Raw genomic sequence first — 55363 nt, 5'->3', positions numbered from 1 at the left:
GGCGGTGTGGTGCGAGTTCGCGGCGATGCTCTGAGCACCCCTGACGGAAAGCCGCCGTGCCCGCCCTCCGCTTACTGGTGGCTCGGTCCGGCCGCGTATGCCAGCGGAGGTGCGATTGCCTGCGCATCCGCTCCCTCGCCGACCCACAGGGCGATGAACAGCGCGGCGGTCGCTTCCAGGAGCCCCGCACGTTCGAGACCGCCGCCGGCCACGGGTTCGCAGCCCACGTCCCGCACCAACTCGCGTACCTGCACGAGGGCCCTCTCGTCGTCACCGCAGACCGGAACGGCCAGTGGTCGCCCATCGAAGACGGGCGGCCGCATGCGCCACACGTCCTCGTGGCAGAGATTGAAAGCCTTGACCACGTGGGCTCCCGGTGCCGCTGCGGCAAGTTGCTGCGCGGCTGAGGGGCCTCCTTCCGTCAGCAGCCGGAAGCCCGGCCCGACCGGGTTGGAGCAGTCGAGCAGCACCTTGCCCTCCAGGGCCGCGTGCAGGTCCCGTGCCACGTCTGCTCCCGCCCCGAAGGGCAGTGCGGCCAGCACCACGTGACCGGACTCGGCCGCCGCGCGCAGACCGGCAGGCTTTGCGCTGCCTCCGATGCGCGTCGCGAGCCGCTCCGCCTTGTGTGCGTCCCGTCCCCCGATCACCACCTCATGCCCGGCCCGCACCCAGTGGCCGGCGAGCGCGTCGGCCATGTTGCCCGTGCCCAGTACACCGATTCTCATCACGAGGTCCCTCTCCGTGCCTGCTTCGACGGTTCACACCGACGCTAGAAGGCCGTTCGGGCACCATTTGGTACGTGACCACCGACGCCTTCCTCGCCGACTGCCGCGCCCGCCTCGCCTTCGACCTGCTCTCCAACACCTGGAACGCCGTGGTGCTCTGGGCACTGCGCGACGGCTCCATGCGCCCGGTCGAATTACGGGAGCGGATCGGGGGCATCAGCTCCAAGGTCCTCACCGAGACTCTGCGCCGGCTGCAGTCCAACGGACTGGTCGACCGGCAGGCAGACCCCGACGCACCCTCACGGGTCGAGTACCGACTCACCGCTCTGGGACGGACCTTGCTGGCGCCCATCGACGCCGTCGGCGCATGGGCCTTCGAGCACGGCGATGAGGTTATGGCCGCCCAGGAAGCAGCATGCGTCAGAGCTTCTCGGGCGTCCTGATGCCCAGCAGCGCCATCCCCTGGTGCAGGGTGCGGGCGGTCAGGTCGCACAGGAGCAGGCGGTTCTCGGCGATCTCCTGCGCCGGACGCGGCTTGATCACCGGGCACTGGTCGTAGAACGACGTGAACAGCGACGCCAGCTGGTACAGGTACGCCGCCAGCTTGTGCGGCGCGTACTCCGCCGTCGCCTCCGTCAGCAGCTCGCCGAACGCGTCCAGGTGCAGGGCCAGGGCCCGCTCCGCGGGGGCGAGTTCGAGCTCCGGGTGGGCGACGGGACCCGCGCCCTCGGCCTTGCGGAGGATCGACTTGATACGGGCGTACGCGTACTGGAGGTACACGCTCGTGTCGCCGTTCAGCGAGACCATCTGGTCCAGGTCGAACTTGTAGTCACGGTTCGGCGAGGTCGACAGGTCCGCGTACTTCACGGCGCCGATGCCGACGTACCGGCCGTTCTCGACGATCTCCTCCTCGGTCAGGCGGCCCACCTTCTCGGCCTTCTCGCGGACCACGGCCGTGGCGCGCTCCACGGCCTCGTCGAGCAGGTCCTCCAGGCGGACCGTCTCGCCCTCACGGGTCTTGAACGGCTTGCCGTCCGCGCCAAGCACGGTGCCGTAGCCCATGTTGTGCGCGGTGACGCCGTCGGTCAGCCAGCCCGCGCGCCGGGCCGCCTCGAACACCATCTTGAAGTGCAGCGACTGGCGCACGTCCACGACGTACAGCAGCGACGTCGCGTTCAGGTCGACGACGCGGTTGCGGATCGCGGTCAGGTCGGAGGCCGCGTAGCCGAAGCCGCCGTCGGCCTTCTGCACGATCAGCGGGACCGGCTGGTCGTCCTTGCCGCGGATCTCGTCGAAGAAGACGACGAGCGCGCCCTCGGAACGCTCCGCGACGCCCATCTCCTCCAGGAGGCGGGCGGTCTCGGGCATGCCCTCGTTGTACGCCGACTCGCCGACGATCTCGTCGTCGCGGATCTCCATGTCCAGCTTCTCGAAGACCGAGTAGAAGTAGACCTTCGACTCGTCCACGAACTGCTGCCAGAGCTCGAGCGTCTCCTTGTCACCGGACTGCAGGGCGACGACCCTCTTCCGGGCCCGCTCCTTGAACTCCTCGTCCGCGTCGAAGAGCACACGCGATGCCTTGTAGACACGGTTCAGGTTCGACATGGCCTGCTCGCCGTCGACTTCGGCCGCGGGGGCCAGCTCGCCGGGGTTCTCGACCAGGTACTGGATCAGCATGCCGAACTGGGTGCCCCAGTCGCCGATGTGATGCCGGCCGATCGTCTTCTCGCCGGTGAAGTCGAGCATCGCGCGCAGCGCGTCGCCGATGACGGCGGAGCGCAGATGGCCGACGTGCATCTCCTTCGCCACGTTCGGCTGGGCGTAGTCGACGACCGTGACGCCCGGGTCGGGGGCGTACGGCACGCCCAGGCGGCCCGTCTCGTCGGCGTACCGGGCGGCCAGCGTCTCCGTGATCGCCCGGTCGGTGATCGTGACGTTCAGGAAGCCGGGGCCGGAGACCTCGATGTCCTTGATCACGTCGCCCGACTCGACCTTCGCCACGACCTGCGTCGCCAGCTCCCTCGGGTTCGCCTTCGCCTTCTTGGCGAGCGCCAGGATGCCGTTCGCCTGGAAGTCGGCCCGGTCGCTACGTCGCAGCAGTGGGTCCGCGGAGGCCTCCGGCAGGGTGGCGGAGATCGCGGAGCTGAGCTGCTGGTTGACGGAGTCGCTGAGGGACGTGACCGGGGCCATGGGAGTGGGTGCCGTTCTCCTCGGGGGATCAGATAGACACCGTCAGTATCCCATGGGGGGTAAAGCGGTTTTCTCCGGCGCGGGGCGGTCTGGGAGAATGGGGCGTCCATCAACCTTCAGTACTTCAGTAAAAGAGGACGTGCCGATCGTGGCTCAGAGCACCGAGACCACCGACTGGGTCTCCCGTTTCGCGGATGAGGTCATCGAGGAGTCGGAGCGTCGGGCCCCCGGCAAACCCGTGGTCGTCGCCTCTGGGCTCTCCCCGTCCGGCCCCATCCACCTGGGGAACCTCCGCGAGGTCATGACCCCCCACCTCGTCGCCGACGAGATCCGGCGCCGCGGACACCAGGTGCGCCACCTCATCTCCTGGGACGACTACGACCGATACCGCAAGGTGCCGGCCGGCGTCGCGGGCGTCGACGAGTCGTGGGGCGAGCACATCGGCAAGCCGCTGACCTCCGTGCCCGCGCCCAAGGGGTCCGCACACCCGAACTGGGCCGAGCACTTCAAGGCCTCCATGATCGACGCGCTGGCCGACCTCGGCGTCGAGTTCGACGGGATCAGCCAGACCGCGCAGTACACCTCGGGTGTCTACCGCGAGCAGATCCTGCACGCGATGGCGCACCGCGGGGACATCGACGCGATCCTCGACCAGTACCGGACCAAGAAGGCCCCGGCCAAGAAGCAGCAGAAGCCGGTGGACGAGGCCGAGGTCGAGGCCGCCGAGGGGTCCGGCGCGGCCGCCGAGGACGACGGGTCCTCCGGGTCCGCCGGGTACTTCCCGTACAAGCCCTACTGCGGCAACTGCGAGAAGGACCTCACCACCGTCACCTCCTACGACGACGCCACGACCGAGCTGTCGTACACCTGCAACGCCTGCGGGTTCGCCGAGACCGTCCGGCTGAACGAGTTCAACCGCGGCAAGCTGGTCTGGAAGGTCGACTGGCCGATGCGGTGGGCGTACGAGGGTGTCGTCTTCGAGCCCTCCGGTGTCGACCACTCGTCGCCCGGCTCCTCCTTCCAGGTCGGCGGGCAGATCGTCGGGATCTTCGGCGGGAAGCAGCCGATCGGGCCCATGTACGCGTTCGTCGGGATCTCCGGGATGGCCAAGATGTCGTCCTCCCGGGGCGGGGTACCCACGCCGGGTGACGCACTGAAGATCATGGAGCCGCAGCTCCTGCGGTGGCTCTACGCCCGCCGCAGGCCCAACCAGTCCTTCAAGATCGCCTTCGACCAGGAGATCCAGCGGCTCTACGACGAGTGGGACAAGCTGGACGCCAAGGTCGCCGAGGGGGCCGCCCTGCCGGCCGACGTCGCCGCGCACTCCCGTGCGGTGGGGACCGCCGGCGGGGAGCTGCCCCGGACAGCGCGCGTGCTGCCGTACCGGACGCTCGCGTCCGTCGCCGACATCACCGCGGGCCACGAAGACCAGGCGCTGCGGATCCTCAGCGAGCTGGACCCCGAGAACCCGCTGTCGGCGCTGGACGAGGCCCGGCCCCGGTACGACAAGGCCGAGGCCTGGATCAACACGCAGGTGCCCGCCGACCAGCGGACCATCGTGCGCGGCGAGCCCGACGCCGAGCTGCTGAAGTCCCTCGACGAGGCCTCCCAGCAGTCCCTACGACTGCTCCTGGACGGGCTGGCCTCGCACTGGTCGCTCGACGGGCTCACGCACCTCGTGTACGGCGTGCCCAAGGTGCAGGCCGGGTTCCCCGCGGACGCCACACCCAAGGAGCTGCCGGCCGAGATCAAGACCTCTCAGCGGGCGTTCTTCGCCCTGCTCTACCAGCTGCTGGTCTCCCGGGACACCGGGCCCCGGCTGCCCACGCTGCTGCTGGCCGTGGGGCAGGAGCGGGTCCGGGCGCTGCTCGGGGAGTAGGCCGTACAGCGAAGGGGCCCTCGTTCTGGACGAGGGCCCCTTTCGCGTGTGTCAGGCGATGTGGTCTTCCTGGAGTTCCGCGGTGTGGCGGTTGGTGAAGCGGTTGACCATGCGCTCGGCCTCGCGCTGCGGGAGCACGACGCCGTACGTCGCCTCCACGTCGCCCCTGAGCTGACCGGGGGAGGGATAGCTGCCGTCGATCGACTTCTTGAAGACCTGGTAGAAGTCCTCCTCGGTCGGCTCCGGAGGACCGCCGCCCTCGCCCAGCTCACGGGTGCGGCCAGTGGTCACCGGGATCGGGAAGCTGCCGGTCTCCTCCATCGAGGGCTCCCTGGGGGGCTCCTCGTACTGGATCTGCTGCAACTCGTACTGCTCTGCCTCGAGTTGTTCCTCGTACCAGCGCTCGTACTGCTCAGCGGGGTCGTAGTTGGGGTTGTAGCCGCCCTGGTACTCGATCTGCTGGGGAGCCTCGAACCAGGGGCTTTGGTCGGGATCGGCTGAGTTGTCGAGTTGCTCTGGGTGGGGGGTGCTGTCGAGCTCAGGGCGCTGCCCGCTGAGGGGTGCCGCTGCGCCCACCCGTGCCGCCCCAGCGGCACGATTGCCCGCAGCTACGTCGGGTGCAGGTGCTGGGGGGAGCAAGGCCGGTTCTATGCCCGCCGCCGCCAGGCCCGCCGGAGCCGTCTCCGCCAGGGGCACGCCGTAGCGGGCCAGTCGCAACGGCATCAGCGACTCCACCGGCGCCTTCCTGCGCCAGCCCCGGCCGAAGCGGGAGTGGAGGCGGGCCTGGTAGACCAGCCGGTCCTGTTCGAGCTTGATGACCTGCTCGTAGGAGCGCAGCTCCCACAGCTTCATACGGCGCCAGAGGAGAAACGTCGGGATGGGCGACAGCAGCCAGCGGGTGAGGCGGACCCCCTCCATGTGCTTGTCCGCCGTGATGTCCGCGATCCGGCCGATCGCGTGACGGGCCGCCTCCACCGACACCACGAACAGGATCGGGATCACCGCGTGCATGCCCACACCCAGCGGATCCGGCCAGGCGGCCGCGCCGTTGAAGGCGATCGTCGCGATGGTCAGCAGCCACGCCGTCTGGCGCAGCAGCGGGAACGGGATGCGGATCCACGTCAGAAGCAGGTCCAGGGCCAGCAGGACACAGATACCCGCGTCGATGCCGATCGGGAAGACATAACTGAAGTTCCCGAAGCCCTTTTGGATGGCGAGCTCACGGACGGCCGCGTACGACCCCGCGAAGCCGATGCCGGCGATGATCACGGCGCCGAACACGACCACGCCTATGAGAATGCGATGCATTCGAGTCAGCTGCATGGGCGCGGACACCCGTACTCCCCTCCCTGTGCGTGTTGTTGCGCGCAACAGAGTGGCACATGTGTGCTGCGCACGGATGACCGGTACGTACCGTCAGTTCTTCTTCAGCTCGTCTTCGCGGCCGACTTGGACGGGGATGCCGACTTTGACGGCGCCGCGGACGGCGAAGCGGACTTCGACGGGGCCTTGGACGGGGCCTTCGAACCCGAGGCGGACTTCGACGGGGCCGGGCTCGCAGCGCCCTCGCCGTTCGCCGCCGACACCGCACTCACCGTCTCCTTGGCGGCCTGCCCCGCGAGCTTCCCGAGGGTCTCCGCACTCGGCGCCTTGTCACCGGCGAGACCCGCGCCGTTGTAGTCGACGGTGACGACGACGTTCTCCACGCGCGTGACGACCGTCTGCTGCCTGAAGGCGCCTTCCTTCTTCTTCAGGTCGTAACGCACCAGAGTCGCCGCGTCACCCGTGCCCGAAACCGCCTGCGACTTGGTGTTCTTCGCACCGGCCACCGACTGGGCGTCCTGGATCTGCTGGTCGTAGTACTTCTGCGCCTGCGCCTCGCCCGTACCCCGCGAGGTGTCCGACTCGAAGCGGAGCAACGACACGTTGAGCCAGCGGAACTGCGAGCCCTTCACACCGTTGTTGTCCAGGCTGCTCCAGGAGCAACTGCCGCGCGTACCCGCCTCCGCCGTGCCCTTCTTACCGGACTTCGCAGCCTCCGGGACGAGCGACTTCAGCGTCTTCTTCGACAACACCCCGCACGCCTCGGGAAGCGACTTGTACGCCGCCGCCTGCACCGTGGGAGCCGCACTCGCGGACGACGACACCGTCGCACCGGCGCCCGCGGCCTTGTCGCCACCGCTGCCGGAGCCGGAGTCGCCGGAGCCGGAGTCGGAGGAGCAGCCAGAGGCGATCAGCATCACGGGGACTGCGGCCGCGCAGACAAGGACGCGGTGAAGACGCTTCGCTCGCTGGGCACCCTGGTCACGCTCTGCTCGTCGCTGCATGGTTCCTTCACTCATGACGCTTGTGGTTCCTGCCGTCGGATCGGGTCCGAGGGGCCACGGTACGCGGTGAGGATGCTGTGCGGTCCAGCTTCGAATGTCCTGTGCGCGCGGGTGAGGGGTGTGTGGAGAGCGCTCAGCCGGACAGCGACCCGGCCAGCTGAGAGGCCAGTTTCCGGGCGTTGTCCTGCATTTCCTTGCTGTCCGGGGTGACGCCGATCGTCGTCGGCTGCTCCTCGTACTCGATGGTCACGATCACGTTGGACGTGCGGAACGCCACAGTCACCTTGCGCTGCTGAGCCGTCGAACCCGAGTTGCTCAACACGTCGTCCAGGAACGCCTCGTCGCCCAGATCGTCCAGAATACGAGGCTGGAGATCGGACGGAGTGGCCGAGGCCGAACCGCTCGGGCTCGCGGAACCGCTCGGGGTGGCCGCAGGGGAGGCCGTCGGACCGGCGGTGCCGGACTCCTCCACGTCCGACGTGGCGCTGGACGTCGCCGCCACCGGCAGATCGGCCTCCAACTCGGTCTGCGCGAAGACCTGCTCCGCACGACTGTCGTCGCTGACCGCGTTTTCGTACGACACCACACGCTCGAAGTTGATCGACAGGTACTCCGTGGCGTCCGTGGCCTCCACCTTCCAACGGCAGCCGACCGTGCGGTCCGTGTCATAGGTGAGCGAGGCCTGGCCCTCGTAGGCCTTGGCACGCTGATCCTCGTCGGCGATCTGCTGGATGCCGGGCAGGAGCGCGTCGAGGGTGCTCTGGCCGACCACGCCACACGCCTCGGGAAGAGTGCGGTACTTGCCGGGCTGCGCGGCGACGGACGCGGTGCCGGCGTCGCCGGGATTGGCGTCGTCCGTCGGGTCGCCACCGCCCGAACTGCCGGTGCAGCCGGCCAACACCACCGCGAGGAGGGCGGCGACGCCGGGTCCGTAGGCCTTCCGCTGCACGGTGGGGCTCCTCTCGGAATGTCTCCGACTCGTGGGGAACTCAGTGTCCCCGCAGGTTATTCGCTTGCCGCACAGGGGTGCGCCCTGGAGACAATGTTTATCGCACGCACTGCCGTGAACGCCGGTCCGTCATCCCATTCGTCGACCTTGGCACCGGTTTTGCGATTCAAGACTTCTGTTTGTTTTCCGGGGGAATGAGGACGATATGTCGTACGTGGAGATGCCGGGCGCCAAAGTCCCGATCCGTATGTGGACCGACCCGGCGACGGTCGAGGACGTGGCCCTGCAGCAGCTGCGCAACGTCGCGACCCTGCCCTGGATCAAGGGCCTCGCGGTGATGCCGGACGTCCATTACGGCAAGGGCGCGACGGTCGGGTCCGTGATCGCCATGCAGGGCGCGGTGTGCCCGGCGGCGGTGGGCGTGGACATCGGCTGCGGGATGTCGGCGGTGAAGACGTCTCTGACGGCGAACGATCTGCCGGGGGATCTGTCCCGGCTGCGGTCGAAGATCGAGCAGGCGATTCCGGTGGGGCGGGGGATGCATGACAGTCCCGTCGAGCCGGGGCGGTTCCATGGGTTGGCGACTGCTGGGTGGGACGACTTCTGGGGGCGCTTCGATGGGGTCGCCGATGCGGTCAAATTCCGTCACGAACGTGCTGGAAAGCAGATGGGAACGCTCGGAGCCGGCAACCACTTTGTCGAAGTGTGCACGGATACGACCGGTTCTGTCTGGCTGATGCTGCACTCCGGTTCCCGGAACATCGGCAAGGAACTCGCCGAGTTCCACATCGGCGTGGCCCAGAAGCTTCCGCACAACCAGGGTCTGGTCGACCGCGACCTCGCCGTCTTCATCGCGCAGACGCCGCAGATGGCGGCGTACCGAAACGACCTCTTCTGGGCGCAGGAGTACGCCAAGTACAACCGCACGATCATGATGGCGCTCCTCAAGGACGTGGTCCGCAAGGAGTTCAAGAAGGCGAAGCCGACCTTCGAGGCGGAGATCAGCGCACACCACAACTACGTTGCCGAGGAGCGTTACGACGGGATGGACCTGCTCGTGACCCGCAAGGGTGCGATCCGGGCCGGTTCCGGTGAGTTCGGCATCATCCCGGGGTCCATGGGCACGGGGTCGTACATCGTGAAGGGCCTCGGCAACGAGAAGGCCTTCAACTCGGCCTCGCACGGCGCGGGTCGGCGCATGAGCCGCAACGCGGCCAAGCGGCGGTTCTCGACGCGCGACCTGGAGGAGCAGACGCGGGGCGTGGAGTGCCGTAAGGACTCCGGTGTCGTGGACGAGATCCCGGCTGCCTACAAGTCGATCGACCAGGTCATCGACCAGCAGCGGGACCTGGTGGAGGTCGTGGCGAAGCTGAAGCAGGTTGTCTGTGTGAAGGGTTGAGAGCTGCCGCTCACTTGGGGGCGTGCATCACCGCGTAGATCATGACGAAGGCCACGATGTGGATGCCGAAGAGGAAGTAGGCGAGCCACCACCACATCTGGCGTTCGTCGTGCGGGTCCTTCTCGTCCTTCCCGGGCCGGGTCACAGGTCCCTGTGGACCTTGGTGTTGGACGCCTGGGCGCGGGGGCGCAGGACCAGGAGGTCGACGTTGACGTGGCTGGGGCGGGTGATCGCCCAGGTGATGGTGTCGGCCACGTCGTCGGCGGTCAGGGGCTCCGCGACGCCCTGGTAGACCTTCTCCGCCTTCTCCTGGTCGCCGCCGAAGCGGGTCAGGGCGAACTCGTCGGTCTTGACCATGCCGGGTGCGATCTCGATCACGCGGATGGGGCGGCCGACGATCTCCAGGCGGAGGGTCTCCGCCAGGACGTGGGCGCCGTGCTTGGCGGCGACATAGCCGGCGCCGCCCTCGTAGGTGCCGTGGCCCGCCGTGGAGGAGACGACGACGACCGTGCCGTCGCCGCTCGCGTCGAGCTTGGGGAGCAGGGCCTGGGTGAGGTTCAGGGTGCCGATGACGTTCGTCTCGTACATCGAGCGCCAGTCGGCGGGATCGCCGGTGGCGACCGGGTCGGCGCCGAGGGCTCCGCCGGCGTTGTTCACGAGTACGCCGACCGTCTTGAAGGCGCCGGCGAACTCGTCGACCGCGGTGCGGTCCGTCACGTCCAGCTGGTAGGCCGTCGCCTGGTGGCCCGCCGCGTTGATCTCCTCCGCCAGCGCCTCGATACGGTCCTTGCGGCGGGCGGTCAGAACCACGCGGTACCCGGCCGCGGCGAGCTTCCGTGCGGTCGCCGCGCCGATTCCGCTGCTCGCCCCGGTGACGATCGCGATCCGGGACGCGGGGGACGGGGCGGCGGATGCCATGGCTGCTCCTCGGGCGTGCGTGGGTACGGGCTCCCGCCAGGATAGGTCGGCCGCGGTCCGAGGCTCCGGGCGGTCCGGATCGCGGGCCGGTGCGAAACTTGAGGTGGGTGATCCCCTGAGACATACGGAGGTGGATCATGGGAGAAGCGCGTGAGGTCATGGACCGGCTCACCGATGCGCTCACCACGCACCCGGATTTGAAGGTCATCGCCGAGCTGTACGCGGAGGACGCGGTCGCGCAGACCCCCGACGAGGGGGAGATCCACGGTCGCGACAACATCGTCGAGTACTGGCGGCAGATGACGGAGGCGGTGCCAGAGGCCACGTTCGAGTCGCTGCACGCCTATGAGGCCGGGGACACGGCCATCGACGAGGGCGTCTTCAGCGGACGCAACACCGGGCCGATCCAACTGCCCACCGGGGAGACGCTCCCGGCGACGCAGAAGGAGGTCAGGATCCGTGGGGTGGACATCGCCACGGTGAAGGACGGGCGGATCGTGGACTACCGGCTCTACTTCGACGAGATGGAGTTCCTGGGGCAGTTGGGGCTGCTGCCCGACGACGAGACGTCGTGAGTACGGCCGCTCAGTCGCCCCGCGGGGCGTACATGATCACTGCCATGCCCGCGAGGCAGATCAGTGCGCCCGTGATGTCCCAGCGGTCCGGGCGGTAGCCGTCGGCCGCCATGCCCCACAGGATCGAGCCGGCCACGAAGATGCCGCCGTACGCGGCAAGGATGCGGCCGAAGTGGGCGTCGGGCTGGAAGGTGGCGACGAAACCGTAGGCGCCGAGGGCGAGGATGCCGCCCGTGGTCCACATCCAGCCCCGGTGCTCCCGTACGCCCTGCCAGACCAGCCAGGCTCCGCCGATCTCGAAGAGCGCGGCGACGACGAAGAGGGCGGCGGAGCGGGCTACGAGCATGGGGATCAGCTTCGCATGTACTACTTCTGACGGGTCAGGTGAGTGCCAGTGCCGCGATCACCGGGGCCGCGTAGACCAGCGGGTACGGGATGTGTGTGTACCAGTGGGCGCGGGCCACGGTCACGGCGGCTGCGGTGAAGTAGAGGACGAGGCCGATGCCGGCCGCGAGGCCGACGTACGGGATGAAGAGGCCGGCCAGCAGGCCTGCCGCCCCGGCGATCTTGGCCGCGCCGAGCAGGTTCCACCAGGCGCGCGGGACGCGGTAGTCGGTGAGGGCCTTGACGATCCAGTCGGCGCGGGTGAGGACGACGGTGCCGGAGTAGCCCGCCATGGCGGCGGCGAGCAGGGTGACGACGGTGTGGGCGACGGACATGAGGTGGCTCCTTCGAGCTCCGGGGCATCGGTTTCACCGGGTTGACCCGGGGCGGAGCGGGAGTGTGACAGCCCGGCCGGACTTTTTTCGGGTCAGCTTGCGGTCGCTTGTGCGTATGCCGTCGGCGGGACCCCGACCGTCGCTGTGAAGTCCCGGACCAGATGGGCCTGGTCGGCGTAGCCGAGGTCGGCGGCGAGGGTGGCCCAGTCGACCTCGCTGCGGGTGCCGGCGAGCTCGAGCGCTTCGTGGATGCGGTAGCGGAGGATGACCCACTTCGGGCTCACGCCGACGTAGGCGGAGAAGAGGCGTTGCAGCGCCCGTACCGAGAGTCCCGCTGTGCGGGCGAAGTCGTCGACGCGGCGGACGGTGCGGTCGTCGTGGACGCGGTCGACGAGGGCCGTGGCGAGGTCGGCCTGCGGGTCGGGTTCGGCCGGGGCGAGGGAGAGGAGGAAGGCGTCGAGTGCGGCGACGCGGGCCTCGTCGGTGGCGGGGGCCACGACCTCGCGGGCGGTGTCCGCAGTGATCTGCGGGAACACGTCCTGGGCGGCGAGCGTCTCGCCCGTCCAGTGGGACACCGGGTGCTCGGGGGCGTACGGCCGGAAGCCGCCGGGGCGGAACTTCACCCCGCAGACGCGGCCCCGGCCGGTGAGCTTCCTGGTGTAGAGGCCGCCGGGGATGCCCGTCAGCTCGGCGTAGGGCGACGCCTCGTCCTGCTGGAAGGTGAGGTGGACGGAGGGGTGCGGGACGACGTGGGAGGCGTAGGGCTCGGGCAGGTCCCAGTCGATGAACCAGTAGCGCTCGATGTACCGGCGCAGGGGCTCGGCGGGCTCGTGGCGGCGGAACCGCACCCGGGTCAGCAGCCCGGCCGGGTCGACGATCCCGCGGGTGTCGCGGCGGGGGGCGGGCATGAGGGGATCGTACGTCCGGGTCGGGCGTCGCGTTTCTTCAAGAAGGGCGGGCGGCGGTCTTCGTACGGTCGGGGCATGGAGACGAACGCGGCGAAGAAGACGTACGGCATCGGCGAGCTGCTGGGGATGGCCCGGGAACGGGCGGTTCCGGTGTTCCGGGGGATTCCGGACGCGGCTCTCGGGGCTGCCACGCCCTGTGCGGAGTACGACGTGAAGGCGCTGGTCAACCATGTCTTCCAGGTGATCGTGCAGTTCCAGCGGCTGGCCGTGAAGGAGCCGTCGGACTTCGGCGAGGCCACCCCGGACCGGGTGGCGGAGGGCCCTGACTGGCGGGAGCGGCTCGCGCGGGAGACAGACCGGCTGGTGTCGGCCTGGTCCGCGCCCGGCGCCGAGGACGGCACGACCGGGGCGATGGACATGCCGGCGCGGCTGGTCGGCTCGATGGCGCTGCTCGATCTGACCGTGCATGTGTGGGACCTCGCACGGGCGACGGGACAGGAGTACGGGCCTGCCGACTCGGCGGTCGTGGCGGAGCTGACGGCCGCGGTGGCTCAACTGGCGCCCACGGCCAGGAAGATGGGGATGTTCCGGGACCCGGTGCCGGTGCCCGAGGACGCTTCGGCCTTCGAGCGGCTGCTGGCGGGGACGGGGCGGGATCCGGGCTGGGGGTGAGGGGCGGGGCGGGGCGGGGCGGCGTTCGGGCGGGTGCGGGCCGGTGGGGGCTGGTCGCGCAGTTCCCCGCGCCCCTGGGGAGTTGCAGTCACCCACGCCACGACGAACCGTTCGCCACCTCGCGCGCCCCGGCGGGATGGGGTCGGTGGGGCCGCAGGGCTAGGGCGTCGGGTCGTGCTCGGGCCGTGGGTGCTCTTTGGGAATAGGGCCGAGTGGGGTGTCGTTCTCCGGGTACGCAGTTATAGTTGAACGGTAAACAACCTGGAGGGTGAGCGACCATGCAGTTCGGGATCTTCAGCGTCGGCGATGTCACGCCGGACCCGACGACCGGCCGTACGCCGAGCGAGCGCGAGCGGATCAAGGCCATGGTTGCGATCGCACTGAAGGCCGAGGAGGTCGGGCTCGACGTCTTCGCGACCGGCGAGCACCACAACCCGCCGTTCGTGCCGTCGTCGCCGACCACCATGCTCGGGTACATCGCCGCGCAGACCGAGAGGCTGATCCTCTCCACCTCGACCACGCTGATCACCACGAACGACCCGGTGAAGATCGCCGAGGACTTCGCGATGCTCCAGCACCTGGCCGACGGCCGGGTCGACCTCATGATGGGCCGCGGGAACACCGGGCCGGTCTACCCCTGGTTCGGGCAGGACATCCGGGAGGGCATCAACCTCGCCATCGAGAACTACGCCCTGCTGCGCCGGCTGTGGCGCGAGGACGTCGTGAACTGGGAGGGGAAGTTCCGGACGCCGTTGCAGGGGTTCACCTCCACGCCCCGGCCGCTGGACGGCGTCGCGCCGTTCGTCTGGCACGGCTCGATCCGCTCCCCGGAGATCGCCGAGCAGGCCGCCTACTACGGCGACGGGTTCTTCCACAACAACATCTTCTGGCCCGCCGACCATACGAAGCGGATGGTCGAGCTGTACCGGGCCCGGTATGCCCACTACGGGCATGGGACGGCGGAGCAGGCGATCGTCGGGCTCGGCGGTCAGGTGTTCATGCGCCGCAACTCCCAGGACGCCGTGAAGGAGTTCCGGCCCTACTTCGACGTCGCACCGGTGTACGGGCACGGGCCCTCCCTGGAGGACTTCACCGACCAGACCCCGCTGACCGTGGGCTCCCCGGAACAGGTCATCGAGAAGACGCTGAAGTTCCGCGAGTACGCCGGGGACTACCAGCGCCAGCTGTTCCTCCTCGACCACGCCGGACTGCCCCTGAAGACCGTCCTGGAGCAGATCGACCTGCTCGGCGAGGAGGTCGTGCCGGTGCTGCGCAAGGAGTTCGCGGCAGGGCGGCCCGCCGACGTCCCGGAGGCTCCCACCCACGCGTCCCTGCTGGCCGCAGAGCAGAACAAGGAGGTCGTCGCATGAAGCTCGTCGTCGTGTCCGCGGGGCTGAGCGTCCCGTCGTCCACCCGCCTGCTGGGAGACCGGCTGGCCGCGGCCGTGGGCCGCGCGGCCGAGGTGGACGTGCAGGTCGTGGAGTTGCGGGAACTCGCCGTGGAGATCGCGCAGAACTTCACGAACGGCTTTCCGGGGCGGGCGCTGGCCGCCGCGCAGGAGGCGGTGGCCGGGGCCGACGGGCTGATCGTGGTGACCCCGGTGTTCTCGGCGTCGTACAGCGGACTCTTCAAGTCGTTCTTCGACGTGCTCGACCCGGAGGCCCTGGAGGGCAAGCCGGTGCTGATCGCGGCGACCGGTGGCTCGGCCCGGCATTCGCTGGTGCTGGAGCACGCGCTGCGGCCGCTCTTCGCCTACCTGAAGGCCGTCGTCGTGCCGACCGGCGTCTACGCCGCGTCGGAGGACTGGGGTGCCGAGGGGCTGGACGGGCGGATCGAGCGGGCGGCGGGGGAGCTGGCCGCGCTGATGGCGGGACTGTCGGTCGGGCGCGGACCGCGTGCGGCCCGGGCCGACTCGTTCTCGGCGGTGGTGCCGTTCGAGGAGCAGCTCGCCGCGTTGCGTCCCACGGGGTGAGAGGGCAGTAAGAAGGGCACGAGGTGAGCAGCTCATCACGTCGTACGACTCGGTGGGACGGCACACTGAGGGTGTGCCCCAAAATGTGCTGCTCGCCGAAGACGACCGCGCCATCCGTCACGCCCTGGAGCGCGCCCTGACCCTGGAGGGCTACCAGGTCACCGCGGTCGCCGACGGCGTCGAGGCGCTGGCGCAGGCCCACAAGACGCCGCCGGACGTGCTCGTCCTCGACGTGATGATGCCCGGGATCGACGGGCTCCAGGTCTGCCGGGTGCTGCGCGCCGAGGGCGACCGGACGCCGATCCTCATGCTGACGGCGCTCGTGGAGACCCAGGACCGGATCGCCGGTCTGGACGCGGGCGCCGACGACTATGTGGTCAAGCCGTTCGACGTCGAGGAGGTCTTCGCCCGGCTGAGGGCCTTGCTGCGGCGGACCAGCCCGGACGGGATGGCCCCGGTCGGCGCCGCTCCCCGGGCCGTGGTGCCCGAACCGCCCGAGGGGCGGATCGAGGCGGCCGGACTGCGCATGGACATCCAGGCACGGCGGGCCTGGCGGGGGACGCGCGAGCTGGAGCTGACCCGTACCGAGTTCGAGCTGCTCGAACTGCTCGTGCGGAACGCGGGCATCGTGCTTGATCATTCGACGATCTACGATCGCATCTGGGGCTACGACTTCGGGCCCGGCTCCAAGAACCTCGCCGTCTACGTCGGCTATCTGCGCCGCAAGCTCGACGAGCCCGGCGCCCCGCAGCTGATCCACACGGTGCGCGGCGTGGGTTACGTGCTCCGGGAGGACTGAGTGGGGCGGCTGGCTCGGCTGTGGGCCCGGCCGCGGCCCCGGCTGCTGTCCCTGCGGACCACGTTCGCGGTGTCCTTCGCCGCGGTGACGGCCGCGGTGACCGTGCTGGTCGGTGTGCTGTCCTACAGCGCCGCCGCGCGGCTGGTGCGGGTGGACCAGGAGTCCGTGTTCGACCAGGTCGTGCAGGACCTCCGCGACGAGGTGAGCCAGCACCGGATGACACCGGAGGACTTCTCGTCCTCGGCGCCCGGGCACGACCTGGTGCGGCCCGCCCGTACGGATGTGCAGGTGCTGGGGCCCACCGGGGCGGTCGCCGACCCCGGGCGGCCCGGGCTGCCGGTGATCTCCGGTGACCGGCGGGTCGCGGCCGCCGGTGCGGCCGGGCGGATGGTCCTGCACAAGGAGATCTCGGTCGGCAGCGATGTGTACCGGATCGCCACCGTCTCGCTGGGCGGCGGGCGGGGCGCCGTGCAGGTCGCCCAGGAGTTCAGTGACACCGAGGATCTGTTGCGGGCGCTTCAGCAGCGGACGTTTCTGCTCATGGTGGCGGTCGTGGTGGGCGCCGGGTTGTTCGGGTGGTGGCTGGCCCGGCGGATCACCCGGCGGCTGGTGATCCTCACGTCCGCCGCGGAGGACGTGGCCCGGACTCGGCGGCTGGGGATCGAGGTGCCGGTCACCGGTTATGACGAGGTGGGGCGGCTGGGGCGGGCCTTCGACCGGATGCTGGGGCGGCTCGCGCAGTCGGAGGAGGATCAGCGGCGGCTGGTGCAGGACGCGGGGCACGAGCTTCGGACGCCGCTCACGTCGTTGCGTACGAACATCTCGCTGCTCCGGCGGATCGATGAGCTGCCGCCCGCCACGCGCGACGAGCTGGTCGCCGATCTGTCCCAGGAGGCACGGGAGTTGACCGATCTGGTCAACGAACTGGTCGACCTCGCGGCCGGGCAGTCGGACAACGAGCCGCCGCAGCGGGTGGACCTCGCCGATGTCGCGGAGGAGGTGGCGGGGCTGGCCCGGCGGCGGAACGGGCGGGAGGTCGTGGTGCACGCCAGCGGGTCGACGGTGACGGACGGGCGGCCGGGGATGCTGCAGCGGGCCCTGTCGAACCTGGTCGAGAACGCGGCGAAGTTCGACCGGGACGGTACCGCTCCGATCGAGATCTCCGTGTCCGGGTTCACGGTGGCCGGGCCGGTGCGGGTGGAGGTGCTGGACCGGGGGCCGGGGATCGCCGACGCCGATCTTGTGCGGGTGTTCGACCGGTTCTACCGGGCGGCGGACGCGCGGTCGTTGCCGGGGTCGGGCCTGGGGTTGTCGATCGTGCGGGAGGTGGCGTTGTCGCACGGGGGCGCGCCGTTCGCGTTTCCCCGGGAGGGGGGCGGGACGGTGATCGGGTTCACCGTGGGAGGGGATGCCTCCGGCGGTTGAGCGGGTTCGGGTGCGGGTTCGGTGGGGGCGGGCGTTGTGCGCAGTTCCCCGCGCCCCTGGATGCCTGCGGCGCAGCTGCGGCCTCGGTGGGGGCGGGTGTAGCGCGTGCGGTTCGGTGGGTGGGTCGGGGCCGGGGTGGGGGTGTCCGTCCTGGCCACGGGCAACTGCGCGACCAGCCACAACGGCACCCGCACCCGCACGACAACCCGACCCGGCACCCCCTTAGGCGTCCTGCCCAAGCCCAGCGCAGCGCAGTGGTGTCGTTTCCAGAGTTGCTCGGGCCGCCTCCAGTGCCGGGTGGGTCTGTTCCGCGACCCGGTGGAAGGTTTCCTGGGCGGTGCGGGCCGGCCAGGCCGGGGGGAGGTGGCGGGCCGGGAGTCTCGGGTCCGTGCGGATGGTCCGGAGCCACTCGCTGACCAGGCGCAGTCGGGTGCCGATGGGGTCGTCGTCGGCGCCGTTGCCCAGGTGGGCGCTCCAGCGCTTGTCGAAGGTGACATAGCGGGCGGCGATGGACTCCAGGTCCCAGGTCTCGCGGATCATCCGCTCGATGTCGGTCACCTCCGAGGCCTGGGCGTGGAAGATCTTGACGTGGGCCGTGAGGCCGAGCTCGGTGACCACCGCGGAGACGTCCACGTGGCCGGGGGCGATCCACAGGCCGCTGTACAGGGCCCCGAATCCCGACCAGGTGAGCCGTGAGCGCAGGTCGTGGCGCTGGCGTTTCCAGGAGTCGGGCAGGGAGAAGCCGAGCAGGGTCCAGGAGCCGTCCCAGTCGTCGTTGACGGCGCCCTGCTTCCAGATGCGGGTGCGGCCGTCGATCAGGACACGGGTGGCCTGCGGGGTCAGGCCGAAGAACATCTTGCGGCCCTCGCGCTGACGCTGGAGCAGGCCCCGGTTGACCATGCGGGTGAGGGTGGAGCGTACGGCCTGCTCGCCCACGCCCACGCGGCCCAGGACGTCGATGATGCTGCCCGAGTAGACGCCCAGGTCCCCCTCCTCCAGGACGTGGTTGCCGAAGAAGGTGAGCATGAGCGACTGCGGGCGCGGCTGCGGCCCGTCCGCGGTGTCCAGGATGTCGTCGTCCTCCACGGGGGCAAGGGTACGACCGCCCGCCGACGGTACGGCGGGCGGTCGTGGAAGGTCGCGGGAGGTCACCGGCGGTCGGCGGGGTGCGCGAGGTCGTACGGGCGGAGGTAGGGGGTGGGGCGGTACGAGACGTAGCGGGTGGGGGTGGTGGGGTCGGCCGCGGTGGCGCGGGCGTTGAGGGACGCCGGGTCGGTGCCCTGCCAGTGGCCGGTGGTCAGGCGGTCCTCCAGGGTGTGGAGGGCGGCCAGTTGTTCGGCGGTGCTGAAGGTGCAGTGGCCGGCGTTGTCGACGTAGGCCTGGCGCAGGAGAGGGCCGGAGCCGGCGGCCGTCACCGCGCGGCGCAGGGCACTCTCCGTCTGGACGGGGACCAGGGGGTCGCCGATGGTGTGGATGGAGAGCTGGGGCTTGGCCAGCTTGCCGGTGAAGCTGCTGGTGCTGCTCATCCACGACACGGCGTTCTGGTTCGCCTTGATGCGCGGGGCCCGGTTGAGGGCGGCGAGGTCCTTGGTCAGGGAGAGGCCCGCCTTCTTGTACAGCTCGGTGACCTCCTTGCGGACGGAGGACTTCCCGAGCAGACGGGCGTAGTCGATGCCGGTGTTCCAGGACATGTTGCCGCCCGCCCGGGCCTCGGCCTCCTGGCGCCGGTTGAAGGCGGCGATCTTCAGCAGGCCCTTGACGGCGTCGTACTGGTTGGCCTGCTGGGCGTCCCAGTCGGTCGCGGCGGGGCGGGTCTGGGTGGTCGCGTTCCAGACCGGGATGTTGTGGAGGGCGGCGGCGAGGGCGATACGGGCCCGGCCCTCGGTCGTCGACTGGGCGGAGTCGACCTTGGCGGTCAGCGTGTTCGCCGCGTCGGTGGCCGCCTGCTGGCTCGGGAGGTTCACCAGGGGGACGTCGGAGCCGAGGAGCGTCTTGAGGGCGAACACCGGGTCGAGGGTGTTGTTCCAATTGGCGACTCCGCCGTGGACCAGGCCGCACATGGAGAGCGAGCCGTCGATCGCGTCCGGGTGGCGCTCGGCTATCGCCGTGGTGACCAGGCCGCCGTACGACCGTCCCCAGGCGAGGGTGCGGGAGGCCTGCCCGAAGCGGGTGGTGAAGGCTTCGAGGGTGGCCATTTGGTCGGGGACCGCGTCGGTGACCGCCCAGCCGGTGGTGGCGTACGAGGAGCCGATGAGGGCGTAACCCTGCTGGAGGAGAAGGGTTTTGGTGGCGGCGTCGGGGGCGTCCTGGGCGGGGTTGGCGGGGCCGGCGTTGTAGCCGTGGCTGAAGAGGAGGACGGTGCCGTTCCAGGTGGTGGGGACGTCCATCATGTACGTGGCGCCGGAGGGGAGTTGGCCGTCCACGTGGGTGGGGCCCGCGTCGGCCGCCGTGGCCGCGGGTGCGGCGGTGAGGGTGAGCAGGAGGGCTGCCGTGCAGGCGATGCGGGTGCCGTGCTTCATGCGGTGATCTCCTCCGTGTGGGGGGTGGTGGGGAGTTCCGGGGTGGGTTCGTCGCCGAGTGAGGTACGGCTGGTCTCGCGGACGAACCACACCGTCAGCGCGGTGATCAGCGAGCCGCCGCACAGCAGGAGGGCGACCGGGGTGCCGTTGCCGCTGCTCGCGACCAGGCTTCCGGCGATCATCGGGGAGAAGCCGGCGCCGACCAGGGTGGCGCCCTGGTAGCCGAGCGAGGCGCCGGTGTAGCGGACCTTGGTGCCGAACATCTCGCTGAACAGGGCGCCCAGCGGGCCGTACATCAGCGACTGGGAGATGCCGTGGCCGATGACCACGGCCAGGATCAGGGCCCCCGACGACTTGGAGTCGACCAGCGCGAGGACGGGGAAGGCGGTGGCGGCGGACAGGATCGCGCCGGTGAGGACGACCGGGCGGCGGCCGATCCGGTCGGAGAGCATGGAGGCGCAGGGCAGTACGACCAGGGCGACCGCGGCGGAGACGGTGAGCGCGGTGAGCACCTGCGGGCGGGGGTAGCCGATGCCGGTGGCGTACGAGATCAGGTAACTGGTCAGCAGGGACTGCGCGGTGAAGGCGCCGATGCCGACACCGCAGGCCAGCAGTACCGGGCGCGGGCGGCGCAGGACGTCGAGGACGGGGAGCCTCGACTCGGCGCGGTCCTTCTTCACCTCGGCGAACAGCGGGCTCTCGACCACCTTGAGACGGACGAACAGGCCGACGCCGAGCAGCAGCACGCTCAGCAGGAACGGCACGCGCCAGCCCCAGGCCGCGAACTGGTCCTTGGGGAGGGTGGAGACCAGGGCGACGACGGCGGCGGAGATCAGGGAGCCGAGCGGGGCTCCCATCTGGGTGAAGCTCGACCACAGGCCGCGGCGGCGTTCGCCCGCGTGCTCCACGACCATCAGGGTCGCGCCGCCCCACTCACCGCCGATGGCGATGCCCTGGACCACGCGCAGGGTGATCAGCAGGACCGGCGCCCAGACGCCGATGGTGTCGTACGTGGGCAGCAGGCCGATGAGGAAGCTGGCGCCGCCCATCAGGCCCATGGTGAGCAGCAGCATGTTCTTGCGGCCGAGGCGGTCGCCGAAGTGCCCGAAGACGATGCCGCCGATCGGGCGGGCCACGTATCCGGCGGCGAAGGTGCCGAACGCGGCGATCGTGCCCACGGCGGGGTCGGCGCCGGGGAAGAACAGTTCGCCGAAGACCAGGGCGGCGACGGTGCCGTAGACGAGGAAGTCGTAGAACTCGACGGCGGTGCCGAGCAGTCCGGAGAGGGCGACTCGGCGGAGTTGGCGGGTGCGTTCTGCTGCGGTGGGGGACGGGGACATCGCGGTCTCCCTTGAGCGGGGGAAGGACACCGTGAAATTAGGCTGTCTGGTGACTGTCGTCAATAAAGTGCACAACATTGACAGGGAAGTGATGGGGGAGTGTGACGCGCATCACTGGAACCCGGTGATCCGTCCGGGCAGTTGAGTGCGTGACCACAGATATGCGAACCCGGATACGGGCCGGGGATCCGGACGCCTTCGCGGAGCTCTACGACCAGTGCGCCCGCTCGGTGTACAACCACGCCTTCCGGCTGACCGCCGACTGGTCCGTGGCCGAGGACGTCATGTCGGCGACGTTCATGGAGGCCTGGCGGCGCCGGACCTCGATCGAGGCCGACGGGGGCTCGCTGCGGCCCTGGCTCCTCGGCATCGCCACGAACGTCTCCCGGTCCCACTACCGCAGCAACCGCCGCTACCGGGCCGCGGCCGGCGCGGCGGCCGCGGCAGGGGTGGGCGAGGTCGCCGACCATGCCGAGGAGACCGCCGGGCGGCTCGACGACCGGCGCCGGATCGCCGCCACCCTGACCGCGCTCGGCTCCCTGAGACGCCCCGAACGCGAGGTCCTGGTGCTGTGCCTGTGGGAGGGGCTGGAGTACGCCGACGCCGCCCGCGCCCTCGGCATCCCCGTAGGCACCGTCCGCTCCCGGCTGTCCCGGGCGCGCGGCAGGCTGCGGAAGCTCGCCGAGGCCGAACTGGCCCAACCAGCACGAAAAAACAGGGAACTCACCCGAACAAACCGGCAGATAACAGGTGATCGCGACTACGTGATCCGGTCCGCACAGGAAGGAAACCGATGAACGCCAACCCCTCCCAGCCGCACCCGGCCGAGTGGACGGAGACCCAGGGTCTTCTGCCCTCCGTGGAGCGGGATCTGCCGGCGGGCCGCCACCAGTTCCACAAGGAGCAGATGATGGTCCAGATCCGCGAAGACCTCCGTACCACCGCTGCCGCCCCCGTACGCCGCAACCCGTTCCTGCGCCGGGCGGTCCTGCTGCCCGCGATGGCCTGCGCCCTGGCCGGCGCGGTCGTGGGCGGCCTCGCCCTGACCGGCGGCGATGACGCGAACACCTCCCTGGCCACCGGGCCCGCGCTGACGACCCGGATCGGTGCCGCCGACGCCCAGGGCGCCGACCGCCTGCTCGACCACATCTCCCTGGCCGCCGCCGACACCTCCGAAGCCGCCGTGCGCGACGACCAGTTCCTCTACATCGCGTCCAAGGTCGCCAGCACCTACCCGAAGACGGTCGACGACAAGACCACGGTGGTCAGCGAGAAGCTGCACTCCCGCCAGGTCTGGCAGTCCCCCGACGGCAGGAACGGCTGGCTGATCGAGCCGGGCAACACGAGCGAGGACGGCATCACCCTGGCCGGACCGAACCCGCTCAGCTCGGCCTACCACCGGCTCGCCCAGCTGCCCACCGAACCCGGGGCCCTGCTGCGGAAGATCTACCAGGAGTCGGACGCCAACCGGGACCCCGAAGTCCCCCGCGACCAGGCCGCCTTCGTCGCCATCGGCGACCTGCTGACCGAGAGCTACCCGCCCGCGAACCTCACCGCCGCGCTCTACAAGGCCGCCGCCGAGATCCCCGGCGTCGTCGCGGTGGACGACGCCGTCGACGCGGTTGGGCGCCACGGGGTTGCGATCGCGCGGCTCGACGAGCAGAGCGGGCAGCGCACGGAGTGGATCTTCGACAAGAAGACGTACGCGTTCCTCGGCGAGCGCAGTGTGCAGGTCGAACCGAGCGACACCTTCAAGAAGGGCACCGTGACGTTCACCGTCGCGATCACCGAGCGGGCGGTCGTCAACGAGATGAAGGAGGTGCCGGGGCAGGCGGGCTGACGGGTCAGGCCCGCTGCAATTCCGGAGCGGGCCGCTCGCCCGAGCCGCGCACGATCAGCCGGGTCGGCACGGTGATGGTCCGGGCCCGGCTGCGGTCGCCGTCGAGGCGGGACAGCGCCGTGGTCGCCGCCGTCCTGCCGATCTCCTCGGGGGCCTGGGCCACGACGGTCAGGGCAGGTTCGAGCGCCTCGGCGAGCGGGACGTCGTCGAAGGAGACGACGGCGACGTCCTTGCGTCTGCTGCGGGCGAGTTCGGCCACTATCCCGAGAGCGACGATGTTGTTGCCGGCGAACAGGGCCGTGGGGGGATCGGCCAGGCCGAGGAGCCGGGAGGTCGCGGCCGAAGCCCCTTGCTGGTCATGGGCGTTGGTGACCAGGGAACGGTCGTAGGGCAGGCCGGCCCGCTCAAGTGCATCGCGGTACCCCGCGAAGCGCTCACGGCGGGTGTAGAGCTTGACCGGCAGGTCGCCGACGAAGCCGATCCGCCGGTGGCCGTGGGCGATCAGGTGGGCGACACCGTCGTGGGCGCCGGTGCGGTTGGAGCTGACGACGCTGTCGGCGGCCAGGCCCACTCCGGGCCGGTCGATGAACACGACCGGCAGCCCCGTCGCGCGGTGGGTCTTGAGGTGGGAGTGGTCGGCGCCGACGGACGGCACGACCAGCAGGATGCTGACGCGGCGGGAGAGGAACTTGTCCGTCAGGGCGCGTTCCCGGTCCGGGTCGTCGGCCGAGGAGCCCATGAGCAGGGTCAGTCCGCGGTCGCGGACCGTGTCCTCGATACTGCGGGCCACCGCTCCGAAGAACGGGTTGCCGAGGTCGGGGACGACCAGACCGATGGTGGTGTCGGGCCCGCCGACGCGGATGTTGCGCGCCATGAGGTTCGGCTGGAAGCCGAGTTTGGCCACGGCGGCCAGCACTTGTTCCCTGGTCTCGGCCGACGCGGGCCCGTCCTCGTTGAGAACGCGGGAGACCGTCTTGGCGCTGACGCCCACTTCGCGGGCGACGTCGGCCAGGGTCGGGCGGCGGTTCGCTGCCATGGAGGAAACCGTCTCCTGTGCTCGTCGGGTTCCGGCCGCGGCCTCGGCCGGATGCCGTCGAGTGTCGAGTGCTGTGGTCAGGTGGCCTGGACGCCCGCGGCCTTCGCGGCCTCGGAATCCGCTACGACAGTACCTCCGGCCTCGTCCACGGTGAGTGCGCCGGTCATGATGGCGACGACCTCCGCCATGGAGTAGTCGGAGGGCTTGATCAGGGCGGCCCGCCGGCCCAGCCGGTGCACATGGATCCGGTCGGCGATCTCGAAGACGTGCGGCATGTTGTGGCTGATCAGGACGACCGGCATGCCCTTGTCCCGGACCCGCCGGATGAGGTCGAGGACCTGTCCGGACTCCTTGACGCCGAGCGCGGCGGTGGGTTCGTCCATGACGACGACACTGCGGGCCCAGGCGACGGAACGGGCGACCGCCACGGCCTGCCGCTGGCCCCCGGAGAGGGTCTCGACCGACTGGGTCAGCGAGCGCAGTCCGATCTTCAGGTCGGCCATGTGCTCGGCGGCCTCCTGGCGCATGCGCTTCTTGTCGAGCATGCGGAAGACACTGCCGAGGACCCCGGGCCGGCGCAGCTCGCGGCCGAGGAACACGTTCGAGGCGATGTCCATCGAGGCGGCCACGGCCAGGTCCTGATAGACCGTCTCGATGCCGTGGGCGCGGGCACTCTGCGGTCCGGAGAACTGGATGGGTTCGCCGTTGAGGCGGATCTCGCCCGCGTCGGGCGTCACCGCACCGGTGAGCGCCTTGATGAGGCTGGTCTTCCCGGCGCCGTTGTCGCCGATCACGGCGAGCACCTCGCCGGGCAGCAGGTCGAAGTCGGCACCGTCGATGGCGGTGACCTGGCCGTAGCGCTTGACGAGACCGCGGGCCTGAAGGATCGGGGTGGGGGAGGCGATGGCGGTCATCGGGCCTTCTTCCGGGAGATCTGGTCGACGGTCACCGCGAGGATGACCAGGACTCCGGTGATCAGGGTCTGGTAGATCGAGGCGACGCCCATCAGCTGGAGCCCGTTGCGGAAGACTCCGACGATGAGGACGCCGATGAAGGTGCCGAGGACCGAACCGCGGCCTCCGAAGAGGCTGGTGCCGCCGAGGACCACGGCGGTGATGCTGTCGAGGTTGTCGGTCTGTCCGGCCTGCGGATCGCCGACTCCGGTACGGGAGATGAGGAGCAGGGCGGCGACGCCGTAGAGGAGACCGGCGACGGTGTAGACGCCGATGGTCAGCCGGGAGGTGCGGATGCCGTTCAGCCGTGCGGCTTCCGGGCTGTTGCCCAGGGCGTAGACGTGCCGGCCCCAGCCGGTGCTGCTCAGCGCGTAGGCGAGCAGGAGGAACAGGGCGATGGTGACGAGGGAGCCGTAGGTGATGTCGGTGTGGCCCATCGGGAAGGTCTGCCCCAGGGCCGTCAGCGGGCCGGGCAGGTTGGTGACCGTCTGCTCCTCGGAGTAGATGTGGGTCAGCGCGAAGGCCACGTTGAGCATGCCGAGCGTGACGATGAACGGCGGCAGCGGGATCTTCTGCACCAACAGCCCGTTCACCAGACCGAAGCCGCCGCAGACGACCAGGCCCAGCGCGATGGCGACCAGCGGGGGCAGTGAGCCCTCGGCGGCCATCTTGGCGATCACGATGCTGCCGAACGCCATCACCGCGCCGCAGGACAGGTCGATGCCCGCGGTGAGGATGATCAGGGTCTGGCCGATGGCGAGGGTGCCGACGACCATGACCTGCTGCACGATCAGCGAGAAGTTCCCGCCGGTGAGGAACTGGTCGCTCGAGACGGCGAAGAAGACACAGGCGAGAAGGAGGGCGACGAGCGGGCCGGTGGTCGGTGCCGTGAGCAGCCTGCGGGCCGTGGTCGGCGCTTTGAGCTCGGCGTACGGCGAGGATGTGCTCGGAGGCGTGGACGTGGCGGTCATGCGAAGTCCTTGTCGGAAGACAGAAGTCCTGGTGGGACAAGGGGGCGGCCGTCCCCGGGTCGGGGAGGTGCGGGGCCGGCCGCCCCGCTCAGGGCAGAGGCGATGAAGTACGTCCGCTGGAGCCGGACTCAGCCCCAGCAGTTCTCCAGGCCGAAGGCGGTGTCCTTGGACGTGACGCCCGTCTGGGCCTTGTCGGTGATCAGGGTGACGCCGGTGTCGGTGTAACCGGACGCCTTCTTGCCGTCCTTGGCGTACTTCACGACGGCGTTGACGCCCTCGGCGGCCATCTTCAGCGGGTACTGCTGCGAAGTGGCCGCGATCTTGCCGTCCTTGACGGCCTGGGTGCCGGTGCAGCCGCCGTCGACGGAGACGATCAGTACGTCCTTCTCCCGGCCCTTGGCCTTCAGCGCGGTGTACGCGCCCAGGGCGGCCGGCTCGTTGATGGTGTAGACGAGGTTGATGCCGGGTTCCTTCTGGAGGCAGTTCTCCATCGCCGTCTGGCCCTTGGCCTGGTCGCCGCCCGTGTCCTGGGCGCACGCCACGTCCTTCTCGGTGGCGCCGAAGCCCTTGAGGAACCCGTTGTGCCGCTGGACGCCGACGGAGACGCCGGGCGCGAGGTCGAGGGCGGCGATCTTCGCCGTCTTGCCCTTCATCGCGGCCTTGGCGTACTCGCCGATCAGCTCGCCGGCCTTGAGGTTGTCGGTGGCGAAGAGGGCGTCGACCGCGCTCTCCGGCTCGGTCGGCGTGTCCAGGGCGATGACCAGCACGCCCTTGGCCTTGGCCTTCGCTATCGCGGGCACGATCGCCTTGGAGTCGCTCGGGGTGATCAGGATGCCCTTCACACCGGCGGCGACCATGTTCTCGATGGCGGTGACCTGACCGGCGTTGTCTCCGTCGAACTTGCCCGCCGCGGTCATGAGCTGGACGCCGTCCTCCTTGGCGGCCTTCTCCGCGCCCTCCCTCATCTTCACGAAGAACGGGTTGGTGTCGGTCTTGGTGATCAGCCCGACCTTCACCGTGCCCGATCCGGAGCTCGTGGAGCCCGATCCGGAGCCGGAACCGCAGGCCGTCAGGGCGAGGGCCGCGACCGACGTGCACGCGGCGACTCTGAGCAGGGAGGAAGGCAGTCGAGGGGTGCGAGACATGAACGACTCCAGCGGGATTGCGGGCGAGCGGCGGCATCGGAGCATGCCGTCCCTAGGTGTCATCGTTGACTTATGTCATCGTTGACACTGCCGAGGATGATGACCCCGTCTCCCGGCAACGTCAATGCCCCGCGCCTGTCACAAGTCCGCAACGGTGGCGGAGGGCGCCCGATTCGTGCCCGTTACGGGCGCACGTTCAGAGAAGAGCAGCTCATGAGTCCACGTCAGATCGCCGTGAATGCGAAGAAGACCCTGCTCGCCGAGTTCACCGCCCGTGAGGGGGCGCAGGACGAGGTCGCCCGCATGATCGTGGAGTACGCCGGCAAGGTGCGTGCGGAGGAGGGCAACCTCGCCTTCGACGTCTACACCAAGGCCTCGCACCCACGCGCCTTCTGGATCTTCGAGGTGTACCGGGACGAGGACGCCTTCCAGGCGCACCTGAACGCCCCGTACGGCGGCCCCTTCAACGCCGCGCTCACCCCGCTGATCGAGGAGACCGCCTCCGTACTGACGTTCCTCGACCCGGTGGTCTGACGGGGTCAGCCGTGATCACGTCCGCGTGCGGCGGGCCGCCCGCCCCGGGCGAAGAGGTCGGCGAGGGGCAGGCTCGCCGCGCCGACCGTGACCGCGTCGGGGCCGAGTTTGCCGAGGTCGATGGAGACGCGTTCGGCCGGGTGGCGCAGGGAGTACGCGTCGGCGTACCGGCGTACGGCGGGCAGGAAGCGTGGGCCGAGCTGGAGGCCTGCCCAGCCGCCGATGAGGATGCGTTCGGGCTGGAAGAGGTTGACCAGGTCGGACAGGCCCGCGCCGACGTACTCGGCGGTCTCCTCCAGGACCGCGAGGGCCACCGGGTCGGCCTCGGCGCCCTCGGCCGGGTGGGCGGCGGCGAGCAGCGCGGCCAGCGCGGTCTCCTCGTCGGCGGCCACGGGCGGGTGGCCGCCCGCCTCGCGCCAGCGGTCGACGAGCGCCCCCGCGCCCGCGTAGGCCTCCAGGCAACCCAGGGCACCACAGCGGCAGCGGCGTCCCCTGACCTGCACGGTCACATGTCCCCACTCCAGGGGGCGGCCGTATTGCACCTCCTCGGTGACGAGACAGGCGCCGATGCCCGAGCCGAAGAGGACGACCACCGCGTTGTGACAACCCCGGCCGGCGCCGAACCACAGCTCGGCCTGGCCGAGCGTGCGGGCGCCGTTGTCGATGAAGTACGGGACGGAGTCGGGGAGTTCACAGGTCGAACGCAGCAGGGACTCGAGCGGGACGGCGTCCCAGCCGATCGTCTGGCCGTGCACCACCGCGCCCTGCCCGGGGGTGCGGGCCACGATGCCGGGGACTCCGATGCCGACCCCCAGGAGCTGGTCGGGGGCGATGTCCGTGTCGGCGAGCACCTCGGCGATGCCGTCACGGATGTGGCCGACGACGACCTCGACGTCGTAGCCGTGATGCTCCAGCGGCCGTTCGGTGCGGGCGAGTTCGGTGAGGGTGAGGTCGAAGAGCTCGACGCGGACGCGGGTCTCGCCGACATCGACGCCGATCATGTGGCCGCCGGAGGGGGCCACGCGCAGCAGGGTGCGGGGGCGGCCGCCGTCGGACTCGACGGTGCCGGCCTCCTCGACGAGGTGGTCCTCGACCAGTTCCGCGACCACGTTGCTGATGGAGCCGCCGCTCAGACCGGTGGCCGGACCCAGCTCGAAGCGGCTCATCGGCCCGTCGAAATACAGCCGTCGCAGTACGGCGGCCCGGTTGCCCCGTCGCAGGTCACGCACCGTCCGCCCGTTACGCCCCGCCATGTGGATCCTTTCCGACGCCGCCTCGACCTGCAAGATACCGCCGCGCCGACCCTTGACGCGACTTTCCTTCGCGTCTTAAATCACGCCATAAATTAACTCCGGGGCGGTGTTCGAGAAGCGAACGCACCCGGAGGCCTCCCCTGGAAGGGACACCAGAGCCATGCGCAGAACCCGAGCCGCGGCCGCCGGTGCGGTCACCGTTTCCCTCATGACTCTCGTGACCGCCTGCGGCGGCGGCTCGTCGACGAGCGGCGGGTCCAACGACTCGCCGAAGACCCTGACCTACTGGGCCTCCAACCAGGGCGCCAGCATCGAGGTCGACAAGAAGGTCCTCCAGCCCGAGCTCGACAAGTTCGAGAAGCAGACCGGGATCAAGGTCAAGCTCGAGGTCGTCCCCTGGTCCGACCTGCTCAACCGGATCCTCACCGCGACCACCTCGGGCCAGGGCCCCGACGTCCTCAACATCGGCAACACCTGGAGCGCCTCCCTCCAGGCCACCGGCGCGCTGCTGCCCTGGGACACCAAGAACTTCGCCGCGATCGGCGGCAAGGACCGCTTCGTCGACTCCGCGCTCGGCTCCACCGGCGCCGAGGGCCAGGACCCGGCCGCGGTCCCGCTCTACTCGATGGCCTACGCCCTCTACTACAACAAGGAGATCTTCGCCGACGCCGGCATCACCGAGCCCCCGGCGACCTGGGACGAACTGATCGCCGACGGCAAGAAGATCCAGGCCAAGGGCAAGTCCGCGCTCGGCGCGGAGGGTGCGAACCTGTCGGAGAACATCCACCACGTCTTCGTCTTCGCCCAGCAGCACGGCGGCGACTTCTTCACCGCCGACGGCAAGCCCGACTTCACCGACGACAACGTGGTGGCCGCGGTCAAGCAGTACGTCGACCTCATGGCCAAGGACAAGGTCATACCGACCGGCGACGCCGAGTACGCCCAGAACCAGTCGGTGAGCGACTTCGCCAAGGGCAACCAGGCCATGCTGCTGTGGCAGTCCGCGTCCTCCAACCTCAAGTCGCAGGGCATGAGCGAGGACAAGTACGGCATCGCACCGGTGCCCGTGCAGTCCGGAACCCCGGGTCCCGGCACCCAGGTCAACTCGGCCGTCATGGGCATCAACCTGGCCGTCTTCAAGAACACCGACAACATCGACGGCGCCAAGAAGTTCGTGAAGTTCATGACCGGCGACGCCGAGCAGAAGATCCTCAACACCGCCTACAGCTCCATCCCGCCGGTGAAGAGCGTGCAGGCGGAGAGCGTGTTCAGCTCGGGCCCCAACAAGGTCCTCAAGGACACCCTCGCCACCAGCGCGGCCGCGCTGCCGCAGGTCGCCGACGAGTCGCAGTTCGAGACGGCCGTGGGAACCGCCGTCAAGGACCTGTTCGCCGACGCGGCCGCCGGACGCGCGGTCACCACCGAGTCGGTCAAGGCGGCGCTGGAGAAGGCCCAGCAGCAGATGCCGGCGAAGTGAGCACGATGACCACCACCGCGCCCGCGGAGGCCGCCGTGCACCAGAACCCTTCCGGGGCGGCGCGCCCAGGTCCCCGCCGCCGCCCCGGCAGGATCCGCCGCATCGGCCTGCCGTACCTGCTTCTGCTGCCGGCCCTGCTCCTCGAACTCCTGGTCCACCTGGTGCCGATGGTGATCGGCATCGTGATGAGCTTCAAGGAGCTCACGCAGTTCTACATCCGTGACTGGGGCGCCGCGCCCTGGTCCGGCCTAGACAACTACCGGGTGTCGGTGGACTTCGACGCCCCGGTCGGCGAGGCGCTGCTGCACTCGTTCCTCGTCACGGTGGCCTTCACGCTGCTGTCGGTCGGCCTGTGCTGGCTGATCGGCACCGCGGCGGCGGTCTACCTCCAGGACACCTTCCGCGGCCGGGGCCTGCTGCGCGCCCTGTTCCTGGTGCCGTACGCCCTGCCGGTCTACGCGGCCGTCATCACCTGGGTGTTCATGTTCCAGCACGACAACGGCCTGGTGAACCACGTCCTGCACGACCAGCTCCACCTCACCGACAAGCCGTCCTTCTGGCTCATCGGCGACAACAGCTTCTGGGCGCTGCTGACCGTCTCGGTGTGGAAGGGCTGGCCGTTCGCCTTCCTCATCGTCATGGCCGGACTCCAGAACATCCCCGGCGAGCTGTACGAGGCGGCGGCCCTGGACGGGGCCGGGATGTGGCAGCAGATCCGGCGCATCACGCTCCCGTCCCTGCGGTCCGTCAACCAGGTGCTGCTCCTGGTGCTGTTCCTGTGGACGTTCAACGACTTCAACACGCCGTTCGTCCTGTTCGGCAAGTCGGCTCCGGAGGCCGCGGACCTGATCTCGGTCCACATCTACCAGGCGTCCTTCGTGACCTGGAACTTCGGCACCGGCTCCGCGATGTCCGTACTCCTGCTGCTGTTCCTGCTCGTGGTGACGGGCGTCTACCTCCTGCTGACCTCCCGGGGAAGGAAGCCGGCCGATGTCTAGCCCCCGCTCGCCCATGGCGCCGCCGCGTTCGTTCTTCTGGTCCCGGCGGATCTTCCTCACCCTGCTCACCGGCTTCGTCCTGGTGCCGGTCTACGTGATGGTCTCCAGCTCGCTGAAGCCGCTGGCGGACGTGACGGGCGAGTTCCACTGGCTGCCGAGCCGGCTGACCATCCGCCCGTACATCGACATCTGGTCGACGATCCCGCTCGCGCGGTACTTCGTGAACTCGCTGATCGTGGCGGGCGCGGCGACCGTCTGCTCGGTGGTGATCGCGGTGTTCGCCGCGTACGCCGTCAGCCGCTACGAGTTCCGCGGCAAGCGCGTCTTCACGGTCACCGTGCTGTCCACGCAGATGTTCCCGGGCATCCTCTTCCTGCTGCCCCTCTTCCTGATCTACGTCAACATCGGCAACGCCACCGGAATCGCCCTGTTCGGCTCGCGGGGCGGGCTGATCCTGACGTATCTGACCTTCTCCCTGCCGTTCTCGATCTGGATGCTGATCGGGTACTTCGACTCGGTGCCGCGCGATCTGGACGAGGCCGCGCTGGTGGACGGCTGCGGGCCGTTCGGCGCGCTCTTCCGGGTCGTCGTGCCCGCCGCGATCCCCGGGATCGTCGCGGTCGCCGTCTACGCCTTCATGACCGCCTGGGGCGAGGTGCTGTTCGCGTCGGTGATGACCAACGACGCCACCCGCACCCTCGCCGTCGGCCTCCAGGGCTACTCCACGCTCAACAACGTGTACTGGAACCAGATCATGGCCGCCTCGCTGGTGGTGAGCGTCCCCGTGGTCGCCGGGTTCCTGCTGCTCCAGCGCTATCTCGTCGCCGGGCTGACGGCGGGCGCCGTCAAGTGACCGACCGTGAAAGGACTTTCGTGACCATCGACCTCGCCGCACTCCCGCACGACTTCCTGTGGGGCACGGCCACGGCGGCCTACCAGATCGAGGGAGCAGTGGCGGAGGACGGCCGTTCGCCGTCGATCTGGGACACCTTCTCGCACACCCCAGGCAAGGTCGCGGGCGGCGACACCGGCGACGTCGCCTGCGACCACTACCACCGCTGGCGCGAGGACATCGGCCTGATGCGCCGACTGGGCACCAACGCCTACCGGTTGTCCATCGCCTGGCCGCGCGTGATGCCGGGAGGGGACGGCCCGGTCAACCCCAAGGGCCTCGACTTCTACGACGAGTTGATCGACGCCCTGCTGGCCGCCGGCATCACCCCGTCCGTCACCCTCTATCACTGGGACCTGCCCCAGGTGCTCCAGGACCGCGGCGGCTGGCCCGCACGCGACACCGCGGAGCACTTCGCCGCGTACGCCTCGGTCGTGGCCGGGCGACTGGGCGACCGGGTGACCCACTGGGCCACGCTCAACGAACCGCTGTGCTCGGCCTGGATCGGCCACCTGGAAGGCACGATGGCCCCCGGCCTGACCGACCTCACGGCCGCCGTCCGCGCCTCCTACCACCTCCTCCTCGGCCACGGCCTGGCCACCCGGGCGATCCGCGCCGCGTCCCCGTCCGCGCAGGTCGGCATCGTCACCAACCTCTCGACGGTCCACGCGGCCACCCACAGGCCCGAAGACCTCGACGCCGCCCGCCGCATGGACGGCCACACCAACCGCTGGTGGCTCGACCCGGTCCACGGCCGCGGCTTCCCGGCGGACATGCGCGAGGTCTACGGCGTCGAACTCCCGGAAAAATCAGGCGACTCGGCGGCGATCGCGGCACCCCTGGACTGGCTCGGCCTCAACTACTACATGCCGGTGACCGTCGCCGACGACCCCACCGGACCGGCCCCACGGGCCCGTCAGGTGCCCCGCCCCGGCGTGCCCCGCACCGGCATGGACTGGGAGATCGACGCGCATGGCATCGAGACCCTCCTGCTCCGCCTCACGCACGAGTACGGCGCCCGCAAGCTCTACGTCACCGAGAACGGCTCCGCCTACCCCGACGTCGTACGCCCCGACGGCACGATCGACGACCCGGAACGCCAGGAGTACCTGACCGACCACCTGGCCGCATGCGCCTCCGCCGCCCGCAAGGGCGCCCCGCTCGCCGGTTACTTCGCCTGGTCCCTGCTGGACAACTTCGAGTGGGCCTACGGCTACGACAAGCGCTTCGGCCTGGTCCACGTCGACTACAAGACCCAGCGGCGCACGATCAAGGGCACGGGGTACCGGTACGCGGACGTCATCCGGGCGCATGCGGAGAGGGGGCGCAGGGCTGCCTGAGCGGAGAGGGGGCCGCCGTCCTGCGGGAACGATGCCGACCGTCCCCCTTCATGAGTCGGCCTTTCTCACCACTTGGTTCCCGCATTTCAGCGAATTCCAGAGGCATTCGAAGCGTAAGGGGCGCACTGTGCCACGCCGATGGCAGATGCGCCCCCGCGCTGATTCGCCAGGTGATTTCCGCCAGGACAAGTGGGGTACGTCCAGGGTGCCTTCCGCACGGTATGCAGGGACCGTGCACTTCGAAAAAACCTGGAGACGTCATGACCCCGGAGATGGAGAACGCCTTCGCGGCGATCAGGAGTGAGTACGGATCGGACTCGATCGTCAGGGTCCAGGAGATGATGGAATCCGGGAAGCAGCAGCGGCATCCCTTACAGAAGGGTGCCAAGTGGGTCCTGCCGGGTATTTCGCAGCAGCCCTGGCACGACCCGTACGGGCACCCGGAGTTGGCGCCGGTGGTGCACGCCTTCGAGGAGAATCACACCGCCATCAAGAAGGAACTGGAGGATGCCTGGGCTGAGCGCAGGGCCGCATTCTCCGATTACGAGCACTACCTCTCGCGCCAGTCGGACTGGCAGGCTCTCTATCTTTTCCGCGCCGGCGGCCTGGTGAGCGAATCGGCCGCCGCGGTGCCGACCGCGTTCGACGTGCTGAAGGGTGAGGCGGTCGACACCGGCAAGCTGTGCCCGCTGCTGGAGTGCCACTTCTCGACCCTGCTCCCCGGTGCGGCGATCGCCCCTCACTGCGACCTGTGGAACTTCAGCATCAACCTGCACCTGGCGGTCGACATCCCCGAGGACTGCGGCATCACGGTCGCGGGGGAGACCCGCTCGTGGGAGGAGGGCAAGTGCCTGCTGTTCGACTACTCGTTCGAGCATGAGGCGTGGAACCGCGGCACCCGTCCGCGCACCTGCCTCCTCGTCGACCTGTGGCATCCGGAGACCACCGTCGCGGAACGGAAGGCGCTCGTCGTCCTCATCACCGAGATCCGCAAGCTGATGGGTGAGGGATGAGCGACGGCGCCGTCCGTCCGGCTACCACTGTGCCGGGACCGCCACCGCCTCGACCGTTATCCGCCCCGATTTCCGGAACCACAGATCGACACTGATCTTGTTGCCCACGCTCAACTGCGGTGGGTCGAGGACCATCACGTCAAGGGTGAACGGCGTCATCCGTACTTCGCTCCGGGCGGGGACGGGGAGGGAGTCGATCGGCTCCATGCGGCCGATACCGTTCTTCGAGACGTTCCGGCCCAGCATGGTGACCCGTAGCGAGGGCGAGGAGACGGATTCCAGTTCGTCCGCGGCGGCCCCGGTGTTCGCGATGTCGAAGAAGGCCGCGGTGCTCGCGGAGTTGAGCGGCACGAAGATGCGGCCGTTGCTGACGTTGATCCTCGCCGGGGGATCGCCGGCCGCTCCCGTCGCGGTGTAGACGGTCAGGAGCGAGAGAGTGGCCGTGCAGGCGACGACGGGCAGCACGGCGGTGCGCAGGGCGCCGATGGTGCGGCTGCGCCAGGACGGCGCGGAACCCTCGGTGGTCGTAGTCATCGCACTGCCTCCAGAGCGGGAGCTGCACTGCTCCTCCTGGCACGACCAGACCCACTCGCCGGGAGCGAGAAGCCCCGCAGACGCAGGCTGTTGGCCACCACGAGGACGGAACTCGCGGACATCGCCACCGCGGCGAACATCGGGTTCAGCCAGCCCGTCGCGGCCAGCGGCACCGTGACGACGTTGTAGCCGAAGGCCCAGGCGAGGTTGGCGCGAATGGTGGTCAGCGTTCGGCGGGTGAGGCGTACGGCTGCCACGACCGCCTGCATGTCCTCGCGTACGAGCGTGATGTCGGCGGCGCCGATCGCCGCGTCGGTGCCGCCGCCCATGGCGATGCCCAGGTCGGCGGAGGCCAGGGCGGCGGCGTCGTTGACGCCGTCGCCGATCACGGCCACGCGGCATCCGTCCGCCCGCAGTCCCGTGACGATGTCGGCCTTCCCCTCAGGGGTGACCGCGGCGTGCACTTCCTCGATGCCTACCTGCTCGGCCACGGCCCGCGCGGCGACGGGGCCGTCGCCGGTGACGAGGATCGGCTCGATGCCCAGCTTGCGCAGTTGCCGTACGGCCGCGTACCCGTCGGGGCGCAGGGTGTCGCCGACTGCGAGGACGGCGACCGGGCGGCCGTCGATTTCGACCGTCACGCCGGTACGCGCGGCGGTCTCGGCGCGGTCGAGTGCCTGCTGAAGCGTGTCCGGCAGCTTCGTGCCGGGCCGCGGGCGTCCCACGAAGACCTGCCGGTCGTCGACAACGCCGCTGACACCCGTGCCGGGGACGGCGCGGAAGCCGGTCACCGACGGCAGCTTCCCCTCGGACGCGGCCTGACGCGCGGCGGTGACGACGGCTCGGCCGATGGGATGCTCCGAGCCGTACTCGACCGCCCCGGCCAGACGCAACACCTCGTCGGCCGACGCTCCCTCGTCCACGGTCGTCTCGGCCAGCGTCATGCGCCCGGTGGTCAGGGTGCCGGTCTTGTCGAACACGATCGTGTCGATGCCCTGAAGTCGTTCGAGGGACTCCGGGCCCCGGATGAGCACGCCCAGCTGGGCTCCGCGTCCGGTCGCCGCCATGAAGGCGGTCGGCGTGGCCAGACCCAGCGCGCAGGGGCAGGCGACGACGAGCACGGCGACGGTGGCCGTCACGGCCGCTCCACCGTCCGCGCCGGCGCCGAGCCAGAAGCCGAGGACGGTGCATGCCACGGTGACGATGACCGGTACGAAGACGCCGGCCACGGTGTCGGCGAGCCGCTGCATACGAGCCTTGCCCGCTTGGGCGTCGGTCACCAGCCGGGTGATCCGGGCGAGTTGGGTGTCCGCACCGATCGCCGTGGCGCGCACGACCAGCAGCCCTCCGGCGTTGACGGCGGCGCCCACCACCGCCGAGCCCGGACCGACCTCGACCGGGGCGCTCTCGCCGGTCACCAGGGACAGGTCCAGAGCGGAGTTGCCCTCGGTCACGACCCCGTCCGTGGCGACCTTCTCGCCCGGCCGCACCATGAACTCGTCGCCGACCCGCAGCTCGGCGAGGGGGATGCGACGGCCGTCGTCACTGCCCTTCAACTCGACTTCCTTGGCGCCGAGTTCGGCGAGAGCGCGAAGTGCCGATCCGGTACCCCGCTTGGCGCGGTCCTCCAGATAGCGACCCGCCAGCACGAAGAGGGGCACACTCACCGTGGCTTCCAGGTACAGGTGGGCGCTTCCGGTATCGGTCCCGGGCAGGAGACTGAACGGCATGCGCATCCCGGGCCGGCCCGCTCCCCCGAAGTAGAGGGCGTACGTGGACCAGGCGAAGGAGGCCAGTACGCCGAGCGAGACCAGGGTGTCCATCGTGGCTGTGGCGTGCCGCAGCCCCTTCGCCGCCCGCTGGTGGAAGGGCCAGGCGCTCCATCCCACCACCGGCGCGGCGAGGTTGAAGCACACCCACTGCCAGTAGGTGAACTGCAGGGCCGGGACCATGGACAGCGCCAGAACGGGCAGCGACAGCGCCGCGGTGATCAGCAGTCGCTCGCGCTCGCCGAGAGACTCGGAACTCTTTGAGCCGGAGTCCTCAGCCCCCTCGTTCTCCGGTTCCGCCAACGGCAGCTCGGCGGTGTAGCCGGCACTCTCCACCACGGAAACCAGCTGCTCCGGGGAGACCGACTGCGGGTGGGAGACCCGGGCCCGGCCCGTGGCCAGGTTGACCGACGCGGTCACGCCCTCCACCCGGCCCAACTTCTTCTCGACCCGTCCCACGCAGGCGGCGCAGGTCATACCGCCCACCAGGAGATCGGTGGTCACCGCGACGCTGCCTGCCGTCGCCCGACCCTCGGTGTCCGTCATCGGCCCGCCACCGCCTCGTCGTCGACAGCGCCCAGGCCATGCATGTCCGACATCCCCGGCTCCCGGTTCTGCTCCGACGGCACCGTTCTGTGCATCCCCGGCGCCACCGGCCCCGCCATGCGGCCGGCGCCGTACGACAGTCCTGTCAGGGCGACGAGGAGGACGACGAATCCGACCAGTGCCGGGGGTACGGGAAGACGGCCTTTGGAACTTTCCATGCCTCCATACGGTAGGGGGGTATTTGTCGGATGACCGGCCTCAGGCGTGTGATAAAAAACCTCGCAACCGCCGGGAACTGAAAGTGCCCTTCGTCCGACTCCCTGTTGACGGGCGTTTATGCGCGCTTTCGAAATCTCGTACCCCGCGTCGGCCGGAACGATATCGAAGGTGAAGTCAACCGGATTATGGGGGTGATGGAATCGGCCATCCATGACACCGCCACGATCGGCTGGAAAGGCTGGAACTGGAGAATATTCTCGGCCGACCTGTCACATGGGGAAGGTGCCCCTCCGTCGACTGCGGGTGCCCCTGAGGCGCCTCCCGATCTGTAAAAGGGGCGGTCACCAGTGACTTCTCACCGCACTCTCCGGATGGATCCGTTCCGCAAGTACACATTTCAAGGAACTGGTGAACGATTCCGGCAACCGTTCCGCAAGCCAGTCCGAAATTGAGGGGAGAGTGCTTGTGGTGCTGAGCGGAAGTGAGCCACGATCCTGGGGTGAGCAGCCGTCCTGATCCAGAGGACGGATTCTTAGGGGGAGCAGTCGCGCAATGCCTGCAGTGGGATCATCGTCCATACCGACACGCCAGCGCCTCGGACTGCCGCTACTGGTCCTGGCAGCCGCGCAACTCGTCATCTCGCTCGACTACAACATCGTCTACGTCGCCCTCCCCGCCATCGGCGGAAGCCTCGGCTTCTCCGGCCAGGATCTGCAGTGGGTGGTCAGCGCGTATGTCGTGACCACCGGCGGGTTCCTGCTGCTCGGCGGGCGAGCGACCGACCTGCTGGGCCGGCGCAGGATCTTTGTCGTCGCCGCGTTGTTGTACGCGGTCTCCTCACTGATCGGCGGCGTGACGGAGTCTGCGGAGGCGCTGGTTGCGGTGCGCGCGGTGCAGGGCATCGGCGGATCGCTGTTGTTCCCCGCCGCTTTGTCGCTGATCAATACGCTCTACGACGAAGGCCCCGGCCGTAACCGGGCACTTGCCGTCTGGGGAGCCGCCGGCGCGGGTGGATTGTGCTTCGGGTCGCTGCTGGGCGGGGTTCTCGTGGACGCCTTCGGCTGGCCCGCGGTGTTCCTGGTCAATGTCCCGATCGCCGGCGCGATCGCCCTGGCCGGAGCGATGCTCTTCCCTGCTGACGGGCCACTGCCCCGGCAGCGGAACTTCGACCTCCCGGGCGCTCTGACCGCCACGGTGGGCATCACCCTGCTCGTCTTCGTCCTCGTCCACGCGCCGGAGGCCGGCTGGGGGAGTCGTACCGTCCTGATCTGTGCGGCCCTGTCGGTGGTCTCGCTGTTGCTCTTCGTCCTCGTGGAGAAGCGCATCGGTGAACCGCTGACCCCTGCGCACCTGTTCGGCCACCGCAGTCTGCTCGGGGCCATGGCGTTGACCGCGCTGTTCAGCGCCACCTTCAGCTCGATGCCGTACTTCTTGACCCTCTACTTCCAGACGGTGCACGGCTACAGCGCGATGGCCACCGGAGCCGCCTTCCTGGTACCGGCCCTTGTCGTGGCCGCCGGGACGAAGGCGGGCGAGCGAGCGGTGTCCGCCCTGGGGCTGCGCACGGCACTGCTCGGCGGCATGGCGGTGGGAGCCGTCGGCGCGTTGCTGCTGGCACTCGCACTCAGCGATCACGGCTCCTATGCGCGCATGCTCCCCGGAATTGTGCTGCTGAGCCTGGGGCAGGGCGCGACCTGGACGGGCATGTGGATCGCGGCCGCCACCGGCATTCCCGCCGCCGACCAAGGTGTCGCCTCCGGGCTTGCCTCGACCACGCTGCAGGTGGGCAGCGCCGTAGGGCTGGCAGCCCTCGTCGCCGTCGCCGGCACGGGGAGCCACGGCCTGACCGCCTCGGGCCTGCTCGACGGGATCCGTGCGGCCGTGTACGTCATCACGGCCGGAATCTGTCTCGGCGCCGTCGCCCTGCTGCCCCTTCGGAGGGGAACAGCTCGCTGACGGTCCGGTAGGCGCAGCCGCCCGCAACCGATCGGATCCTTCCCATACATCTGGCCCCCCACCTAGGAGCCCCTGTGTCCACCATGCTTGACCAACCGTTCGGTATCTCCATGCGGCCTCCGGCCGAGCGGGCCGCAGTCCTGTGCGGACTGGCCGGCTGGCTGCCCCCACGGGTCGTCACCAACGACGAACTCTCCCAGCGGCTCGACACCACCGACGCCTGGATCCGGACGCGTACCGGAATCGGCCGACGCCGCTTCGCCGACCCCGGGCAGGCCACCTCCGACCTCGCGGTGGAGGCGGGCCGCCTGGCGCTGGCCTCCGCGGGCCAGGAGCACGTGGATGCCGTGATCGTCACCACGACGACCCCGGACCGCTCCTGCCCTGCGACCGCTCCGCTCGTGGCCAGCCGGCTCGGCCTGGCGGGAGCGGCGGCCTTCGACGTCGGCGCCGTGTGCACCGGATTCGTCTACGGCCTCGCCGCGGCGGCGAGTCTGATCACGGCTCAGGTGGCCGACAGCGTCCTGCTGATCGGCGCGGACACCTACTCGACGATCGTCGACCCGCACGACCGCACCAACGCGATCATCTTCGGTGACGGAGCCGGAGCGGTGGTCCTGCGCGCCGGACACGCCGACGAGCGCGGCGCCGTCGGACACTTCGACCTCGGCAGCGACGGCACCGGCGAAGAGCTGATCATGGTGGCCGCCGGCGGATCCCGCCAGCGCTCGACGCCCGGCCCGGCAGAGCCGCAGGATCGTCACTTCACGATGCGCGGCAAGGAGGTGTACCGCCATGCGGTCACCCGCATGGCGGCGTCCGCCCGAGCCACGCTCACGCTGGCCGACCGCAAGGTCGACGAAGTCGATCACCTCGTCCCCCACCAGGCCAACCTGCGCATCCTGCGCACGGTGGCGGACGACCTCGGACTGCCCGCGGAACGACTCGTCACCAACGTCGAGTCCGTAGGCAACACCGGCGCCGCGTCCATCCCGCTGGCCCTGGCGGATGCGGCTGCCGAGCACACCATCCGGCCGGGCGAACGCGTGCTGCTCACCGCGTTCGGCGGCGGCCTCACCTGGGGGTCCTGCCTCCTGACCTGGCCCACCCTGCCCCCTATCGCCCACCCGCACGACTCAGGAGGAACGCAGGCGCCATGAGTACCACCTACGACCAACTGGTCCAGATCGTCACCAAACTCCACGACGCACCCGCCGAGCGGATCAGCCCGGACGTCACCTTCGCCCAGCTCGACGTCGACTCGCTGACCCTCGTCGAGATCAGCATCCGCATCGAGCGCGACCTCGGCGTCCACATCGACGACAACGAGCTCCAGGAAGACCTCACCCTCGCCGCGACCACAAAGCTCATCGATTCGAAGCTCGCCCAGTAACCCCAGCCCCCACCACCCCACAGAGAGCAGGGATCATGGAGATCACGGAGCGCATCGGGCACGACATCGGCGCTGCTGTGGCCGGGTTCGACCACGCGACCGCCTCACAGGCCGAGGTCGACGCCATCAAGGCGGCGGTCTACTCGAAGAAGATCGTCGTCCTGAAGAACCAGGACCTGGCGCCCCAGCAGTTCCTGGCGCTCGGCAAGCTGTTCGGCCGGCCCGAGACGTACTACGAGCCGATGTACAAGCACCCCGAGGTCGAGGAAATATTCGTCTCCTCCAACGTGCCCAGGGACGGCAAGCAGATCGGCGTACCGAAGACCGGGAAGTTCTGGCACGCCGACTACCAGTTCATGCCCGACCCCTTCGGCCTCACCCTCATCTACCCCCAGGTCGTCCCCCAGAAGAACCGGGGCACCTACTTCATCGACATGGGCAAGGCGTACGAGGCACTTCCCGAGGACGTGAAGAAGGCGGCGGCGGGGACCTTCGCCGAGCACTCGGTGCGCAAGTACTTCAAGATCCGGCCCACCGACGTCTACCGGCCGATATCCGAGATCATCGAGGAGGTCGACACGAAGACCCCGCCGGTGGTCAAGCCCACGACCTTCACCCACCCGATGACCGGCGAGACCATCCTGTACATCAGTGAGGGCTTCACCCTCGGCCTGCAGGACGAGGAGGGCAAGCCGCTGGAGACCGACCTGCTCCACCGGCTCTTCGAGGCCACCGGCCAGCTCGACGAAGACTTCACCCACCCCAACATCCACCTGCAGACCTTCGAGAAGGGCGACCTGCTGGTCTGGGACAACCGCAGCCTGATCCACCGGGCGCGGCACACCACCACCCCGGAGCCGACCGTCTCCTTCCGGGTGACCGTCCACGACGAGCACAAGCTCTACGACGAGGTCGCGTGATGGCCGTACAAAGCCCCCCGCGGCAGCGTCCGTTACGGGACTACGAGACCGACGAGGAGCTGCTCCCCCAGGTGCTGCGGCCGTACAAGCCGCACTGCAAATACCTGAAGTCCGCGACGGTGAGCACCCGCACAGGCCTGGTGTCCGCCCGCTGCGAGCTGGCGATACCGGAGTCCTGCTACATCGACGACACCGGCCATCTCAACGCCGTCGAGGTCAACATCAGCTACAACCAGATGATGTACTACGCCGTCGCCAAGACGGTGAAGGAAGGGCTGCTGGACGAGTTCGCCGGCTGGACCCTGGACGACTACTGGCGTCACCAGCTGCCCGACATCCTGATCGCCCGCTTCAGCGGCAGCTTCCGGCGGCCGATCAACGCCCGTTCCTTCTCGGGGGAGATCGAGTTCCTCACCGTGGACCGGCGGTCGCCGGGCGGGGAGCCGCTGCTCGTCGCCGACACGGCATACCGGTACTGGGACGACGCGGGCGGCCGCTGCGACGGAACCGTCAAGCTCGCGTTCGTCAACGCCCCCTGAGCGGGGCTCGATTCACGGCGTGCCGCCGCATCGCATCCTGCGGCGGCACGCCCCCGGTACCCCGAGAGCCGTCCGAGAGGCAGGCCCCGCACATGGCCGAACCGTCCACGCCCGCAACACCCGGGGAGAAGCTCTACCACCCCCAGCTGACCACCCTCGTCGAGACGGCGCGTTTCCACGCCGCTCACCAGCCCGGCAGCACCGCCGTCGTCTGCGAGGACCGCAGCCTCACCTACGCCGAGCTGCACCGCGAGAGCAACCGGATCGCCCACGCGATCCGTGCCGTCGGGGCAGCTCCCGGCGCCCGTATCGCCTACCTGGGAAAGGAGTCCGAGCACTACTACACGGTTCTCTTCGCCTGCGCCAAGAGCGAGACCGTCCTGGTTCCCATCAACTGGCGGCTCGCCGCACCCGAAGTCAGCCACATCCTCCAGGACTCCGGCAGCGAAGTGCTGCTCCTGGAAGAGGAGTTCGCCGCCGTCCTCGACCGGCTGCCGACCGGGCCTCCCAAGACAGTGGTCCGACTCGGCGCGTCCGACGGACTCTCCGCCTGGAAGGCCGACCACCCCGACACCGACCCGCCGTGCTCGGCCACTTCCGACACACCGGTCGCGCAGCTCTACACCAGCGGCACCACCGGCCTGCCCAAGGGCGTCGTCCTGGCCCACCGCAGCTTCTTCGCCATTCGCGACGCCCTGGCGAGCGAGAACCTGGACTGGATCGACTGGCGGGCCGGTGACATCGCGCTGGTCGGCATCCCGGGGTTCCACGTGGGCGGCCTGTGGTGGGCCACCCAGAACTTCAACGCCGGCGCGACCGTGGCTGCCATGCGGGCCTTCGCCCCTCGGGACGCGATCGACCTCATCCGCGACAAGGGCATCACCACCGCCTGCGTGGTCCCGGCGATGCTGCGCATGATGCTGGCCGAACCCGGCGTCACCCCGGACGACTTCACCACCCTGCGCAAGATCGTCTACGGCGGTTCCCCCATCTCCGAGGCCCTGCTCGAAGACAGTCTCTCCATGTTCGGCAGCGAGTTCGCCCAGATCTACGGCCTGACCGAGACCGGCAACACCGCCGTATGCCTGCCGCCCGCGGACCACGTCCCCGGCCACCCCAGGATGAAGGCCGCCGGCCACCCCTACCCGGGCGTGGGCTGCAAGGTCATCGACGGCGACGGGAAGGAACTGCCGCCGGGCACGGTGGGAGAGATCTGCCTGGCCACCCCCGCCCGCATGGTCGAGTACTGGGACCTGCCCGACAAGACCGCCGAAACCCTCGTCGACGGCTGGATCCACACCGGCGACGCCGGATACGTCGACGACGACGGCTACGTCTTCATCCAGGACCGCATCAAGGACGCCATCCTCGTCGCCGGCGAGAACGTCTACCCCGCCGAGATCGAGAACGTTCTGGAGCGCCATCCCGGCGTGGCCGAGGCGGTCATCGTCGGTGCCCCCGACGAGCGCTGGGGCGAAAGCGTCCATGCCTTCGTCGTGCCCGCCGCAGGCCAGGAACCCGCCCCGAGGGAGCTGCACCGGTTCCTGGTCGACCGGCTGGCCGCCTTCAAGCTGCCCGCCCGATACGAGTTCATCGACCACGTGCCGCGCAACCCCAGCGGAAAGATTCTCCGCCGCGAGCTGCGCGAGCGCTTCTGGACCGGCTCCGACCGCAAGGTCAACTGACCGGTCCGCCATCACCCGCGTATTGCCACCCGTGCAGCTACCAAGAGAGAACACCATGCCTGAGCCCCTGACGCTGGACACGTTTCGCACGGACCTGGCGGAGTACCTGCACCAGGACCCGCACGACGTCGACCTGGACGAGAACCCGCTGGACGCGGGACTGGACTCGCTGCGCATCACCACCCTGGCCGAACAGTGGCGCAGCGCCGGTGTGGACGTGAGCTTCGTGGACCTCGCCGAGCGCACCTCCTTCGCCCAGTGGTGGCAGCTGCTGTCCGAACGCCAGGCGGGAGCGTCTCATGCCGACGCCTGAGCGCCATGCCCTCCTGGCCGCCCAGGAGGGCATCTGGACCGGCCACGCACTCGATCCGGACAGCCCCGCCTACAACACCGCCGAGTACGTGCACATCCACGGAGCGGTGGATCCGACCGTCTTCGAGAAGGCGCTTCGGCACACCGTCGCCGAGGTCGAGGCCCTCAACGTCCGCTTCGTCACCGACGAGACCGGCCGGCCGTGGGAGGTGAGCATCCCCGGCATCGAGTGGGCCCCGCACATCGCCGATCTCACCGTCGCGGCGGACCCGCACCGGGCCGCCCTGGACTGGATGGCCGAGGACCTGAACCGGCCCGTCGACCTCGAACGCGACCCGGTCTTCGGCCATGCCCTCCTGCGTATCGCCCCCGACGAGTTCCTCTGGTACCACCGCGTCCACCACATCGCCCTCGACGGCTTCGGCCTGTCCCTGGTCGCCCGTCGTGTCGCGCAGGTCTACACGGCTCTGGTGGAGGGCGCCCCCCTCGGGGAGAGCGGCTTCGGCACCCTGGAGTCCGTCCGGCAGGAAGAGGACGCCTATCGCGCCTCGGAGCGCTTCACCGGAAACCGCACGTACTGGACCGAGCGTTTCGCCGACCGCCCGCACGTGGCCGGCCTCACCTCCGAACAGGCCCTGCCCGCACGGACCTTCCTGCGCCGGGTCGTCGACCTGGACACCCAGGAGACGGACCGGTTGCGGGCCCTTGCCCGTGAGATGTCGGTGACCTGGTCCGATGCCGTGCTGGCCGTCACCGCCGCCTATGTCCACCGGGTCAGCGGCGCACCGGAGGTCGTCCTCAGCCTGCCGGCCATGGGGCGCCTGGGTTCGGTGTCCCTGCGCGTGCCCTGCATGGTGCGCAACGTCCTCCCGCTGCGCGTGGCCGTGGGGGAGGAGGACAGCCTGCGCGACCTGGCCGCCAAGGTGGCCGCGGAACTCCGCGCAGGACGCCCGCACCAGCGCTACCGCTACGAGCAGTTGCGGCGCGATCTGAAACTGGTCGGCGGCAAGCGGCGGCTGTCGGGGCCGGGCGTCAACATCATGCCCTTCGAATACGATCTGCGGTTCGCCGGACTGCGCAGCACGGTCCACAACGTCTCCGCAGGCCCGGTCGACGACCTCGCGGTGAACGTGTACGACCGCGCCGAGGGCGCAGGCCTGCGCATCGCGGTGGACGCCAACCCCCACCTCTACGACGAGGCCGAACTGGCCGCACACCAACAGGCGTTGCTGGAACTGCTCGGGGAGGCCGTCGCCGATCCGGACCGTCCGATCGGTCGTCGGCCGGTCACCGTGCTCGACGGCGGACCACTGCCCCGCCCGGCCCGCTCCGTGCTGAGCCTCATCGCCGACCACGCCGCCCGGCGCGGCGGCGCCACCGCCGTCGAACACGACGGGCGCACCATCACCTACGCCGAACTGTTCGGCTCCGCCCGGCAACTGGCCCGGCGCCTTGCCGCCCGGGACGTGGGCCCCGGCGCTGTGGTGGCCCTCGCGCTGCCTCGGGGCATCGACGCCGTCACGGCCATCCTCGGCGTCCTGCTCTCGGGCGCCGCTTACTGCCCGCTCGACCCGGACGCTCCCGAATCCCGGGCCAGGACACTTCTGGACAACGCCCGACCCGCCCTCGTCCTCACCAGTGGCCGGTACGCCCCTCGCTACGCGGGGCGGGGTGTCCTCCTGCTGGATGCTCAGGGCGAGGAAGAAAAGGCGCCGCCCCCTCCGACCGCGGATGATCCGGCCTACGTCATCCACACCTCGGGTTCCACCGGCCGGCCCAAGGGCGTGGAGATCGGCCACGGTGCGCTCGCCACGTTCGTCGCCGGTGCGGCGCACCGCTACGGCCTGCGCCGCGAGGACCGTGTCCTGCAGTTCGCGCCGCTGCACTTCGACGCGAGCGTCGAGGAGATCTTTCTGACCCTGTGCACCGGGGCCACCCTCGTTGTCCGCACCGACGACATGACCCAGTCGGTGTCCCGATTCCTGCACGCGGTCGACCGGCTTCGGATCAGCGTCCTGGACCTCCCCACGGCCTACTGGCACGAACTCGCCTACACCGTCTCGACCGGCGCCGCCACCCTTCCCCCGACGGTGGGCACGGTCGTCATCGGGGGAGAGGCGGCTTTGCCGGAACGCGTTGAGCGCTGGCGGGGTGCGGTCGGTCCGTCGGTACGGCTGTTCAACACCTACGGCCCGACCGAGGCGACGGTGGTGGCCACGGTCGCCGCCCTCCATGAAGCCCCCGACGAGCCCGGCGACGTGCCGATCGGCATTCCCCTGCCGGGCACGCGCGCGGCGGTCGTCGGAGGGGAGCTCCATCTCCTCGGCGACACCCTGGCACGGGGCTACCGTGGCGCGGACGCCGCTGACGAGGCGCGCTTCGCCCCGATTCCCCAACTGCCGGGCGCCCCGCGCGCCTTCCGCACCGGCGACCTGGTGCGCCTCGGAGACGACGGACAGTTGCGGTTCCTCGGCCGGGCGGACGACGAGTTCAAGATCAGCGGTCATCGCGTCCATCCCTCCGAGGTCGAAGCGGCCCTCCTCGCTCAGCCCGGCATCCGCGAAGCCGCCGTGGTCGGTCAGGTGCTGGCGGACGGGACGCGGCGGCTCGCCGCCCACGTCGTCCCCGACGAGCCCCGACCCACCGCCGGCGACATACGGGAGCGGCTACGGGCGGTCCTTCCGGCCGCAATGGTTCCCTCGGCCGTGGCCTTCACCGACCGGCTGCCCCGCACCAGCACGGGGAAGATCGACCGGAACGCGCTGAGTGCCGTCGCAGCGGAGCGGTCTCCAGCCACGGCAGGGGCGGGCAGCTCCCTGGAAGAGATCATCACTCGGACATGGGCCCAGATTCTGGGCGTTGAACACCTCACGCCCGAGGCCGACTTCTTCGACCTCGGTGCCCAGTCGCTCCAGGCGATCCAGGTCGCCAACCGGATCGGCGTCGAACTCGGCCGGGACGTCCGTGTGGCCTGGCTGTTCGAGCATCCGACGGCCGCCGAACTGGCCCGTCACCTGACCCAGGGCACGGATGCCCCTGCGAGTGCCCCGGCCCTGCCCGAGACGGTGCTGGCCGACGCTGTCCTGGAGGACGACATCCGGCCCGCCGGCCCGTCCCGTGCGACCGCCGCTCCGCGCACCGTCCTGCTGACCGGTGCCACCGGCTTCGTCGGCCCCCACCTGCTGGCGGAACTGCTTCTGGCCACCGACGCCGAGATCGTGTGCCCGGTTCGGGCCGCGACTCCGGCCGAGGCGGCCGACCGCATCCGGCAAGCCCTCGCTGCCCAGCAGATCCGCCTGCCGGCAGGCGCCGAGCGGATCACCGCCGTCCCGGCCGACCTCGCCCGACCGCACTTCGGGCTCGGCCCGGACCGGTTCGCCGAACTCGCCGAAACCTGCGAGGTGATCGTCCACAACGCGGCGATGGTCAGCATCATGCGGGAGTACGGCAGCCTGCGTGCCGCCAACACGGAATCCACCCGTCAGTTGCTGAGGATGGCGGCGGCCCGCTCGATCCCGGTCCATCTGGTGTCGACCCTTTCCGTCGCTCCGTCGCGCAGTGCGGCCGCGGAGGTGCCGGAGGCGTTCCTTTCCCCCCACCCAGGGCTGGTCAGCGGCTATCAGCAGTCCAAGTGGGCCTCCGAGCGGCTGGTGGAGCAGGCGGCGGAGCGTGGCCTCCCCGTCACCGTGCACCGCTTGGGCAGGGTTACGGGAGCGCCGGGCACCGGTCTGGTGAACCGGCGGGATTTCCTGTGGAGCGTGCTCGCGTCCGGCATTCCTGCCGGAATCGTGCCAGAGCTGTTCGAGGCGGAGGTGTGGACGCCTGCGGACTACGTTGCCCGGGCCGTCGTACGGCTGTCGTTGACCGCAGATCCCGGCACCGTGTTCAACCATGCCCCGGTTCCGCCGGTGCGACTGGCCGATCTCTACGACTGGGTGCAGGACTACGGATACCCCGTCAAGCGGGTCCCGTTGGCGCAGTGGAGCCGGGAGCTTCCCCGGTCCGCCGATGTGGCCGCGACGACCGGCGCGTTCTTCGACTCCTTCACGGACGACGGCGAGGAAGGGCTGGAACTCGGGCTGGGGCGGGTCCGGGCGGACAACGTGCTTCGGGCGCTGGAGGGTACGGGCATCGACTGCCCGCAGGCCGATCGCGCTCTGGTCTTCCGGTACCTGGACCACTGCGTGGAGAACGGAATACTCCCGCCACCCGTACGAGGGGAGGTCTGACGTCTCGGGAACTTGGGCGGACTCCGCTCCGACTACTTGAGCGGAGTCCATCCCACCCCGAGGAGCGAGTGTGCAGACGAAACGGCCCGTTGCCGTGGCCCTGGCAGGGGCGTTGTGCCTGGCCGCCACGGCATGCGGTGCCTCGACGTCCCCCACGGCGAATGCCGCGGCGGATGCGAGTGCCCCCGGTTACCCGGTCACCCTCAAGAACTGCGGACAGACCACCACGTACACGAAGGCACCCGAGCGGGTCGTGGTCATGAACGGTGCCTCGGTCGCCGAGGTGTCCGCCCTGCTGGCGCTGGGGCTCGGCGACCGCATCGTGGCGAACGAGCAGTCGTACGGCCGCTCGGAGGTCCCGGGCCGGGCCACGGCCATCAAAGAGCTGCCCACCGGCGACATCAAGCTCAACGACGCCTACGACGTTCCGCGCGAGGCGATGCTGGGCCTGCGCCCGGACCTGGTGCTGTCCACCACGTCCTACGGCTTCGACGCGAAGAACGGCTTCGCCACCCGCGACGACCTGGAAGCGGTCGGAGCCGGCACCTACATCTCCCCGCAGGGGTGCGACCAGGACACGTCCCGCATGACGATCGACGACAGCTACCGGCTGCTGCGCGACCTGGGGAAGATCTTCCACGTCGGCGACCGCGCCGAGAAACTCGTCGCCGCCTCCCGCAAGAGCATCGGCGCCGTGGCGGCCAAGGTGAAGGGCGACGCCACCCCCAACGTCATGGTCGTGTTCTCCAACATGAGCATGGGCGGCAACGACTTCAGCTCCGTCGCGGCCAACGGCATCTGGAACGACATCCTCGCCAAGGCGGGCGCTCGCAACGCCTTCTCCTCCGCCTCCGCCAGCGCCTTCGCCGACCTCAGCAAGGAAAAGGTCGCCGCCGAGCCGGTCGAAGCCCTTGTGGTCATCAGCTACAACGACCCGAACGCCGAGGCGTACGCCAGCAAACTGCTCAAGGAGTTCCCCCAGTGGCCGGCCGCGAAGAACAAGCGCTCCCTCGTGCTGTCCGACTCGATCTACCTCGGACCCAGCAACGACCTGGCCGTGGAGAAGATCGCAAGGATGCTGCACCCCAACGCTCTCTGAGCCGACCGGGCCCGAAGAAGCGGCTGAACGCCGAACTGGCTCTGGTGATACTGCCGGCCGTGCTCCTCGCCGTCATGATCGTTGCCATCAGCATCGGTGCCGTCACGATCCCGGTGGACGAGGTCTGGCGGATCGTCTGGCAGCACCTGACCGGCAGTGGCACGGCCGCCGACCCGGCCACCGACCAGATCGTCTGGAACTTCCGCGCCCCGCGGGTCGTCCTGGCGGCCCTGGTCGGCGCGGGGCTTGCCATCTCGGGCGTCGTCCTGCAAGCGGTTGTCGCCAACCCGCTCGCCGATCCCTACGTCCTCGGCGTCTCCTCCGGAGCCTCCCTAGGCGCCGTCGTGGTCATCACCGCCGCGGGCGGTGCGCTCGGTGGACTCGGTGTGTCCTCGGCCGCCTTTCTCGGCGCCGGCGCAGCGGTCGCCCTGGTCTTCCTGCTCGGCCAGAAGGGAGGACGGCTCGCCCCCACCCGCCTGGTCCTGTCGGGCGTCGCCATCGGCTACCTGTTCCTGGCCGCCACCAGCTACCTGCAACTGCGGGCCACCCCGACGGAGTTGCGTACGGTGATGTTCTGGATGCTGGGCAGCGTCGCCGGAGCGCAGTGGGGCCAGCTGCCCATCGTGGCAACCGTGGTTCTCACCACGACCGTCGCCCTGACCCTCTTCGGCCGACGCCTCAACGCCTTGCTGGTCGGCGACGAGTCCGCCACCGCCCTCGGCGTCGACGTGCACCGGCTGCGCGCCGTGCTGCTGGTGCTGTCGTCCCTCGTGACCGGCACGGTCATCGCCGTCGCCGGCGGCATCGGCTTCGTCGGCCTGATGATCCCGCACCTGGTGCGCCTGATCACCGGCGCCGACCATCGCCGACTACTGCCCCAGTCGGCCCTGGTCGGCGCCATCTACCTGGTTGTCGTCGACCTGCTCTCCCGCACCGTCAACCGCCCCAACGAACTGCCCCTCGGCATTCTCACCGCCCTGTTCGGGGCCCCCTTCTTCCTGTGGCTGCTGCGCCGCAACAAGAGCCTGGACACCGTATGAAGCTCACCGTGGAACAGATCCACGTCGAACTCGGCCACCGGCCGATCCTCCATGACGTGCACCTGGAAGCCCAGGCCGGCGACATCGTCGGCCTGATCGGCCCCAATGGCAGCGGCAAGTCCACGCTGCTGCGCACCGTCTACCGTTCGCTGCGCCCGCACCGCGGAGTGGTGCGGGTGGACGGCGACGATGTGTGGGCCCTGTCGGCACGCAGCGCCGCCCGCCGCACCGCGGCCGTCCTCCAGGACGCGAGCGGTCATCCGACCGGCATGAGCGTTGCCGAGATCATCGCGCTCGGCCGCACCCCGCACCACGGTCTCCTGGGCCGCGACGGAGCCGACGACCACCAGGCCGTCGAGAGCGCCCTCGACTCGTGCGCGATCCGGCACATGGCCGAACGCGACGTCACCTCGCTCTCCGGCGGGGAACGCCAGCGTGTGCTGCTGGCCCGGGCCCTGGCTCAACAGCCCCGGCTCCTCGTCCTCGACGAACTCACCAACCACCTCGACATCCGCGCCCGCTTCGAGCTGCTCGAACTGATCCGCTCCACCGGCATCACCACCCTCGCCGTCCTCCACGACCTGGACCTGGCCGCCCGCCTGTGCGACCACCTCGTCGCCCTTCACGCGGGCCAGGTCGTCGCCGCCGGCCCGGTACTGGACGTCCTCACACCGGGCCTGCTGCGCGAGGTCTTCGGTGTGGCCGCGACCGCCGAACGTCACGCCGACGGCATCGTCCGCGTGACGTACGCGGCCCAGCCGCTCGCCCTCGAGCCGATACGGGAGGCAAAAGTCAGCTGACGGGGCGGTCGTACTGAGTCCCCTGGCGCACCTGGTCCGCAGCCTGTCCACCACCGAGCCGCTCCACGAGGTGGAAGGCCATGTCGATGCCGGCGGAGACTCCCGCGCTGGTGACGATGTCGCCGTCGTCGACGTAGCGTTCGGCCGCGCGCAGGTCGATCGTGCCGTCGATCTTCGCGAGCTTTTCGGCGAAGTCCCGGTGTGTGGTCGCCGGGCGACCCGTCAACAGCCCGGCCGCGGCCAGCACCAGCGAGCCGGTGCACACGCTCGCCAGCAGCACCCCCCGGTCGTGGAGGTTCCTCAACCAGTCGAGGTGATCGCGGTTGTTCCTGAGCGCCCGCGTGCCGTCGCCGCCGGGATGGATCAGCACATCCAGGGCGGGAACCGTGTCCGGGCTGTGGTCCACACCGAGACGCAGCCCCTTGGCACAACGCACCCAGCCCTCCTCGCGGCCGACCGTCACCAACTCGACGGGATCCGTGGCGACATGCGTGGCCCAGAACCCGAGAACCTCCCACGGACCGACGACATCGAGCTCCTCGGCCTCCTCGAAGACGAAGACACCGACGGTCAGCGAAGACCTCATCCCGACGCACTCCTCAACGTTCCGTGCCTGATGGGTAGTTGGGGCACGGGGGTGTCGGGCGCTCTGAGGAAGGGCGGGGCCGGTACCCGCGGCCACGGCGGTCACCGGCCCCACCATGTTCACGCCGCGACCGCGACCGGGACGCTCACCGTCGTGTGCGACGGCAGGGCCGATGCCGGAACCCGGCCCTCCCCGGCCGGCTCCTCCGGCCCGGTGAGCAGGTCCAGAAGGGCGGCACGGGCCCGGGCCACCCGGGAGCGGACCGTCCCGACGGGACAGCCGGTGACAGCGGCCGCGTCCGCATACGGCAGACCGACCACCTGCGTGAGGATGAACGCCTCGCGGCGCTCCTCCGGTAGCGCTGCCAGCAGTTCGAGGAGCGCAATGCCCTCCTCGAATCCCGGTACGCCGACCGGTTGGGCCAGTTCGGCCGCGCGGCGCCAGTCGTGCCGGTCCGCCAGACGTGGACGGGCGGCGGCGCGCCGGAAGTCGTCGATCACCGCCCGGCGTGCGATGGACAGCAGCCACGTCCGGGCAGAGGACCTGCCCTCGAACCGATGCAGGCTCCCCAGCGCACGGAGGAACGTCTCCTGGGTCAGGTCGTCCGCCGACTGGGGATCAGCGCTCAGATGGGCGACATAGCGCAGCACATCGCAGTGCAGCGCCCGGATGAACTGCTCGACGGCGTCCTCGTCACCGCCTCGGGCGGCCAGCGCCCAGGCGGTGATCAGCTCGTCGACTTCTTGCGTCTTTTCGTACTTCCCACGCTTCTTGCGTGTCCCGCGTAACGCGGGCAGGGCAGGAGCAGGCACCAGATGTCCTTTGCGATCGTGCAGGGTACGGCCGCACATGGGCGCGCCGATCCAGCAGCGAGGGGACTTGCGGCCGACCGCACGCGGGTACGACCGCTGCCCGGGGGGCGTCGACGACGACACCGGAAACGACCCCGGGAGAACCGGCTGTTCTAGAGGACAGCGAGAGTGGCCGGCGGTCCCCGAGGGGTGATCGCGTGTACCAGGTGCAGACGTCGCGGCACGAGACGCGTACGGCGCCTGCGTCGGAGCACTCGCGGACGTCGCGGCAGCGCCGGTGCAGCCGAGACCAACCGCAGGGGCGCGGCCAGCCATCCCGCCACGACCCGCAACAGGCGGAAGGCGACACGCTCGCCGTAGCCCAGCCACAGACCGCACAGCAGTGCCGCCACCAGGTGGGCCGCGTACATGCCGAGCAGTGACGTACCACCCAGCCACTGCTCCACGCCGGCCGGAGCTCCGGAGCCCACGTGGACCGAATGATCCATCCCCATGGAACTCATGTCGTGCCCGGAGCTCATGGGGTGATCCATGGACACCATCGGCATGTCCCCGGTGTCACCCACGGCATTCGCCCGCGCCGCCGGCTGCCCGGCGGACTGCGCGAGAGAGAAGCTCCAGTGGAGGACCGCCTGAGTCACGACCACCACGGGCACGATCACTCGGAGTCCGCGCTCATGACCCGCCAGGGCCCACCCCACTCCGCCCGCTGCGACGAGGCCGGCGCACAACGCCCACCAGGGCACCAGGGCGCCGGACATCATCGTGTGCGCCAGGGCAGAGAGCAGCACACAGACGGCCGCGAACACCGCGGCCCGTACCGTACGCGTGTACCACCCGGCAGCCATGACGGGCTTCATCCTTGCATTCGGAGCCCGGTCGTTATGGATCAGTACGCAAAATGGCCTGGTCTCGTGCTCAATTCGAAGCGGTGACAAGTGTTTTGGCGAACCACGGGAACTTGTCGCGGATACGGGCCGACTCTCTTGGGGGAACCTTTCGTCAAGGGCCCGTCGCTGCCAGGGTCACTCGTGTCTCGGCGCGGCAGCAGGGCCACCGCCGAGCCGCCGCAGGCGTGGCCGACCGGTCGTAGTACCCGGTCCGCCGGGTTGATCCTCAGCCTCGTGACGCCGGATCTTCCTTGACGATCAGTCCCGCAGGTGCCGATACCGACGCGATCCGCCCGTCGGAGCCGACGGTCACGGAGAGCCGTTCTCCCGCAAGCAGAAGGCCGCCATGACGATCGAGGGCAACTGGATAGCCGGCGCCATGAAGAACGACTACCCGGGCGTCAAGTACAGGACGGTCCCCCTGCCGACCGGGCCCACGGGCAAGAAGGGCACGCTCGCCTTCACCCAGTGCTGGGGCATCGCGGCCAAGAGCAAGCACAAGGCCGCGGCGCTCGACTTCGTCAAGGCGATGACCTCGAAGGACGCCGAGCTGAGCTTCGCCAAGGCGCTCGGCGTGATGCCGTCGCGGCAGTCCGCCGAGGCCGAGTACATCGACCAGTTCCCGCAGGACAAGGCATTCATCGACGGCGCCGCGTATGCCCAGGCCCCGGTGAACATCGCCAAGATCGACCAGGTGCTCCTCGACTTCGACACGGGCCTTCAGTCCCTGCCCGACGCCGACCCGAAGCAGATCCTCGCGCGGCTTCAGAAGAACGCGCAGGCGGTCGTGGGTCAGTAGACCGGACACCGCGGACAACCCGGACCCGAACGGAACGAGAGTGAACCTGCGATGAGTGAACCGAATCCCGGGCCCGCACAGGGCCCGGGCAGCGGCCCGGAGCCGGCCTCGGCAGCGGTCCGAACGGCAGCCGCAGCCAAGGCCGTTGGAGGCCGGGGCCGCCGCGGCCGGGCCCCCCGCGGCGGCATCCGAGGCCGGGAAGGTCTGGCCGGCTGGCTGTTCGTCTCACCCGTCCTCGTCGTACTCGGACTCTTCCTGGTCGTGCCGATCGTCATGGCGCTCTGGGTGAGCCTGTCCGACTGGAACGGCCAGGGCAGTCCCTTCTCGTCAGGCGTGCACTTCGTCGGCGGCCAGAACTACGCGCCGCTTCTCACCAAGTCCGGCCTGGCGCAGAGCGACTTCATGATGAGCCTGCGCAACAACGCGTACTACGTGCTCTTCGTCGTCCCGCTGCAGACCGCGCTCGC

55 protein-coding genes (2 of these 55 only partly in view) are annotated in these 55363 nt (G+C 69.8%); 31 read left to right on the top strand and 24 right to left on the bottom strand.

Annotated elements, in window-relative coordinates:
- On the top strand, positions 1 to 34 hold the 3' end of the coding sequence (locus RNB18_RS36925; RefSeq protein WP_311718451.1) for an ATP-binding protein. Its footprint begins 371 nt before the window's first position; the window shows 34 of its 405 coding nt (coding positions 372-405); the start codon falls outside the window, past its left edge; the stop codon is at positions 32 to 34.
- 37 nt (positions 35 to 71) lie between these two features.
- On the opposite strand, the gene RNB18_RS36920 is transcribed toward RNB18_RS36925, so the two are convergent.
- The gene (locus RNB18_RS36920; protein ID WP_311718450.1) at positions 72 to 725 is read right to left on the bottom strand and encodes an NADPH-dependent F420 reductase; all 654 of its coding nucleotides are present in this window, start codon (positions 723 to 725) and stop codon (positions 72 to 74) included.
- Positions 726 to 799: 74 nt separating this feature from the next.
- On the opposite strand from RNB18_RS36920, the gene RNB18_RS36915 reads away from it, so the two are divergent.
- Positions 800 to 1168, top strand: a complete 369-nt coding sequence (locus tag RNB18_RS36915; protein WP_311718449.1) for a winged helix-turn-helix transcriptional regulator — start codon at positions 800 to 802, stop codon at positions 1166 to 1168.
- Here RNB18_RS36915 and argS read toward each other — a convergent pair.
- Entirely contained in the window at positions 1146 to 2915 is a 1770-nt protein-coding gene (argS, locus tag RNB18_RS36910; protein ID WP_311718448.1) for an arginine--tRNA ligase, read from the bottom strand. The genes RNB18_RS36915 and argS overlap by 23 nt on opposite strands.
- Before the next feature lie 139 nt (positions 2916 to 3054).
- Here argS and lysS point away from each other — a divergent pair, with 139 nt between their 5' ends.
- A complete protein-coding gene (gene lysS / locus RNB18_RS36905; RefSeq protein ID WP_311718447.1) occupies positions 3055 to 4794 on the top strand; it encodes a lysine--tRNA ligase in 1740 nt (579 codons plus the stop codon).
- Positions 4795 to 4845: 51 nt separating this feature from the next.
- Here lysS and RNB18_RS36900 read toward each other — a convergent pair whose 3' ends face one another.
- The 3 genes from RNB18_RS36900 to RNB18_RS36890 all read right to left on the bottom strand — a co-directional run bounded on the left by RNB18_RS36900 (position 4846) and on the right by RNB18_RS36890 (position 8070).
- Positions 4846 to 6117, bottom strand: coding sequence for a DUF2637 domain-containing protein (locus RNB18_RS36900; protein WP_311718446.1), 1272 nt, complete (start codon positions 6115 to 6117; stop codon positions 4846 to 4848).
- 104 nt (positions 6118 to 6221) lie between these two features.
- Positions 6222 to 7121, bottom strand: coding sequence for a DUF3558 domain-containing protein (locus RNB18_RS36895; RefSeq protein WP_311718445.1), 900 nt, complete (start codon positions 7119 to 7121; stop codon positions 6222 to 6224).
- A gap of 133 nt (positions 7122 to 7254) precedes the next feature.
- Positions 7255 to 8070: a DUF3558 domain-containing protein gene (locus tag RNB18_RS36890; protein WP_311718444.1), complete on the bottom strand. Its 816-nt coding sequence runs from the start codon at positions 8068 to 8070 to the stop codon at positions 7255 to 7257.
- Positions 8071 to 8275: 205 nt separating this feature from the next.
- Here RNB18_RS36890 and RNB18_RS36885 point away from each other — a divergent pair, with 205 nt between their 5' ends.
- Complete coding sequence (locus tag RNB18_RS36885) at positions 8276 to 9469, top strand: RtcB family protein (protein WP_311718443.1); 1194 nt, start codon at positions 8276 to 8278, stop codon at positions 9467 to 9469.
- A gap of 10 nt (positions 9470 to 9479) precedes the next feature.
- On the opposite strand, the gene RNB18_RS36880 is transcribed toward RNB18_RS36885, so the two are convergent.
- Positions 9480 to 9614: a hypothetical protein gene (locus RNB18_RS36880; protein ID WP_311718442.1), complete on the bottom strand. Its 135-nt coding sequence runs from the start codon at positions 9612 to 9614 to the stop codon at positions 9480 to 9482.
- On the bottom strand, positions 9611 to 10387 hold the full coding sequence (locus RNB18_RS36875) for an SDR family NAD(P)-dependent oxidoreductase (protein ID WP_311718441.1): 777 nt from the start codon (positions 10385 to 10387) through the stop codon (positions 9611 to 9613). The genes RNB18_RS36880 and RNB18_RS36875 overlap by 4 nt, the downstream gene beginning before the upstream one ends.
- A 137-nt stretch (positions 10388 to 10524) precedes the next feature.
- Between RNB18_RS36875 and RNB18_RS36870 the strand changes: the two genes are divergently transcribed.
- A complete protein-coding gene (locus RNB18_RS36870) occupies positions 10525 to 10962 on the top strand; it encodes an ester cyclase (protein ID WP_311718440.1) in 438 nt (145 codons plus the stop codon).
- A 10-nt stretch (positions 10963 to 10972) separates the two neighbouring features.
- On the opposite strand, the gene RNB18_RS36865 is transcribed toward RNB18_RS36870, so the two are convergent.
- From RNB18_RS36865 to RNB18_RS36855, 3 genes are all read right to left on the bottom strand, one after another.
- Complete coding sequence (locus RNB18_RS36865) at positions 10973 to 11308, bottom strand: YnfA family protein (protein ID WP_059205070.1); 336 nt, start codon at positions 11306 to 11308, stop codon at positions 10973 to 10975.
- A gap of 34 nt (positions 11309 to 11342) precedes the next feature.
- Positions 11343 to 11681 (bottom strand): DoxX family protein, encoded by a 339-nt coding sequence (locus RNB18_RS36860; RefSeq protein ID WP_311718439.1) that lies wholly within the window; start codon positions 11679 to 11681, stop codon positions 11343 to 11345.
- Between the two features lie 92 nt (positions 11682 to 11773).
- On the bottom strand, positions 11774 to 12589 hold the full coding sequence (locus RNB18_RS36855) for a helix-turn-helix domain-containing protein (protein ID WP_311718437.1): 816 nt from the start codon (positions 12587 to 12589) through the stop codon (positions 11774 to 11776).
- A 75-nt stretch (positions 12590 to 12664) separates the two neighbouring features.
- Here RNB18_RS36855 and RNB18_RS36850 point away from each other — a divergent pair, with 75 nt between their 5' ends.
- The 5 genes from RNB18_RS36850 to RNB18_RS36830 all read left to right on the top strand — a co-directional run bounded on the left by RNB18_RS36850 (position 12665) and on the right by RNB18_RS36830 (position 17457).
- Positions 12665 to 13261 (top strand): TIGR03086 family metal-binding protein, encoded by a 597-nt coding sequence (locus RNB18_RS36850; protein ID WP_311718436.1) that lies wholly within the window; start codon positions 12665 to 12667, stop codon positions 13259 to 13261.
- A gap of 278 nt (positions 13262 to 13539) precedes the next feature.
- Positions 13540 to 14631, top strand: coding sequence for an LLM class flavin-dependent oxidoreductase (locus tag RNB18_RS36845; RefSeq protein WP_266515354.1), 1092 nt, complete (start codon positions 13540 to 13542; stop codon positions 14629 to 14631).
- Complete coding sequence (locus tag RNB18_RS36840; RefSeq protein ID WP_311718435.1) at positions 14628 to 15233, top strand: FMN reductase; 606 nt, start codon at positions 14628 to 14630, stop codon at positions 15231 to 15233. Before RNB18_RS36845 ends, RNB18_RS36840 begins: the two co-directional genes overlap by 4 nt.
- A gap of 73 nt (positions 15234 to 15306) precedes the next feature.
- Positions 15307 to 16032 (top strand): response regulator transcription factor, encoded by a 726-nt coding sequence (locus RNB18_RS36835; protein ID WP_311718433.1) that lies wholly within the window; start codon positions 15307 to 15309, stop codon positions 16030 to 16032.
- The gene (locus RNB18_RS36830) at positions 16033 to 17457 is read left to right on the top strand and encodes a sensor histidine kinase (protein ID WP_311718431.1); all 1425 of its coding nucleotides are present in this window, start codon (positions 16033 to 16035) and stop codon (positions 17455 to 17457) included.
- Between the two features lie 222 nt (positions 17458 to 17679).
- Here the strand turns inward: RNB18_RS36830 and RNB18_RS36825 are convergent, their stop codons facing one another.
- The 3 genes from RNB18_RS36825 to RNB18_RS36815 all read right to left on the bottom strand — a co-directional run bounded on the left by RNB18_RS36825 (position 17680) and on the right by RNB18_RS36815 (position 21316).
- Positions 17680 to 18543 carry a PaaX family transcriptional regulator gene (locus RNB18_RS36825; protein WP_311718429.1) on the bottom strand — a complete coding sequence of 288 codons (864 nt, stop codon included), beginning with the start codon at positions 18541 to 18543 and terminating at the stop codon, positions 17680 to 17682.
- Positions 18544 to 18605: 62 nt separating this feature from the next.
- Positions 18606 to 19976 (bottom strand): alpha/beta hydrolase family protein, encoded by a 1371-nt coding sequence (locus tag RNB18_RS36820; RefSeq protein ID WP_311718428.1) that lies wholly within the window; start codon positions 19974 to 19976, stop codon positions 18606 to 18608.
- On the bottom strand, positions 19973 to 21316 hold the full coding sequence (locus RNB18_RS36815; protein WP_311718427.1) for an MFS transporter: 1344 nt from the start codon (positions 21314 to 21316) through the stop codon (positions 19973 to 19975). Before RNB18_RS36815 ends, RNB18_RS36820 begins: the two co-directional genes overlap by 4 nt.
- A gap of 149 nt (positions 21317 to 21465) precedes the next feature.
- Between RNB18_RS36815 and RNB18_RS36810 the strand changes: the two genes are divergently transcribed.
- Entirely contained in the window at positions 21466 to 22113 is a 648-nt protein-coding gene (locus RNB18_RS36810) for an RNA polymerase sigma factor (protein WP_311718426.1), read from the top strand.
- Positions 22110 to 23156: a CU044_5270 family protein gene (locus tag RNB18_RS36805; RefSeq protein WP_311718425.1), complete on the top strand. Its 1047-nt coding sequence runs from the start codon at positions 22110 to 22112 to the stop codon at positions 23154 to 23156. Before RNB18_RS36810 ends, RNB18_RS36805 begins: the two co-directional genes overlap by 4 nt.
- A gap of 4 nt (positions 23157 to 23160) precedes the next feature.
- Here RNB18_RS36805 and RNB18_RS36800 read toward each other — a convergent pair whose 3' ends face one another.
- From RNB18_RS36800 to RNB18_RS36785, 4 genes are all read right to left on the bottom strand, one after another.
- A complete protein-coding gene (locus tag RNB18_RS36800) occupies positions 23161 to 24192 on the bottom strand; it encodes a LacI family DNA-binding transcriptional regulator (protein ID WP_311718424.1) in 1032 nt (343 codons plus the stop codon).
- Between the two features lie 77 nt (positions 24193 to 24269).
- The gene (locus RNB18_RS36795; RefSeq protein ID WP_311718423.1) at positions 24270 to 25106 is read right to left on the bottom strand and encodes an ATP-binding cassette domain-containing protein; all 837 of its coding nucleotides are present in this window, start codon (positions 25104 to 25106) and stop codon (positions 24270 to 24272) included.
- On the bottom strand, positions 25103 to 26116 hold the full coding sequence (locus RNB18_RS36790) for an ABC transporter permease (RefSeq protein WP_059205048.1): 1014 nt from the start codon (positions 26114 to 26116) through the stop codon (positions 25103 to 25105). The genes RNB18_RS36795 and RNB18_RS36790 overlap by 4 nt, the downstream gene beginning before the upstream one ends.
- 128 nt (positions 26117 to 26244) lie before the next feature.
- A complete protein-coding gene (locus RNB18_RS36785; protein WP_311718422.1) occupies positions 26245 to 27261 on the bottom strand; it encodes a sugar ABC transporter substrate-binding protein in 1017 nt (338 codons plus the stop codon).
- 213 nt (positions 27262 to 27474) lie between these two features.
- On the opposite strand from RNB18_RS36785, the gene RNB18_RS36780 reads away from it, so the two are divergent.
- Positions 27475 to 27795 (top strand): putative quinol monooxygenase, encoded by a 321-nt coding sequence (locus RNB18_RS36780; protein WP_311718421.1) that lies wholly within the window; start codon positions 27475 to 27477, stop codon positions 27793 to 27795.
- A 5-nt stretch (positions 27796 to 27800) separates the two neighbouring features.
- On the opposite strand, the gene RNB18_RS36775 is transcribed toward RNB18_RS36780, so the two are convergent.
- A complete protein-coding gene (locus RNB18_RS36775) occupies positions 27801 to 29048 on the bottom strand; it encodes an ROK family transcriptional regulator (RefSeq protein ID WP_311718420.1) in 1248 nt (415 codons plus the stop codon).
- Positions 29049 to 29208: 160 nt separating this feature from the next.
- On the opposite strand from RNB18_RS36775, the gene RNB18_RS36770 reads away from it, so the two are divergent.
- From RNB18_RS36770 to RNB18_RS36750, 5 genes are all read left to right on the top strand, one after another.
- The gene (locus RNB18_RS36770; RefSeq protein WP_311718419.1) at positions 29209 to 30525 is read left to right on the top strand and encodes an ABC transporter substrate-binding protein; all 1317 of its coding nucleotides are present in this window, start codon (positions 29209 to 29211) and stop codon (positions 30523 to 30525) included.
- A 5-nt stretch (positions 30526 to 30530) separates the two neighbouring features.
- On the top strand, positions 30531 to 31523 hold the full coding sequence (locus tag RNB18_RS36765) for a carbohydrate ABC transporter permease (protein WP_311718418.1): 993 nt from the start codon (positions 30531 to 30533) through the stop codon (positions 31521 to 31523).
- A 13-nt stretch (positions 31524 to 31536) separates the two neighbouring features.
- Positions 31537 to 32376, top strand: coding sequence for a carbohydrate ABC transporter permease (locus RNB18_RS36760; RefSeq protein WP_057608083.1), 840 nt, complete (start codon positions 31537 to 31539; stop codon positions 32374 to 32376).
- Positions 32377 to 32396: 20 nt separating this feature from the next.
- Positions 32397 to 33755, top strand: coding sequence for a GH1 family beta-glucosidase (locus RNB18_RS36755; protein ID WP_311718417.1), 1359 nt, complete (start codon positions 32397 to 32399; stop codon positions 33753 to 33755).
- A 260-nt stretch (positions 33756 to 34015) separates the two neighbouring features.
- Entirely contained in the window at positions 34016 to 34768 is a 753-nt protein-coding gene (locus RNB18_RS36750; RefSeq protein ID WP_311718416.1) for an aspartyl/asparaginyl beta-hydroxylase domain-containing protein, read from the top strand.
- A 21-nt stretch (positions 34769 to 34789) separates the two neighbouring features.
- Here the strand turns inward: RNB18_RS36750 and RNB18_RS36745 are convergent, their stop codons facing one another.
- The 3 genes from RNB18_RS36745 to RNB18_RS36735 are packed head-to-tail and all read right to left on the bottom strand — an operon-like array spanning position 34790 to position 37835.
- Positions 34790 to 35302, bottom strand: a complete 513-nt coding sequence (locus RNB18_RS36745; protein ID WP_311718415.1) for a copper chaperone PCu(A)C — start codon at positions 35300 to 35302, stop codon at positions 34790 to 34792.
- Positions 35299 to 37617 (bottom strand): heavy metal translocating P-type ATPase, encoded by a 2319-nt coding sequence (locus RNB18_RS36740; protein ID WP_311718414.1) that lies wholly within the window; start codon positions 37615 to 37617, stop codon positions 35299 to 35301. Before RNB18_RS36740 ends, RNB18_RS36745 begins: the two co-directional genes overlap by 4 nt.
- The gene (locus RNB18_RS36735; protein WP_311718413.1) at positions 37614 to 37835 is read right to left on the bottom strand and encodes a hypothetical protein; all 222 of its coding nucleotides are present in this window, start codon (positions 37833 to 37835) and stop codon (positions 37614 to 37616) included. Before RNB18_RS36735 ends, RNB18_RS36740 begins: the two co-directional genes overlap by 4 nt.
- A 553-nt stretch (positions 37836 to 38388) precedes the next feature.
- Here RNB18_RS36735 and RNB18_RS36730 point away from each other — a divergent pair.
- From RNB18_RS36730 to RNB18_RS36680, 11 genes are all read left to right on the top strand, one after another.
- On the top strand, positions 38389 to 39792 hold the full coding sequence (locus RNB18_RS36730; protein ID WP_311718412.1) for an MFS transporter: 1404 nt from the start codon (positions 38389 to 38391) through the stop codon (positions 39790 to 39792).
- 83 nt (positions 39793 to 39875) lie between these two features.
- A complete protein-coding gene (locus RNB18_RS36725; protein WP_311718410.1) occupies positions 39876 to 40952 on the top strand; it encodes a beta-ketoacyl-ACP synthase III in 1077 nt (358 codons plus the stop codon).
- Entirely contained in the window at positions 40949 to 41185 is a 237-nt protein-coding gene (locus tag RNB18_RS36720; RefSeq protein WP_311718409.1) for an acyl carrier protein, read from the top strand. The genes RNB18_RS36725 and RNB18_RS36720 overlap by 4 nt, the downstream gene beginning before the upstream one ends.
- A 35-nt stretch (positions 41186 to 41220) precedes the next feature.
- Positions 41221 to 42105 carry a (3R)-3-[(carboxymethyl)amino]fatty acid oxygenase/decarboxylase gene (scoE, locus tag RNB18_RS36715; protein ID WP_311718408.1) on the top strand — a complete coding sequence of 295 codons (885 nt, stop codon included), beginning with the start codon at positions 41221 to 41223 and terminating at the stop codon, positions 42103 to 42105.
- Positions 42105 to 42644 carry a (2E)-enoyl-ACP glycyltransferase gene (gene scoD, locus RNB18_RS36710; protein WP_311718407.1) on the top strand — a complete coding sequence of 180 codons (540 nt, stop codon included), beginning with the start codon at positions 42105 to 42107 and terminating at the stop codon, positions 42642 to 42644. The genes scoE and scoD overlap by 1 nt, the downstream gene beginning before the upstream one ends.
- A gap of 92 nt (positions 42645 to 42736) precedes the next feature.
- Entirely contained in the window at positions 42737 to 44329 is a 1593-nt protein-coding gene (locus RNB18_RS36705) for a long-chain-fatty-acid--CoA ligase (RefSeq protein WP_311718406.1), read from the top strand.
- Between the two features lie 55 nt (positions 44330 to 44384).
- Complete coding sequence (locus RNB18_RS36700) at positions 44385 to 44642, top strand: phosphopantetheine-binding protein (protein ID WP_311718404.1); 258 nt, start codon at positions 44385 to 44387, stop codon at positions 44640 to 44642.
- Positions 44629 to 48870 carry an amino acid adenylation domain-containing protein gene (locus RNB18_RS36695; RefSeq protein WP_311718403.1) on the top strand — a complete coding sequence of 1414 codons (4242 nt, stop codon included), beginning with the start codon at positions 44629 to 44631 and terminating at the stop codon, positions 48868 to 48870. The genes RNB18_RS36700 and RNB18_RS36695 overlap by 14 nt, the downstream gene beginning before the upstream one ends.
- Before the next feature lie 70 nt (positions 48871 to 48940).
- On the top strand, positions 48941 to 49969 hold the full coding sequence (locus RNB18_RS36690; protein WP_311718402.1) for an ABC transporter substrate-binding protein: 1029 nt from the start codon (positions 48941 to 48943) through the stop codon (positions 49967 to 49969).
- A gap of 74 nt (positions 49970 to 50043) precedes the next feature.
- Positions 50044 to 51009 (top strand): FecCD family ABC transporter permease, encoded by a 966-nt coding sequence (locus RNB18_RS36685; RefSeq protein WP_311718483.1) that lies wholly within the window; start codon positions 50044 to 50046, stop codon positions 51007 to 51009.
- Complete coding sequence (locus RNB18_RS36680) at positions 51006 to 51809, top strand: ABC transporter ATP-binding protein (RefSeq protein ID WP_311718401.1); 804 nt, start codon at positions 51006 to 51008, stop codon at positions 51807 to 51809. The genes RNB18_RS36685 and RNB18_RS36680 overlap by 4 nt, the downstream gene beginning before the upstream one ends.
- Here the strand turns inward: RNB18_RS36680 and RNB18_RS36675 are convergent.
- From RNB18_RS36675 to RNB18_RS36665, 3 genes are all read right to left on the bottom strand, one after another.
- Positions 51802 to 52395: a DJ-1/PfpI family protein gene (locus RNB18_RS36675; RefSeq protein ID WP_311718400.1), complete on the bottom strand. Its 594-nt coding sequence runs from the start codon at positions 52393 to 52395 to the stop codon at positions 51802 to 51804. The two genes, RNB18_RS36680 and RNB18_RS36675, sit on opposite strands and share 8 nt — an antisense overlap.
- Positions 52396 to 52514: 119 nt before the next feature.
- Positions 52515 to 53207 (bottom strand): sigma-70 family RNA polymerase sigma factor, encoded by a 693-nt coding sequence (locus RNB18_RS36670; protein ID WP_394817731.1) that lies wholly within the window; start codon positions 53205 to 53207, stop codon positions 52515 to 52517.
- A gap of 152 nt (positions 53208 to 53359) precedes the next feature.
- Positions 53360 to 54055 carry a hypothetical protein gene (locus RNB18_RS36665; protein WP_311718399.1) on the bottom strand — a complete coding sequence of 232 codons (696 nt, stop codon included), beginning with the start codon at positions 54053 to 54055 and terminating at the stop codon, positions 53360 to 53362.
- 286 nt (positions 54056 to 54341) lie between these two features.
- On the opposite strand from RNB18_RS36665, the gene RNB18_RS36660 reads away from it, so the two are divergent.
- Together RNB18_RS36660 and RNB18_RS36655 are read left to right on the top strand one after the other, a co-directional pair.
- A complete protein-coding gene (locus RNB18_RS36660; protein ID WP_311718481.1) occupies positions 54342 to 54896 on the top strand; it encodes an extracellular solute-binding protein in 555 nt (184 codons plus the stop codon).
- Positions 54897 to 54947: 51 nt separating this feature from the next.
- On the top strand, positions 54948 to 55363 hold the 5' end (the start) of the coding sequence (locus RNB18_RS36655; RefSeq protein ID WP_311718398.1) for a carbohydrate ABC transporter permease. Its footprint extends 805 nt past the window's final position; only the first 416 of its 1221 coding nucleotides appear in the window; its start codon is at positions 54948 to 54950; its stop codon lies off the right edge, out of view.

Origin of the sequence: Streptomyces doebereineriae, from assembly GCF_031845645.1 — a bacterium.
Classification (GTDB): domain Bacteria; phylum Actinomycetota; class Actinomycetes; order Streptomycetales; family Streptomycetaceae; genus Streptomyces; species Streptomyces canus.
The sequence above is the reverse complement of the archived record's forward strand: the minus strand, read 5'-3'. Positions and strand labels throughout refer to the sequence as shown.

Excerpts from the sequence above, each read along its gene's own strand:
- RNB18_RS36920 (WP_311718450.1), bottom strand. The coding sequence starts at position 725 with ATGAGAATCGGTGTACTGGGCACGGGCAACATGGCCGACGCGCTCGCC.
- argS (WP_311718448.1), bottom strand. The coding sequence starts at position 2,915 with ATGGCCCCGGTCACGTCCCTCAGCGACTCCGTCAACCAGCAGCTCAGC.
- RNB18_RS36900 (WP_311718446.1), bottom strand. The coding sequence starts at position 6,117 with ATGCAGCTGACTCGAATGCATCGCATTCTCATAGGCGTGGTCGTGTTC.
- RNB18_RS36895 (WP_311718445.1), bottom strand. The coding sequence starts at position 7,121 with ATGCAGCGACGAGCAGAGCGTGACCAGGGTGCCCAGCGAGCGAAGCGT.
- RNB18_RS36885 (WP_311718443.1), top strand. The coding sequence starts at position 8,276 with ATGTCGTACGTGGAGATGCCGGGCGCCAAAGTCCCGATCCGTATGTGG.
- RNB18_RS36875 (WP_311718441.1), bottom strand. The coding sequence starts at position 10,387 with ATGGCATCCGCCGCCCCGTCCCCCGCGTCCCGGATCGCGATCGTCACC.
- RNB18_RS36870 (WP_311718440.1), top strand. The coding sequence starts at position 10,525 with ATGGGAGAAGCGCGTGAGGTCATGGACCGGCTCACCGATGCGCTCACC.
- RNB18_RS36865 (WP_059205070.1), bottom strand. The coding sequence starts at position 11,308 with ATGCTCGTAGCCCGCTCCGCCGCCCTCTTCGTCGTCGCCGCGCTCTTC.
- RNB18_RS36860 (WP_311718439.1), bottom strand. The coding sequence starts at position 11,681 with ATGTCCGTCGCCCACACCGTCGTCACCCTGCTCGCCGCCGCCATGGCG.
- RNB18_RS36855 (WP_311718437.1), bottom strand. The coding sequence starts at position 12,589 with ATGCCCGCCCCCCGCCGCGACACCCGCGGGATCGTCGACCCGGCCGGG.
- RNB18_RS36850 (WP_311718436.1), top strand. The coding sequence starts at position 12,665 with ATGGAGACGAACGCGGCGAAGAAGACGTACGGCATCGGCGAGCTGCTG.
- RNB18_RS36845 (WP_266515354.1), top strand. The coding sequence starts at position 13,540 with ATGCAGTTCGGGATCTTCAGCGTCGGCGATGTCACGCCGGACCCGACG.
- RNB18_RS36840 (WP_311718435.1), top strand. The coding sequence starts at position 14,628 with ATGAAGCTCGTCGTCGTGTCCGCGGGGCTGAGCGTCCCGTCGTCCACC.
- RNB18_RS36820 (WP_311718428.1), bottom strand. The coding sequence starts at position 19,976 with ATGAAGCACGGCACCCGCATCGCCTGCACGGCAGCCCTCCTGCTCACC.
- RNB18_RS36815 (WP_311718427.1), bottom strand. The coding sequence starts at position 21,316 with ATGTCCCCGTCCCCCACCGCAGCAGAACGCACCCGCCAACTCCGCCGA.
- RNB18_RS36805 (WP_311718425.1), top strand. The coding sequence starts at position 22,110 with ATGAACGCCAACCCCTCCCAGCCGCACCCGGCCGAGTGGACGGAGACC.
- RNB18_RS36800 (WP_311718424.1), bottom strand. The coding sequence starts at position 24,192 with ATGGCAGCGAACCGCCGCCCGACCCTGGCCGACGTCGCCCGCGAAGTG.
- RNB18_RS36795 (WP_311718423.1), bottom strand. The coding sequence starts at position 25,106 with ATGACCGCCATCGCCTCCCCCACCCCGATCCTTCAGGCCCGCGGTCTC.
- RNB18_RS36790 (WP_059205048.1), bottom strand. The coding sequence starts at position 26,116 with ATGACCGCCACGTCCACGCCTCCGAGCACATCCTCGCCGTACGCCGAG.
- RNB18_RS36785 (WP_311718422.1), bottom strand. The coding sequence starts at position 27,261 with ATGTCTCGCACCCCTCGACTGCCTTCCTCCCTGCTCAGAGTCGCCGCG.
- RNB18_RS36780 (WP_311718421.1), top strand. The coding sequence starts at position 27,475 with ATGAGTCCACGTCAGATCGCCGTGAATGCGAAGAAGACCCTGCTCGCC.
- RNB18_RS36775 (WP_311718420.1), bottom strand. The coding sequence starts at position 29,048 with ATGGCGGGGCGTAACGGGCGGACGGTGCGTGACCTGCGACGGGGCAAC.
- RNB18_RS36770 (WP_311718419.1), top strand. The coding sequence starts at position 29,209 with ATGCGCAGAACCCGAGCCGCGGCCGCCGGTGCGGTCACCGTTTCCCTC.
- RNB18_RS36765 (WP_311718418.1), top strand. The coding sequence starts at position 30,531 with ATGACCACCACCGCGCCCGCGGAGGCCGCCGTGCACCAGAACCCTTCC.
- RNB18_RS36760 (WP_057608083.1), top strand. The coding sequence starts at position 31,537 with ATGGCGCCGCCGCGTTCGTTCTTCTGGTCCCGGCGGATCTTCCTCACC.
- RNB18_RS36750 (WP_311718416.1), top strand. The coding sequence starts at position 34,016 with ATGACCCCGGAGATGGAGAACGCCTTCGCGGCGATCAGGAGTGAGTAC.
- RNB18_RS36745 (WP_311718415.1), bottom strand. The coding sequence starts at position 35,302 with ATGACTACGACCACCGAGGGTTCCGCGCCGTCCTGGCGCAGCCGCACC.
- RNB18_RS36740 (WP_311718414.1), bottom strand. The coding sequence starts at position 37,617 with ATGACGGACACCGAGGGTCGGGCGACGGCAGGCAGCGTCGCGGTGACC.
- RNB18_RS36735 (WP_311718413.1), bottom strand. The coding sequence starts at position 37,835 with ATGGAAAGTTCCAAAGGCCGTCTTCCCGTACCCCCGGCACTGGTCGGA.
- RNB18_RS36730 (WP_311718412.1), top strand. The coding sequence starts at position 38,389 with ATGCCTGCAGTGGGATCATCGTCCATACCGACACGCCAGCGCCTCGGA.
- RNB18_RS36725 (WP_311718410.1), top strand. The coding sequence starts at position 39,876 with ATGCTTGACCAACCGTTCGGTATCTCCATGCGGCCTCCGGCCGAGCGG.
- RNB18_RS36720 (WP_311718409.1), top strand. The coding sequence starts at position 40,949 with ATGAGTACCACCTACGACCAACTGGTCCAGATCGTCACCAAACTCCAC.
- scoE (WP_311718408.1), top strand. The coding sequence starts at position 41,221 with ATGGAGATCACGGAGCGCATCGGGCACGACATCGGCGCTGCTGTGGCC.
- scoD (WP_311718407.1), top strand. The coding sequence starts at position 42,105 with ATGGCCGTACAAAGCCCCCCGCGGCAGCGTCCGTTACGGGACTACGAG.
- RNB18_RS36705 (WP_311718406.1), top strand. The coding sequence starts at position 42,737 with ATGGCCGAACCGTCCACGCCCGCAACACCCGGGGAGAAGCTCTACCAC.
- RNB18_RS36700 (WP_311718404.1), top strand. The coding sequence starts at position 44,385 with ATGCCTGAGCCCCTGACGCTGGACACGTTTCGCACGGACCTGGCGGAG.
- RNB18_RS36695 (WP_311718403.1), top strand. The coding sequence starts at position 44,629 with ATGCCGACGCCTGAGCGCCATGCCCTCCTGGCCGCCCAGGAGGGCATC.
- RNB18_RS36685 (WP_311718483.1), top strand. The coding sequence starts at position 50,044 with ATGATCGTTGCCATCAGCATCGGTGCCGTCACGATCCCGGTGGACGAG.
- RNB18_RS36680 (WP_311718401.1), top strand. The coding sequence starts at position 51,006 with ATGAAGCTCACCGTGGAACAGATCCACGTCGAACTCGGCCACCGGCCG.
- RNB18_RS36675 (WP_311718400.1), bottom strand. The coding sequence starts at position 52,395 with ATGAGGTCTTCGCTGACCGTCGGTGTCTTCGTCTTCGAGGAGGCCGAG.
- RNB18_RS36665 (WP_311718399.1), bottom strand. The coding sequence starts at position 54,055 with ATGGCTGCCGGGTGGTACACGCGTACGGTACGGGCCGCGGTGTTCGCG.